56 protein-coding genes (1 of these 56 cut by a window edge) are annotated in these 56,047 nt (G+C 74.3%); 9 read left to right on the top strand and 47 right to left on the bottom strand.

Annotated elements, in window-relative coordinates; genetic code table 11:
* The first annotated feature begins 136 nt into the window (after positions 1 to 136).
* From PH189_RS00010 to pgl, 4 genes are read left to right on the top strand one after another with little or no spacing between them, the layout of a single operon-like run.
* Positions 137 to 1,819: a glucose-6-phosphate isomerase gene (locus PH189_RS00010; protein WP_274186684.1), complete on the top strand. Its 1,683-nt coding sequence runs from the start codon at positions 137 to 139 to the stop codon at positions 1,817 to 1,819.
* Entirely contained in the window at positions 1,816 to 3,375 is a 1,560-nt protein-coding gene (zwf, locus tag PH189_RS00015; protein WP_274186685.1) for a glucose-6-phosphate dehydrogenase, read from the top strand. The genes PH189_RS00010 and zwf overlap by 4 nt, the downstream gene beginning before the upstream one ends.
* Before the next feature lie 28 nt (positions 3,376 to 3,403).
* A complete protein-coding gene (locus tag PH189_RS00020; RefSeq protein ID WP_274186686.1) occupies positions 3,404 to 4,372 on the top strand; it encodes a glucose-6-phosphate dehydrogenase assembly protein OpcA in 969 nt (322 codons plus the stop codon).
* On the top strand, positions 4,369 to 5,133 hold the full coding sequence (gene pgl / locus PH189_RS00025; protein WP_274186687.1) for a 6-phosphogluconolactonase: 765 nt from the start codon (positions 4,369 to 4,371) through the stop codon (positions 5,131 to 5,133). Before PH189_RS00020 ends, pgl begins: the two co-directional genes overlap by 4 nt.
* A 26-nt stretch (positions 5,134 to 5,159) precedes the next feature.
* On the opposite strand, the gene PH189_RS00030 is transcribed toward pgl, so the two are convergent.
* Complete coding sequence (locus PH189_RS00030; RefSeq protein ID WP_274186688.1) at positions 5,160 to 5,426, bottom strand: hypothetical protein; 267 nt, start codon at positions 5,424 to 5,426, stop codon at positions 5,160 to 5,162.
* Positions 5,427 to 5,561: 135 nt separating this feature from the next.
* Here PH189_RS00030 and yczR point away from each other — a divergent pair, with 135 nt between their 5' ends.
* Complete coding sequence (yczR, locus tag PH189_RS00035; RefSeq protein ID WP_274186689.1) at positions 5,562 to 7,094, top strand: MocR-like transcription factor YczR; 1,533 nt, start codon at positions 5,562 to 5,564, stop codon at positions 7,092 to 7,094.
* Here yczR and PH189_RS00040 read toward each other — a convergent pair.
* Positions 7,078 to 7,338, bottom strand: a complete 261-nt coding sequence (locus PH189_RS00040) for a hypothetical protein (RefSeq protein WP_274186690.1) — start codon at positions 7,336 to 7,338, stop codon at positions 7,078 to 7,080. The two genes, yczR and PH189_RS00040, sit on opposite strands and share 17 nt — an antisense overlap.
* Before the next feature lie 94 nt (positions 7,339 to 7,432).
* Here PH189_RS00040 and PH189_RS00045 point away from each other — a divergent pair, with 94 nt between their 5' ends.
* Both PH189_RS00045 and PH189_RS00050 read left to right on the top strand, forming a co-directional pair.
* Complete coding sequence (locus PH189_RS00045; RefSeq protein WP_274186691.1) at positions 7,433 to 7,924, top strand: Lrp/AsnC family transcriptional regulator; 492 nt, start codon at positions 7,433 to 7,435, stop codon at positions 7,922 to 7,924.
* A gap of 59 nt (positions 7,925 to 7,983) precedes the next feature.
* A complete protein-coding gene (locus tag PH189_RS00050; RefSeq protein ID WP_274186692.1) occupies positions 7,984 to 8,442 on the top strand; it encodes a universal stress protein in 459 nt (152 codons plus the stop codon).
* Position 8,443: 1 nt separating this feature from the next.
* Here the strand turns inward: PH189_RS00050 and mdlC are convergent, their stop codons facing one another.
* The 15 genes from mdlC to PH189_RS00125 all read right to left on the bottom strand — a co-directional run bounded on the left by mdlC (position 8,444) and on the right by PH189_RS00125 (position 24,169).
* Positions 8,444 to 10,012 carry a benzoylformate decarboxylase gene (gene mdlC, locus PH189_RS00055; RefSeq protein WP_274186693.1) on the bottom strand — a complete coding sequence of 523 codons (1,569 nt, stop codon included), beginning with the start codon at positions 10,010 to 10,012 and terminating at the stop codon, positions 8,444 to 8,446.
* The gene (locus tag PH189_RS00060) at positions 10,009 to 11,283 is read right to left on the bottom strand and encodes a TrpB-like pyridoxal phosphate-dependent enzyme (RefSeq protein ID WP_274186694.1); all 1,275 of its coding nucleotides are present in this window, start codon (positions 11,281 to 11,283) and stop codon (positions 10,009 to 10,011) included. Before PH189_RS00060 ends, mdlC begins: the two co-directional genes overlap by 4 nt.
* 14 nt (positions 11,284 to 11,297) lie before the next feature.
* A complete protein-coding gene (locus tag PH189_RS00065; protein WP_274186695.1) occupies positions 11,298 to 11,642 on the bottom strand; it encodes an RNA polymerase-binding protein RbpA in 345 nt (114 codons plus the stop codon).
* A 55-nt stretch (positions 11,643 to 11,697) separates the two neighbouring features.
* Positions 11,698 to 11,934 carry a preprotein translocase subunit SecG gene (gene secG, locus PH189_RS00070; protein WP_274186696.1) on the bottom strand — a complete coding sequence of 79 codons (237 nt, stop codon included), beginning with the start codon at positions 11,932 to 11,934 and terminating at the stop codon, positions 11,698 to 11,700.
* A 141-nt stretch (positions 11,935 to 12,075) separates the two neighbouring features.
* Complete coding sequence (gene tpiA / locus PH189_RS00075; RefSeq protein WP_274186697.1) at positions 12,076 to 12,861, bottom strand: triose-phosphate isomerase; 786 nt, start codon at positions 12,859 to 12,861, stop codon at positions 12,076 to 12,078.
* Complete coding sequence (locus PH189_RS00080; RefSeq protein WP_274186698.1) at positions 12,861 to 14,066, bottom strand: phosphoglycerate kinase; 1,206 nt, start codon at positions 14,064 to 14,066, stop codon at positions 12,861 to 12,863. The genes tpiA and PH189_RS00080 overlap by 1 nt, the downstream gene beginning before the upstream one ends.
* Positions 14,066 to 15,082 carry a type I glyceraldehyde-3-phosphate dehydrogenase gene (gene gap / locus PH189_RS00085; RefSeq protein ID WP_274186699.1) on the bottom strand — a complete coding sequence of 339 codons (1,017 nt, stop codon included), beginning with the start codon at positions 15,080 to 15,082 and terminating at the stop codon, positions 14,066 to 14,068. The genes PH189_RS00080 and gap overlap by 1 nt, the downstream gene beginning before the upstream one ends.
* Positions 15,083 to 15,198: 116 nt before the next feature.
* Complete coding sequence (gene whiA, locus PH189_RS00090; protein ID WP_274186700.1) at positions 15,199 to 16,188, bottom strand: DNA-binding protein WhiA; 990 nt, start codon at positions 16,186 to 16,188, stop codon at positions 15,199 to 15,201.
* Positions 16,179 to 17,258: a gluconeogenesis factor YvcK family protein gene (locus tag PH189_RS00095; RefSeq protein WP_274186701.1), complete on the bottom strand. Its 1,080-nt coding sequence runs from the start codon at positions 17,256 to 17,258 to the stop codon at positions 16,179 to 16,181. The genes whiA and PH189_RS00095 overlap by 10 nt, the downstream gene beginning before the upstream one ends.
* On the bottom strand, positions 17,255 to 18,154 hold the full coding sequence (gene rapZ, locus PH189_RS00100; protein ID WP_274186702.1) for an RNase adapter RapZ: 900 nt from the start codon (positions 18,152 to 18,154) through the stop codon (positions 17,255 to 17,257). The genes PH189_RS00095 and rapZ overlap by 4 nt, the downstream gene beginning before the upstream one ends.
* Positions 18,151 to 20,166: an excinuclease ABC subunit UvrC gene (uvrC, locus tag PH189_RS00105; protein ID WP_274186703.1), complete on the bottom strand. Its 2,016-nt coding sequence runs from the start codon at positions 20,164 to 20,166 to the stop codon at positions 18,151 to 18,153. The genes rapZ and uvrC overlap by 4 nt, the downstream gene beginning before the upstream one ends.
* Before the next feature lie 116 nt (positions 20,167 to 20,282).
* Positions 20,283 to 20,774, bottom strand: a complete 492-nt coding sequence (locus PH189_RS00110) for a MarR family transcriptional regulator (RefSeq protein WP_274186704.1) — start codon at positions 20,772 to 20,774, stop codon at positions 20,283 to 20,285.
* Between the two features lie 299 nt (positions 20,775 to 21,073).
* Entirely contained in the window at positions 21,074 to 22,207 is a 1,134-nt protein-coding gene (locus tag PH189_RS00115) for a cobalamin-independent methionine synthase II family protein (RefSeq protein WP_274186705.1), read from the bottom strand.
* Positions 22,208 to 22,227: 20 nt separating this feature from the next.
* On the bottom strand, positions 22,228 to 23,202 hold the full coding sequence (locus tag PH189_RS00120; protein WP_274186706.1) for an MBL fold metallo-hydrolase: 975 nt from the start codon (positions 23,200 to 23,202) through the stop codon (positions 22,228 to 22,230).
* A 19-nt stretch (positions 23,203 to 23,221) separates the two neighbouring features.
* Entirely contained in the window at positions 23,222 to 24,169 is a 948-nt protein-coding gene (locus PH189_RS00125) for a fumarylacetoacetate hydrolase family protein (RefSeq protein WP_274186707.1), read from the bottom strand.
* A gap of 147 nt (positions 24,170 to 24,316) precedes the next feature.
* Between PH189_RS00125 and PH189_RS00130 the strand changes: the two genes are divergently transcribed.
* On the top strand, positions 24,317 to 24,964 hold the full coding sequence (locus PH189_RS00130) for a TetR/AcrR family transcriptional regulator (protein ID WP_274186708.1): 648 nt from the start codon (positions 24,317 to 24,319) through the stop codon (positions 24,962 to 24,964).
* A gap of 19 nt (positions 24,965 to 24,983) precedes the next feature.
* Here the strand turns inward: PH189_RS00130 and PH189_RS00135 are convergent, their stop codons facing one another.
* The 29 genes from PH189_RS00135 to pyrR all read right to left on the bottom strand — a co-directional run bounded on the left by PH189_RS00135 (position 24,984) and on the right by pyrR (position 54,740).
* A complete protein-coding gene (locus PH189_RS00135; RefSeq protein WP_274186709.1) occupies positions 24,984 to 25,274 on the bottom strand; it encodes a hypothetical protein in 291 nt (96 codons plus the stop codon).
* A gap of 127 nt (positions 25,275 to 25,401) precedes the next feature.
* Complete coding sequence (locus tag PH189_RS00140) at positions 25,402 to 26,103, bottom strand: PIG-L deacetylase family protein (protein ID WP_274186710.1); 702 nt, start codon at positions 26,101 to 26,103, stop codon at positions 25,402 to 25,404.
* Between the two features lie 8 nt (positions 26,104 to 26,111).
* On the bottom strand, positions 26,112 to 26,945 hold the full coding sequence (locus PH189_RS00145; protein ID WP_274186711.1) for an SWIM zinc finger family protein: 834 nt from the start codon (positions 26,943 to 26,945) through the stop codon (positions 26,112 to 26,114).
* Entirely contained in the window at positions 26,935 to 29,991 is a 3,057-nt protein-coding gene (locus tag PH189_RS00150) for a DEAD/DEAH box helicase (RefSeq protein ID WP_274186712.1), read from the bottom strand. Before PH189_RS00150 ends, PH189_RS00145 begins: the two co-directional genes overlap by 11 nt.
* Positions 29,991 to 30,428, bottom strand: a complete 438-nt coding sequence (locus PH189_RS00155) for a Rieske (2Fe-2S) protein (protein WP_274186713.1) — start codon at positions 30,426 to 30,428, stop codon at positions 29,991 to 29,993. Before PH189_RS00155 ends, PH189_RS00150 begins: the two co-directional genes overlap by 1 nt.
* Before the next feature lie 115 nt (positions 30,429 to 30,543).
* Positions 30,544 to 31,236, bottom strand: a complete 693-nt coding sequence (locus PH189_RS00160; protein ID WP_274186714.1) for an HAD family hydrolase — start codon at positions 31,234 to 31,236, stop codon at positions 30,544 to 30,546.
* A gap of 38 nt (positions 31,237 to 31,274) precedes the next feature.
* The gene (locus PH189_RS00165; RefSeq protein WP_274186715.1) at positions 31,275 to 32,273 is read right to left on the bottom strand and encodes a quinone-dependent dihydroorotate dehydrogenase; all 999 of its coding nucleotides are present in this window, start codon (positions 32,271 to 32,273) and stop codon (positions 31,275 to 31,277) included.
* Positions 32,270 to 32,758: a PH domain-containing protein gene (locus tag PH189_RS00170; protein WP_274186716.1), complete on the bottom strand. Its 489-nt coding sequence runs from the start codon at positions 32,756 to 32,758 to the stop codon at positions 32,270 to 32,272. Before PH189_RS00170 ends, PH189_RS00165 begins: the two co-directional genes overlap by 4 nt.
* Positions 32,755 to 33,228, bottom strand: a complete 474-nt coding sequence (gene ribH, locus PH189_RS00175; protein WP_274186717.1) for a 6,7-dimethyl-8-ribityllumazine synthase — start codon at positions 33,226 to 33,228, stop codon at positions 32,755 to 32,757. Before ribH ends, PH189_RS00170 begins: the two co-directional genes overlap by 4 nt.
* On the bottom strand, positions 33,225 to 34,508 hold the full coding sequence (locus PH189_RS00180) for a bifunctional 3,4-dihydroxy-2-butanone-4-phosphate synthase/GTP cyclohydrolase II (protein ID WP_274186718.1): 1,284 nt from the start codon (positions 34,506 to 34,508) through the stop codon (positions 33,225 to 33,227). Before PH189_RS00180 ends, ribH begins: the two co-directional genes overlap by 4 nt.
* Before the next feature lie 6 nt (positions 34,509 to 34,514).
* Positions 34,515 to 35,126, bottom strand: coding sequence for a riboflavin synthase (locus PH189_RS00185; RefSeq protein ID WP_274186719.1), 612 nt, complete (start codon positions 35,124 to 35,126; stop codon positions 34,515 to 34,517).
* A 96-nt stretch (positions 35,127 to 35,222) separates the two neighbouring features.
* Positions 35,223 to 35,891, bottom strand: a complete 669-nt coding sequence (gene rpe, locus PH189_RS00190) for a ribulose-phosphate 3-epimerase (protein ID WP_274187144.1) — start codon at positions 35,889 to 35,891, stop codon at positions 35,223 to 35,225.
* A 52-nt stretch (positions 35,892 to 35,943) separates the two neighbouring features.
* Positions 35,944 to 36,234: a hypothetical protein gene (locus tag PH189_RS00195; RefSeq protein WP_274186720.1), complete on the bottom strand. Its 291-nt coding sequence runs from the start codon at positions 36,232 to 36,234 to the stop codon at positions 35,944 to 35,946.
* The gene (locus PH189_RS00200; protein ID WP_274186721.1) at positions 36,231 to 37,694 is read right to left on the bottom strand and encodes an RsmB/NOP family class I SAM-dependent RNA methyltransferase; all 1,464 of its coding nucleotides are present in this window, start codon (positions 37,692 to 37,694) and stop codon (positions 36,231 to 36,233) included. Before PH189_RS00200 ends, PH189_RS00195 begins: the two co-directional genes overlap by 4 nt.
* A gap of 28 nt (positions 37,695 to 37,722) precedes the next feature.
* Complete coding sequence (locus tag PH189_RS00205) at positions 37,723 to 38,673, bottom strand: methionyl-tRNA formyltransferase (protein ID WP_274186722.1); 951 nt, start codon at positions 38,671 to 38,673, stop codon at positions 37,723 to 37,725.
* A gap of 3 nt (positions 38,674 to 38,676) precedes the next feature.
* Positions 38,677 to 39,228: a peptide deformylase gene (gene def / locus PH189_RS00210; protein ID WP_274186723.1), complete on the bottom strand. Its 552-nt coding sequence runs from the start codon at positions 39,226 to 39,228 to the stop codon at positions 38,677 to 38,679.
* An 88-nt stretch (positions 39,229 to 39,316) separates the two neighbouring features.
* Positions 39,317 to 39,880, bottom strand: a complete 564-nt coding sequence (locus PH189_RS00215) for a TIGR03086 family metal-binding protein (protein ID WP_274186724.1) — start codon at positions 39,878 to 39,880, stop codon at positions 39,317 to 39,319.
* Positions 39,881 to 39,952: 72 nt separating this feature from the next.
* Positions 39,953 to 42,040: a primosomal protein N' gene (locus tag PH189_RS00220; RefSeq protein ID WP_274187145.1), complete on the bottom strand. Its 2,088-nt coding sequence runs from the start codon at positions 42,038 to 42,040 to the stop codon at positions 39,953 to 39,955.
* A 352-nt stretch (positions 42,041 to 42,392) separates the two neighbouring features.
* A complete protein-coding gene (gene metK, locus PH189_RS00225; RefSeq protein WP_274187146.1) occupies positions 42,393 to 43,589 on the bottom strand; it encodes a methionine adenosyltransferase in 1,197 nt (398 codons plus the stop codon).
* Positions 43,590 to 43,722: 133 nt separating this feature from the next.
* Positions 43,723 to 44,970: a bifunctional phosphopantothenoylcysteine decarboxylase/phosphopantothenate--cysteine ligase CoaBC gene (coaBC, locus tag PH189_RS00230; RefSeq protein ID WP_274186725.1), complete on the bottom strand. Its 1,248-nt coding sequence runs from the start codon at positions 44,968 to 44,970 to the stop codon at positions 43,723 to 43,725.
* On the bottom strand, positions 44,967 to 45,245 hold the full coding sequence (rpoZ, locus tag PH189_RS00235; protein WP_274186726.1) for a DNA-directed RNA polymerase subunit omega: 279 nt from the start codon (positions 45,243 to 45,245) through the stop codon (positions 44,967 to 44,969). Before rpoZ ends, coaBC begins: the two co-directional genes overlap by 4 nt.
* Positions 45,242 to 45,868 carry a guanylate kinase gene (gmk, locus tag PH189_RS00240; RefSeq protein ID WP_274187147.1) on the bottom strand — a complete coding sequence of 209 codons (627 nt, stop codon included), beginning with the start codon at positions 45,866 to 45,868 and terminating at the stop codon, positions 45,242 to 45,244. The genes rpoZ and gmk overlap by 4 nt, the downstream gene beginning before the upstream one ends.
* A gap of 40 nt (positions 45,869 to 45,908) precedes the next feature.
* Entirely contained in the window at positions 45,909 to 46,226 is a 318-nt protein-coding gene (gene mihF / locus PH189_RS00245) for an integration host factor, actinobacterial type (protein WP_133830239.1), read from the bottom strand.
* A gap of 200 nt (positions 46,227 to 46,426) precedes the next feature.
* On the bottom strand, positions 46,427 to 47,350 hold the full coding sequence (gene pyrF, locus PH189_RS00250) for an orotidine-5'-phosphate decarboxylase (protein WP_274187148.1): 924 nt from the start codon (positions 47,348 to 47,350) through the stop codon (positions 46,427 to 46,429).
* An 11-nt stretch (positions 47,351 to 47,361) separates the two neighbouring features.
* Positions 47,362 to 50,745 carry a carbamoyl-phosphate synthase large subunit gene (carB, locus tag PH189_RS00255; protein WP_274186727.1) on the bottom strand — a complete coding sequence of 1,128 codons (3,384 nt, stop codon included), beginning with the start codon at positions 50,743 to 50,745 and terminating at the stop codon, positions 47,362 to 47,364.
* On the bottom strand, positions 50,745 to 51,875 hold the full coding sequence (carA, locus tag PH189_RS00260) for a glutamine-hydrolyzing carbamoyl-phosphate synthase small subunit (RefSeq protein WP_274186728.1): 1,131 nt from the start codon (positions 51,873 to 51,875) through the stop codon (positions 50,745 to 50,747). Before carA ends, carB begins: the two co-directional genes overlap by 1 nt.
* Positions 51,872 to 53,164, bottom strand: coding sequence for a dihydroorotase (locus PH189_RS00265; protein ID WP_274186729.1), 1,293 nt, complete (start codon positions 53,162 to 53,164; stop codon positions 51,872 to 51,874). The genes carA and PH189_RS00265 overlap by 4 nt, the downstream gene beginning before the upstream one ends.
* Positions 53,161 to 54,120: an aspartate carbamoyltransferase catalytic subunit gene (locus PH189_RS00270; RefSeq protein ID WP_274187149.1), complete on the bottom strand. Its 960-nt coding sequence runs from the start codon at positions 54,118 to 54,120 to the stop codon at positions 53,161 to 53,163. Before PH189_RS00270 ends, PH189_RS00265 begins: the two co-directional genes overlap by 4 nt.
* 35 nt (positions 54,121 to 54,155) lie before the next feature.
* Positions 54,156 to 54,740 carry a bifunctional pyr operon transcriptional regulator/uracil phosphoribosyltransferase PyrR gene (pyrR, locus tag PH189_RS00275; protein ID WP_274186730.1) on the bottom strand — a complete coding sequence of 195 codons (585 nt, stop codon included), beginning with the start codon at positions 54,738 to 54,740 and terminating at the stop codon, positions 54,156 to 54,158.
* A gap of 315 nt (positions 54,741 to 55,055) precedes the next feature.
* On the opposite strand from pyrR, the gene bldD reads away from it, so the two are divergent.
* Positions 55,056 to 55,550 (top strand): transcriptional regulator BldD, encoded by a 495-nt coding sequence (gene bldD, locus PH189_RS00280; RefSeq protein WP_274186731.1) that lies wholly within the window; start codon positions 55,056 to 55,058, stop codon positions 55,548 to 55,550.
* Between the two features lie 7 nt (positions 55,551 to 55,557).
* Here bldD and nusB read toward each other — a convergent pair whose 3' ends face one another.
* Positions 55,558 to 56,047: the 3' portion of a transcription antitermination factor NusB gene (gene nusB, locus PH189_RS00285; protein WP_274186732.1), read on the bottom strand. 41 nt of this gene lie beyond the right edge of the window; 490 of the gene's 531 nt are visible here — the last part of the coding sequence; its start codon lies off the right edge, out of view — the gene reads right to left on this strand; the stop codon is at positions 55,558 to 55,560.

The raw sequence follows: 56,047 nt of genomic DNA on the forward strand, positions 1-56,047 counted from the left end.
TCGCCCACGTGGGCGTCGACGTCGACGACGTCTACCAGGTCCTCGAGGACGAGGGCGTCACCAAGTTCGAGGACTCCTGGGCCGAGCTCACCGACACGGTCTCGGAGCAGCTCACGCGCCGCAGCCCGGAGCAGGCATGAGCGCCGCGGGGGGACCGCAGGTCCGCATCACCGACGGCGCGCTCGCCGACGCCGCGTCCGCGCTGGTCGAGAAGCTCGTCGGGGACGGCGCCGCGTCGAAGCTCTCGGCCGGTGACCCCACCCTCTGGGGCCCGGCCGCGGAGCCCGAGGCCAGCAAGCGCCTGAGCTGGGTGGCGCTGCACGAGAGCTCGCGCCCGCTCGTCGACGAGCTCGCGGCCCTGCGTCGCGGCCTGCACGACGAGGGCGTCGACCGCGTCGTCCTCGCGGGTATGGGCGGCTCGTCGCTCGCCCCCGAGGTCATCTGCGCGACGCGCTCGGGCGGGCCGGTCGGGGGCGACCACCCCCTGGTCGTGCTCGACACCACCGACCCGGGCCAGGTCTCCGACGCGCTCGCCGGCGACCTGAGCCGCACCGTGCTCGTCGTGTCGTCGAAGTCCGGCGGCACGGTCGAGACCGACAGCCAGCGGCGGATCTTCTCGCAGGTCTTCGAGGCGAACGGCATCGACGCGGCGACGCGGATGGTCGTGGTCACCGACCCCGGCACGAAGCTCGCCGACCTCGCCCGCGAGGAGGGCTACCGCTCGCTCGTCGAGGCCGACCCCGGCGTCGGCGGGCGCTACTCGGCGCTCACCGCGTTCGGCCTGGTGCCCTCGGCGCTGGCCGGTGTGGACATCGGCGAGCTCCTCGACGAGGCCGCGCAGGCCGCCCCGGAGCTGGCGCGCGACGCGTCGGACAACCCCGCGATCGTGCTCGCCGCCGCGATGGCCGCGGCGCACAGCGCGGGCGCGGAGAAGGTCGTCCTCGCCGACACCGGCTCCGGTCTCGTCGGGTTCGGCAACTGGGCCGAGCAGCTCATCGCCGAGTCCACCGGCAAGCAGGGGACCGGCCTGCTCCCCGTCGTGGTGGAGGGTCCCGAGGCCCCCGGCTTCGCCGACCACGGCCCGGACGCCACCGCGGTGGCGATCGGGCCGGAGGGCTCGGGCGCGCAGATCGCGGTGTCCGGCAGCCTCGGCGGGCAGTTCCTGCTCTGGGAGCACGCCGTCGCACTGGCCGGCCGCCTGCTCGGCATCAACCCGTTCGACCAGCCCGACGTCGAGTCGGCCAAGCAGGCCACCCGTGACCTGCTCGCGTCGGCGTCCGACGGCGGCGGGTCGACCGGCTCCGGCGACGACACCCCGGTGCTCACCGACGGTCCGGTCGAGGTCCGCACTGCGGGCGACGGCAGCTGGCTCGGCACGCCGGGCACGCTGGCAGAGGCGATCCAGGCGCTGGTGGACCAGACGCCGGAGCGCGGCTACCTCGCGATCCAGGCCTACCTCGACCGGCTCGACGACGCCTCGTTCGAGACCCTGCGCCCCGAGCTCGCGAAGGCGACCGGCCTGCAGACCACCTTCGGGTGGGGGCCGCGGTTCCTGCACTCCACGGGCCAGTACCACAAGGGCGGGCACCAGAACGGCGCGTTCCTGCAGATCACGGGCTCGGTCGCCGACGACCTGGCGATCCCCGGTCAGCCGTTCTCGTTCGGCACGCTCGAGCACGCACAGGCCATCGGCGACGCCGGGGTACTCGCGGCGCCCAAGAACGGCGGCACCGCACGGCCCGTCCTGCGCCTGCACCTGGCCGACCGCGCGGCCGGTCTGGTGGCGCTCGCCCACGCGGTCCGGGAGGTGGGTCGGTGACCCGACGGTCGGTCACCGGGACGCCCGAGCACGACGACTGGATCAACCCGCTGCGGGACGCCCGCGACAAGCGCCTGCCCCGCATCGCCGGGCCGTCGGGACTCGTGCTCTTCGGCGTCACCGGCGACCTCGCCCGCAAGAAGCTCATGCCGGCGATCTACGACCTGGCGAACCGCGGGCTGCTCCCGCCCGGCTTCGCCCTCGTCGGGTTCGCCCGGCGCGACTGGGCGGACGAGGACTTCGCCGAGGTCGTCCACGACGCCGTGCGCGAGCACTCCCGCACCCCGTTCCGCCAGGAGGTCTGGGACCGCCTGGCGGAGGGGCTGCGGTTCGTCCAGGGCACCTTCGACGACGACGAGGCGTTCGACCGCCTCGCCACCTGCGTGCACGAGCTCGACGAGCAGCGCGGCACCAACGGCAACCACGCGTTCTACCTCTCGATCCCGCCGTCGGCCTTCCCGACCGTCTGCAAGCAGCTCTCGCGCTCCGGCCTGGCCGATGACGAGGGCGATGTGTGGCGCCGCGTGGTGATCGAGAAGCCGTTCGGCCACGACCTGCGCTCGGCGCAGGAGCTCAACGCGATCGTCAACGACGTCTTCCCCGAGGACGCGGTGTTCCGCATCGACCACTACCTCGGCAAGGAGACCGTCCAGAACCTGCTGGCCCTGCGGTTCGCCAACGAGCTCTTCGAGCCGATCTGGAACGCGCACCACGTCGACCACGTGCAGATCACGATGGCCGAGGACATCGGCGTCGGTGGTCGTGCGGGCTACTACGACGGCATCGGCGCGGCCCGGGACGTCATCCAGAACCACCTGCTGCAGCTGCTCGCGCTGACGGCGATGGAGGAGCCCGTCTCCTTCTCCCCCGACGCCCTGCGCGAGGAGAAGATCAAGGTCCTGTCGGCGGTGAAGCTCGCCGAGCCGCTGGACGAGACCACCGCCCGCGGGCAGTACGCGGCGGGGTGGCAGGGGTCGGTGGAGGTCAAGGGACTGCAGCAGGAGGACGGCTTCCCGGCCGACTCGGTCACCGAGACCTACGCCGCGATCACCTGCGAGGTGAACACCCGCCGCTGGGCCGGGGTGCCGTTCTACCTGCGCACCGGCAAGCGGCTCGGGCGGCGCGTCACCGAGATCGCCATCGTGTTCGAGCGGGCCCCGCACCTGCCGTTCGACCAGACGATGACCGAGGAGCTCGGCCAGAACGCGCTGGTCGTGCGCGTTCAGCCGGACGAGGGCGTCACCCTGCGGTTCGGGTCGAAGGTGCCGGGCTCGGGCATGGAGGTCCGCGACGTCACGATGGACTTCGGCTACGGCACGGCGTTCACCGAGGCCTCCCCCGAGGCCTACGAGCGCCTGCTGCTCGACGTCCTGCTCGGCGAGCCGTCGCTCTTCCCCACCAACACCGAGGTCGAGCTGTCCTGGCGGATCCTCGACCCGGTGATCGAGAAGTGGCACCGCGAGGGCACCCCGGACAGCTACAACGCCGGCACCTGGGGCCCGCCGTCGGCCGACACGCTGCTCCACCGCACCGGCCGGCAGTGGCGTCGTCCCTGACGCGGGCGCGTCGACGAAGGAGACAACCGTGATCGTGGACCTGCCGTCGACGGACACGTCGGCGGTCAACCGGACGATGGTCGACCTGCGCGAGAGCGCAGGAGCGGTCGCCCTCGGGCGGGTGCTGACTCTCCTGATCATCACCGAGGACGGCCCCGAGGCCGAGGCCGCCATCCAGGCCGCCAACGACGCCAGCCGCGAGCACCCGTGCCGCGTGCTCGTGCTGGCCCGCGGCATCCGGCGCGCGGCCTCCCGCCTCGACGCCCAGATCCGCATCGGGGGCGACGCCGGGGCCAGCGAGGTCATCGTCCTGCGCATGTACGGCCCGCTCGCCGACCAGGGCGGGGCGATCGTGGTCCCGCTGCTGCTGCCCGACGCCCCGATCGTCGCGTGGTGGCCGGGCGAGGCGCCCACGTCGCCGTCCGAGGACCCGGTGGGCAGCGTCGCCGGCCGTCGCATCACCGACGTGGGCTCGGCGAAGTCGCCGTCCAAGGCGCTGGGCAAGCTGCGCCAGCGCTACGCCCCGGGTGACACCGACCTCGCGTGGAGCCGCATCACCAGCTGGCGCGCCCTGCTCACCGCCGCCCTCGACCAGCCGCCGCACGAGCGCGTGACGCGCGCGTCGGTGGGTGGCGCGCCCGACTCGGCGTCCGCCGACCTGCTCACCGGATGGCTGGCGTCCCGCCTCGGCTGCCCCGTCTCGCGCACCACCCGGGACGTGCCGGGCGGCCAGGGCGGGCAGATCGCGATGGTGCGCCTCGAGCGTGCGAGCGGGTCGGTCGAGCTGGTCCGCCTGGACGCGAAGAGCGCGATGCTCTCCCAGCCCGGGCAGCCCGACCGTCGCGTCGCCCTCTCCCGGCGCACCACCCGCGAGTGCCTGGCCGAGGAGCTGCGCCGGCTCGACCCCGATGACATCTACGCCGAGGCGATCGAGGCGATGCCCACGGCTCGCGGCCGGTCCAAGGGCTCCCCCACCGCGGCGAAGGCGGACGCATGAGCAGCCCCGAGGTCGTCGTCCATCCCGACACCGACACGACGGCGTCCGACGCCGCCGACCGCCTGATCACCGCGCTCGCCGCGGCGCAGGCGGCTCGGGGCGCCGCGTCGGTGGTGCTCACCGGTGGCGGGGTCGGGATCGCGATGCTGCGCGAGGTCGCGTCCTCCCCCCGCCGCGACACCGTGGACTGGGGTGCGGTCGAGGTGTTCTGGGGCGACGAGCGCTTCGTCCCCGCCGGCGACGCCGAGCGCAACGACGCCCAGGCCCGCGAGGCCCTGCTCGACGCGCTGCCGCTCGACCCGGCGCGGGTGCACCCGATGCCGCCCTCCGACGCGCCCGAGGAGGCCGGTGGCGGCGACCCGGACCTCGCCGCCGACGTCTACGCCAAGACGCTCTCGTCGGCGGCGGCGCGCCTCGGTGGTGACGCGATCCCGGCCTTCGACGTGCTGCTCGCCGGCTGCGGCCCGGAGGGCCACGTGCTGTCGGTCTTCCCGGACTCGCCCGCGGTGCACGCGACGGCGGCCGGGGTGGTCGCCGTCCGCGACTGCCCGAAGCCGCCGCCGACCCGCGTCTCGCTGACGCTGGCGGCGGCCCGCCACGCTCGCGAGGTGTGGCTGGTGGCCACCGGCGAGGGCAAGGCCGAGGTCATCGCCCGCGCCCACGCCGGCGCCGCCGAGACCGACGTCCCGATCGCCGGCCTCCGCGGCACCGAGCGGACCCTCTGGCTCCTCGACGAGGCGGCGGCCGGCGACCTGACGTAGGACAGCGAACCGCCGGTTCGCGGCGTCTACGCGGACGACGTCCCGGTCCGCGGCGCTACCGGCGTCTCCCAGGGGCGCAGCGAGCGCTCGAAGAGCTCCCAGCAGCGGAGCTGGGCGAACCACGCCCGGGCGAGGCCGAGGTCCTCGCGCGGCGTGTGCTCGCGGACCGGGCCGGTGGGCCAGGCGGCGTCGCGACCGGTCGGGTCGCCGGACATGCGGGAGTCGGCGCCGTAGCGCGCGAGCAGGAGCCCGGCGACGACGAGGACGCCGAGCAGGGTGACCGTGAGGGCCATCGGGAGCTCCTTGGTGGTATCGCAGGGAATCGCATGTGGCTGGACGTCCTCCACAGTGGCCCCCGGTGGCAGGTGATGCCACGGCCACTTCACGCCAAGTGGCAGTGATAGTGGCAGAAGTGGCAGACTGCTGGCATGGACGCCCAACTCGGCGCCGGGAGCCTCGCCCGCCTGCTCACCGGATGGCGTGACGACGGCGGCACGGGCGCGAGCGCGCAGGCCGCGCTGGTGACCCGTGTGTCGTCCCTGCTCACCGACGGGCGGCTCGCCGCCGGGACGCGGGTGCCCAGCGAGCGCGAGCTCGCCGCGGCCCTGGCCATCGGGCGAGGGACGGTGGCCGCCGCCTACGAGCAGCTACGCGATGACGGCTACCTGGTGCGCCGCCGGGGCTCGGGCACCTGGACGGCCCTCCCGAGCGCGACACCGGCCGGCTCGGGCGGCGTCGTCCCGGCGGCGTTCGGCGGGGTCACACCGACCCCGGCCGCCGCGTACACGCCGTTCGCGCCGATGGGGCCGGTGAGCGGGTGGTCCCCCGGTCGCGACGTCATCGACCTCGCCCACGCCGCGCCCTGGGCGCCCATGGAGGCCGTGAGCGAGGCCGCCGCCCGCGCGCTGACCGAGCTGCCCGTGCACCTCGCGAGCACCGGTTACGACGTGCTCGGCCTCCCGGTGCTCCGCGAGGCGATCGCGGCGCGCCTGAGCGCCCAGGGACTGCGCACCTCCGCCGACGAGGTCATGGTGACCGCGGGCGCCCAGCACGCCCACGCCCTCGTCGCCCGCGCGCTCGTGCGCCCCGGCGACCGCGTGCTCATGGAGCAACCCACCTACCCCGGCGCCATCGACCTCGCCCGCCACGTCTCGGCGCGCGCGGTGCCGGTGGCGATGGTGGAGCAGGACGGCGTCCACGGCTGGGACGTCGAGGCGGTCGCGGCGGCGCTGCGGGCCGCCACACCGGCCGTCGGCTACCTCGTGCCCGACCATCAGAACCCCACCGGCGCCGTGATGGACGCCGAGACCCGGGCCGCCGTCGTGGCCGCCGCGGCGCGGCACGGCGTCCCCCTCGTGGTCGACGACTGCCTGCGCGAGATGTGGATCGACGCCCCCGGCCCGCCGCCGCTGGGCGCCTGGTCCACCGGCGGCGCCACCCCGGTGATCACCACGGGGTCGCTGTCGAAGACCGTGTGGGGCGGCCTGCGCATCGGCTGGCTGCGCGCCCCACGGACCCTGCTCCAGCGGGTCGCGGCGGTGCGGGCGTCGGACGACATCTCGACCCCGGTGCTCGAGCAGCTCGTGGCCGTCGGGCTGCTCGAGAAGCTCGACGACCTCGTCGCGGACGGGCGTCGGGTGCTGGCCCACCGGCGTGACCACCTGCGGGCGGCGCTCGCGCGGGCCGTGCCGGAGTGGCGGGCCCCGAAGCCGTCCGGGGGCTTCAGCCTCTGGGTCGACCTCGGCGCGCCCCGCTCCAGCGCCCTCGTCGACGCAGCCTCACGTCACGGCGTCCTGCTCGCCGCCGGCCCCCGCTTCGCCACCGGCGGCGCGTTCGAGCAGTACCTGCGCCTGCCCTACACCCTCTCCACCGACGCGCTCGACGACGCCGTCGCGCGGCTCACCCGGGCATGGGACTCGCTGGGGGTCGGCGCCGCCCCGTCGCTCACGACCGTCGTGTGACCTCACGGTCCTGCTCCCACGGCCGCAGGCTGCGGTCGTAGGCCTCCCACAGCCGACGGTGCGCCGCGATCCGGAGCGCCAGCTCGCCCAGCAGGACCGCGTCGCCCCGCACCGTGTGCGGCCGGCGGGTCACGGGCCAGGCGGGGTCGCGCCCGGTCGGATCGGCCTCGCTGCGCGTGTCCGCGCCGTAGCGCGCCACCGCGAGGAACCCCAGCACCAGAAGTACTCCCCAGAACGTGACCATCTCCGCCATCCCCTTCGCCGCTCTGCCGAACAGCAACCATTCTCGAAGGCGGGGGCGCTGGACTCCATGGCGTTCTCACGGGGATAGTGGCCAGATGACGACGAGTTCGGAAGTTCGGACGGGCCCGCGCCTGGAGAACGACAAGGTGCTCGACGAGACCAACCGGCGCATCCTCACGGAGCTCGCCGACGACCCCCGTCTGAGCATGTCGGCGCTCGGACGCCGCGTCGGGATGTCGGCTCCCGCGGTCACCGAGCGGGTGCAGCGCCTCGAGCGCCTCGGGGTGATCCGCGGGTACCGGCTCGACGTCGACCCGGCGGCGCTCGGCTACCCCATCGCCGCGTGGGTCCGGGTCCGGCCCGCCCTGGGGCACGGGAAGATCGCCGAGCAGATCGCGGACCGGCAGCCCGAGGTCGTCGAGTGCCACAAGATCACCGGTGAGGACTGCCTGCTCATGCGCGTACAGGTGCGCGACGTCGCCGACCTCGACCGCGTCCTCGAAGGCTGGCAGGAGCACGCCTCCACCGTCACCTCGGTCATCAAGTCCACCCCGGTCGAGCCGCGGAACATGCTGACCGTGGCCTGACACGGCGCGCCCGCGGGAGCATGATCGGAGATCCTGCTGGTCGTCGTGAGGAGCACGAGATGTCCGAGCCGGGTTCCGCCACGGGCGCCGTCGTCGTCGGCGTCGACGGCAGCGACGGGTCGCGCGCCGCCCTCGAGTACGGCATGGACGAGGCTGCGCGTCGCGGCGTCCCGGTGCGGGCGATCATGGCCTACGCGGGCCCGGACGTCTGGTCGAGCGCGGAGGGCATCATCCCCGACGCCCGTATTCTGCACGACGCGGCGGCGCGCGACGTGCGGGCGATCGTCGACGAGGTGTCGGCGGCCCGCGCCGCCCGGGGCGCCCCCGCGCCGCCCGTGGTCGAGGCCGACATCGCCATGGGGCCGGCGTCGACCGTCCTGATCCACCACTCCCGCGGCGCGGCGGTGCTCGTCGTGGGCCACCGGGGCCGTGGCGGGCTCGCCAGCCGCGTCATCGGCTCGGTCGGCCTCAGCGCCGTCATCCACGCCGAGTGCACCGTGGTGGTCGTCCGCGACTGAATCAGCGCACGATCACGTCCACCACGACCGGGCCCGTCGAGCGCAGGGCCTCGGTGAGGGCGGGCGCCAGCTCGTCGGGACGCTCGACGCGCACGCCCGGGACGCCCTGGCCGGCCGCGAGGGCGACGAAGTCGAGCCCCGGGAGCGCGGTGCCCACCGGCTTGCTGATCCCGAAGTGCTCGGCGAACTGGTCGAGGGCGCGGTAGCGGGCGTTGTGCACCACGACGACGGTGAGCGGGACGCTCTGCTGAGCGGCCGACCACAGCGCCTGGATCCCGTACATCGCCGAGCCGTCCCCGACGAGCGCCACGACCCGCTGGGGACGTCCCATCGCCATCCCCACCGCGGCGGGCAGGCCGTGCCCGAGCCCGCCGCTGGCGCAGGTGAAGAAGCTCGCCGGGCGGTCGAAGGGCAGGTGGTCGTGCATCGGCCCGCGGGTCGCCGGAGCCTCCTCGACGACCACGGAGTCGACCGGTCGCAGGTCGGCGAGGGTCTGGAGCAGCAGCTCCTCGGTGATGCCCTCGTCCTCGGCCTCCACCCGCGCGACGGCCGGTCGTGGCGCCGGGAACGGGCGCTGCGGTGGCGGCGGCCCCGCGAGCAGGGCATGCACCCCGTGGCGCACGCCGGTGACGATCGAGGTGCCCACCGGCGTCCAGGCCGCGTGCGCCGGGTCGTCGGTGAGCTGGACCAGCGTCGTGCCCTCGGGCACCGCGGTGTCGCCCTCCACCGCCCCCTCGGTGTGGAACGGGAACACCGGGGCACCGAGCACCAGCACGAGGTCGTGCTCGCGCAGCGCCCCCCGGATGCCGTCGTGCGCGGCCGGGAGGAAGCCGCCGAAGAGCCGGTGGCGCTCGGGGAACCCGCAGCGCGGCGACATCGGGGCGACGTAGACCCGCGCGGCGTGCCGCTCGGCGAGGGCGACGACGTCGTCGAAGGCACCGTCGCGGTCCACCTCGCCCCCGACGACGAACGCGGGCGCGCTCGCGGCGGCCAGACGGTCCGCGACGTGGGCGAGCGCGTCGGGGTCGCCCGCCACCGAGCCGACGACGCGGTGGGCGGACACGTCGCCGGCGGGCCGGTCCCAGTCGTCGACCGGCACCGACACGAGCACCGGCCCGCACGGCGGCGTGGACGCCACGTGGATCGCGCGGGCCAGGGTGGCGGGGACGTCGGCGGCGCGGGCCGGCTCGCGCGAGAACTTGACGTAGGGCTCGCCGAACTCGGCCGGGCGCTCGGCGAACAGGAACGGCTCCCCCACCAGCAGCGACCGTGCCTGCTGGCCCGCGACGACCACCAGGGGCGTGCGGTTGCGGAAGGCGGTGAAGACGTTCCCCAGGCCGTGGCCCACCCCGGCCGCCGAGTGCAGGTTCACCAGACCCGGACGGCCGGTGGCCTGCGCGAACCCGTCGGCCATGGCGACCGCCACCGACTCCTGCAGCGCGAGGGCGTAGCGGAAGTCGTCCGGGAAGTCCCGGAACATCGGCAGCTCCGTGGAGCCCGGGTTCCCGAAGATCGTCGTGATGCCGTGCTCGCGCAGGACCGCGAGTGAGGCCTCCCGGACCGTGGTCACGGCTCGTCGACGAGGTCGCCCGCGAGGTACTCCTGGTACGCGGCGAGGTCGAGCAGCCCGTGGCCGCAGTAGTTGAAGAGGATCACCCGCTCCTCGTTCTTCGCGGTCGCGTCCGCGGCCTCCTGGATCACCGACGCGATGCCGTGTCCCGCCTCCGGCGCCGGGATCTTGCCCTCGACGCGCGCGAACAGGACGTTGGCCTCGAACACCGCGCGCTGCTTGTGCGCCACCGCCTCCATCCGGCCCTCGTGCACCAGCTTGGAGATGATCGGCGAGTCGCCGTGGTAGCGCAGCCCGCCGGCGTGGATGCCGGGCGGCACGAAGTCGTGGCCGAGCGTGTACATGTTCATCAGCGGCGTCAGGCCCGCGGTGTCACCGAAGTCGTAGGAGTAGGTGCCCTTCGTCAGCGTCGGGCACGACGCGGGCTCGGCGGCGAGCAGGCGCACCGACGGGTCGGGCAGGAACGGCAGGGCGACTCCGCCGAGGTTGGAGCCGCCGCCGCACGGGGCGATGACGACGTCCGGGCGGGTCTCCCCCGCGTTCGCCAGCTGCTGCTGCGCCTCGAGGCCGATGATCGTCTGGTGCAGCAGGACGTGGTTGAGCACGGAGCCCAGCGCGTAGTGGGTGTCGTCGCGGCCGACGGCGTCGCGCACGGCGTCGGAGATCGCCGCGCCGAGCGAGCCGGGGTGCGACGGGTCGTCGATCGGCGACGGGACGACGCTGCCGCCCCACGTCTCCATGATCACCTTGCGGTAGGGCTTCTGCTCGAAGCTGCGGCGCACCATGTAGACCGCGCACTCGAGGTCGTACTGCGCGCACGCGAAGGCCAGCGCCGTGCCCCACTGGCCGGCGCCCGTCTCGGTGGCCAGGCGTGCGATGCCCTCGCGGGCGTTGTAGAACGCCTGCGGCACCGCCGAGTTCGGCTTGTGCGAGCCCGCGGGCGACACGGACTCGTCCTTGAAGTAGATCCGCGCCGGCGTGCCCAGCGCGGCCTCGAGCCGACGGGCGCGCACGAGCGGCGTCGGCCTCCACAGGCGCAGGACGTCGAGGACCTCGCCGGGGATGTCGATCCACGGGTCGGCCGACATCTCCTGGCCGATCAGCTCCTGGGCGAACAGCGGAGCCAGGTCGTCCGGCCCGACCGGCTCACGCGTCGCCGGATGGAGCGGGGGATCCAGGGGTGTCGCGAGATGCGGTGCGACGTTGAACCACGCCGTGGGGAGCTCGGACTGTGCGAGCGCGAACCGTGTGTCGAGAGCCGGGGCCACCATGGCCCCGGATGCTCTCAGCTCTCGCCGCGTCGCGCGCGGAGCTTGGCCAGCGCCTCGTCGAGAAGGGCCTCGCCGTCGGCGTCGGAGCGGCGCTCCTTCACGTAGGCGAGGTGCGTCTTGTAGGGCTCCGTGCGCTTCGCGGGCGGGGGGTTCTTCTCGTCGGTGTTGGCCGGCAGGCCGCAGCGCGGGCAGTCCCAGCTCGAGGGGATCTCCGCGTCGACCGCGAACGACGGGCGGGTCTCGTGCCCGTTCGAGCACCAGAAGGAGATCACGGTGCGCGCCGCGCTCTCCCCGCGCTCGGACTCCCCCATCGGACCCGAGCCCACCCGGGTGCCTCGGATCGCGTTGCCAGTCGCCATCGCCGGAGTACCTCCGCGTCCAGGGGCGGCCCGGCCGAATGACCAGGGCCGCCCGTCAGCCTTCGATCTTGACGAGCAGCCCCGTACCGACGATGGAGATCAGCCAGATGGCACCCACGAAGAGGGTGAGGCGGTCGAGGTTCTTCTCCACGACGCTCGACCCGGCGAGGCTGGACTGCACCCCGCCGCCGAACAGCGACGACAGCCCGCCTCCGCGCCCACGGTGCAGCAGCACCAGCAGCACCAGCAGCAGGCTGGACGCGATGAGCAGGATGTCGAGGAACAGTCGCATGTCGGTGTCCGTGACCTCCGGGTGCCGACCCCGTCCGGGGCCGGACGGGGCTCTGACCGTCCCCGACGTGCGGGATCGGTGCCTAGCGAGGACGATACCCCGCCTTCGTGACGACTCCGTCATGACCCTGCGGCGGAACGCTCAGGGCAGGGGCCCGCCCGCGGCGAGGGCGCAGAGCTCCGCGAAGCCCTCGGGGTCGAGGCTCGCGCCGCCGACGAGGGCGCCGTCGACGTCGTCGGACTTCACGAGCTCGGCGACGTTGTTCGACTTCACCGAACCGCCGTAGAGGATCCGGACGCCGTCCGCGACGGTCGCGCCGTGCACCTCGCGGATCCGCTCGCGCAGGGCGTGGCACACCTCCTGGGCGTCCGACACGCCGGCGCTCTTGCCGGTGCCGATGGCCCAGACCGGCTCGTAGGCCAGCACGATCTTCGCGACGTCGGCGGCCGTGAGGCCGTCCAGCGCCGCGTCGAGCTGACCGGTGCAGTGCGGCACGTGGGTGCCCGCGTCGCGGACCTCCTCGCCCTCCCCCAGGCACAGGATCGGGGTCAGGCCGTGCCGCAGGGCCGCGCGGACCTTGCGGTTGACGAGCGCGTCGTCCTCGCCGTGGATCGTGCGTCGCTCGGAGTGCCCGACGACCACCCACGTGCAGCCGAGCTTCGCCAGCATCGCGCCCGAGACGTCACCGGTGAACGCGCCGGAGTCCTCGGGCGAGAGATCCTGGCCGCCGTAGGTGATCGGCATCGAGTCGGCGTCGACGAGGGTCTGCACGCTGCGCAGGTCGGTGAACGGCGGGAGCACCGCCACGTCGACGACGTCGTAGTACTTGCCCGGGAGCGCGAACGCGAGCTTCTGGGTCACCCCGATCGCCTCGAGGTGGTTGAGGTTCATCTTCCAGTTGCCCGCGATCAGGGGCTTGCGGGCCATCAGCTCTCCTCGAGGACGGCGATACCGGGCAGGACGTGGCCCTCGAGGAACTCCAGCGACGCGCCACCCCCGGTGGAGATGTGGCCGAAGCGCTCCTCGTCGAGGCCCGCGGCACGGATGGCGGAGGCGGAGTCGCCGCCCCCGATGACGCTGAACGCCGGCGAGTCCGCGACGGCCTCGGCGACGCCGGTGGTGCCCGCCGCGAACGGCGCCATCTCGAACACGCCCATCGGGCCGTTCCAGAACACCGTGGCGGCGTCGGCGAGCTTCTCGCCGAACAGGCGCACCGTCTCGCTCCCGACGTCGAGGCCCATCCAGCCGTGGGGGATCTCCGACACCGGCACCGTACGGGTGTTCGCGTCGGCCGCGAAGGCGTCCGCGACGACGACGTCGACCGGCAGCACGAGCGTGTCGGGGTACTGCGCGAGCAGCTCCCGGCAGGTGTCGAGCTGGTCGGACTCGAGCTTGGAGTCGCCCACGTCCTTGCCCTCGGCCGCGAGGAAGGTGAAGCACATCGCCCCGCCCACCAGCAGCGTGTCGACCTTCGGCAACAGGTTGGTCAGCACCGCGAGCTTGTCGGAGACCTTCGAGCCGCCGAGGATCACCGCGTACGGCCGGGCCGGGTCGCCGGTCAGCCGGCGCAGCACCTCGGTCTCGCGGGCGACGAGGTCGCCGCCGTAGGCCGGGAGCCTGCGCGCGATCTCGACCACCGAGGCCTGCTCGCGGTGCACGACGCCGAAGCCGTCGGAGACGAACGCCCCGTTCGGCACGAGCTCGGCGAGCTCCGTCGCGAGCTGGTCGCGCTCGCCCTCGGTGCCCGTCTCGCGGGGGTCGCAGCGCACGTTCGCGAGCATCGCCACGCCCCCGGAGCGCAGCCCCTCGGCCACCCCACGGGCGGACAGACCCACCACGTCCTGTGCCAGCGACACCCGCTGGTCGAGCAGCTGGCCCAGGCGGCCCGCGACCGGCGAGAGCGAGGCCACCGGGTCGCGGCCGGGCGGCTCGCCGCCCTTCGGCCGGCCGAGGTGGGCCATGACCAGGACCTTGGCCCCGGCCGCGGCGAGCCTGGTGATGGTCGGGAGCGCCGCGCGGATGCGGCCGTCGTCGGTGATGGTGTAGCCGTCCAGGGGCACGTTGAAGTCCGCGCGCAGCAGGACGAACCGGTCCTGCACCCCGTCGGCGATCAGGTCGTCGACTGTCCGCATCAGAGCTGGGAACCCACGAGCGTGGTCAGGTCGACGACGCGGTTGGAGTAGCCCCACTCGTTGTCGTACCAGCCGACGATCTTGACGCTGCGGTTGCCGAGCACCTTGGTCATGCCGGCGTCGAAGGTGCACGAGGCGGCCTCGCCGACGATGTCGGTGGAGACGATCGGGTCCTCGGTGTAGACGAGGACGCCGGAGAGCTCGCCCTCGGCCGCCTCCTTGAACGCGGCGTTGATCGCCTCGACGGTGACGTCGCTGGTCAGCGTGGCCGTCAGGTCGGTGACCGAGCCGTCGCTGACCGGCACGCGGTAGGCCATGCCGGTGACCTTGCCCTCGAGCTCGGGCAGCGCCAGCGCCGTGGCCTCGGCCGCGCCGCTGGTGGTCGGGATGATGTTCACGGCGGCGGCGCGGGCCCGGCGCAGGTCCTTGTGCGGCGCGTCGTGCACGCGCTGGTCGCCGGTGTAGGCATGGATCGTCGACATGAAGCCGGTCTCGACACCGAACTTGTCGTTGAGCACCTTGAGCATCGGCGCGACGCAGTTCGTGGTGCACGAGGCGTTGGACAGGATGTTCTGGCTGCCGTCGTAGGACGAGTCGTTGATGCCCATGACGACGGTCAGGTCCTCGCCCTTCGCGGGCGCGGAGATGACGACCTTCTTGGCGCCGGCCTTGAGGTGCTTCCCGGCCGAGTCGGCGTCGGTGAAGATCCCGGAGGACTCGATGACGACGTCGACGCCGAGGTCGCCCCACGGCAGTGCGGCCGGGTCCTTCTCGGCGTAGGCCTTCACCTCGGTGCCGTTGACGATCAGCGCGTCGTCGGAGTACTCGACGGTGCCGTCGAAGCGGCCGTGCACCGAGTCGTAGCGCAGCAGGTGCGCCAGCGTCTTGTTGTCGGTGATGTCGTTGACCGCCAGCACCTCGATGTCGGCGGTGCCCGCCGCACGCTGCTTCTCCAGGGCACGGAACACGTTCCGCCCGATGCGACCGAACCCGTTGATCCCGATGCGGATCGTCACTGCGCCTCGCCCTACCTCTCGTGAGTCGGCCGTTCCCGTCCGGTTCCCCGTGGGGGTGCCACCCTAACGAACGCGGACCCGCTGTCCGGCCCGCGCGGACGACGTCACGTGCGCCGTCAGTGGTCCGCCAGCTCCGCCATCTCCTCGGTGACCACCGAGGACGTGTCGGGCACGCGCATGTCCTTGGCCTTCTTGTCGGCCATGGCCAGCAGACGCCGGATGCGCCCGGCCACCGCGTCCTTGGTCATCGGCGGCTCCGCGAGCTGGCCGAGCTCCTCCAGCGAGGCCTGCTCGTGCTCCACCCGCAGGCGGCCGGCCTGCACCAGGTGGTCGGGCACCTCGTCGCCGAGCAGCTCCAGCGCCCGGTTGACGCGCGCCGTCGCCGTGACGGCCGCCTTCACCGAGCGCCGCAGGTTGGCGTCGTCGAAGTTCGCCAGCCGGTTCGCGGTCGCGCGCACCTCGCGGCGCATCCGGCGCTCCTCCCACGCCAGCACCGAGGTGTGGGCGCCGAGACGGGTCAGCAGCGCGCCGATGGCGTCGCCGTCGCGGACCACGACGCGGTCCGCGCCCCGGACCTCGCGGGCCTTGGCGACCACGCCCAGCCGGCGGGCGGCGCCGACCAGCGCCATCGCGGCCTCCATGCCCGGGCAGGTGATCTCCAGGGCCGACGAGCGACCGGGCTCGGTGAGCGACCCGTGGGCGAGGAACGCCCCACGCCACGCGGCCTCGGCGTCGCAGACGCCCCCGGAGACGACCGGGGGCGGGAGCCCACGCACGGGGCGCCCGCGCGGGTCGAGGAGCCCGGTCTGGCGGGCCAGGGAGTCTCCGTCGGCGGCGACGCGCACGACGTAGCGGGTGCCCTTGCGCAGCCCGCCCTGCGAGAGCACGTGGACCTCGGGGCTGTGCCCGTAGAGGTCGTGGATCTCCCCGCGCAGGCGGCGGGCGGCGGAGCCGGTGTCGAGCTCCGCCTCGACGACGACGCGACCGGCGACGATGTGCAGCCCGCCGCCGAAGCGCAGCAGGGCGGCCACCTCGGCGCGCCGGCAGCACGTCTTGGTCACCGCGAGCCTGCTGAGTTCGTCCTTGACCGCTGCGGTCATGGCCACCTTCGGTCCTCCTCCTGGTGGGGGCGGGCGGGGTCGGCACCGGGCGCGACGGCGGCATGGCTGCCGTTCGTCCCGCCGGTCCGGGCCGGGCCCAGGGGGTCGCGATGATCGACCCGGTGGTGGGCGGCGTCGGCGAGTGCCTCGGCCAGCGCCTCGGGGTGGTGCCGGGGACTGCCGTCGGGCGCGCCGACGGAGGTCAGGAGCGTGTCCGCGCCGAAGGCCTCGGCCCCGCGGCGCAGCAGGTCGGGCGCCGGGACGGCGTCGGTGTCGGCCACCACGACGTCCAGGCGCAGGCGCGGCGCGTGCGCGGCGAGCACCTCGAGGTGCTGCTCGGGCGAGAACCCGGCGGTCTCTCCCGGCTGCGGGGCGAGGTTGAGGACGAGGACCTTGCGGGCCTCGCTCTCGACCAGGGCGTTGAGCAGCTCGGGGACGAGCAGGTGGGGCAGGACGCTCGAGAACCACGACCCCGGCCCCAGGGTGATGACGTCCGCGGAGCGCAGGGCGTCGCACGCCTCCGGGCACGCCCGCGGCCGGCGCGGGTCGAGCCGCACGTGCTGCACCCGCCCGGGCGTGGTGGCGACGGCGACCTGCCCGCGGATCCGGTGGGCGACGTCGCGCCCCTGGTCGCCGCCCTCGGGGCCGAAGATGCCGGTGACGTCGGCCTCGATGTCGACCGGTTGCGTGCTCATCGGCAGCACCCGCCCCGACACCCCGAGCAGGCGGCACGCCTGGTCGAGGGCGGCCACCGGGTCGTCGAGGACCTCCAGCAGGCCGGCGAGCAGCAGGTTGCCGACGGCGTGGCCCGCGAGCGCCCCGTGCCCGCCGTAGCGGTGCTCGAAGACCCGCTGCCACAGCGTGTTCTCGGGGCCCGGGTTCTCCTGACCGGCCAGCGCACCGAGCGCCATGCGCAGGTCGCCCAGCGGCAGGATGTCCAGCTCGCGCCGGATCCGCCCGGACGAGCCGCCGTCGTCGGCGACCACCACGACGGCCGTGATGTCGTCGGTCAGCCGGCGCAGCGCCGAGAGCGTCGCGTGCAGCCCGTGGCCCCCTCCGAGGGCGACGGCCTTCACTCGCGCCCCACGTCGCGGTGCGACACCGTGACCCGCACGCCGTCCTGGCCGGCCATCCGCCTCGCGAGCTCCTCGGCCACCGCGACGCTGCGGTGCTTGCCGCCGGTGCAGCCCACGGCGACGGTCAGGTAGCGCTTGCCCTCGCGCCGGTAGCCCGCGCCGACGAGGCGCAGCAGCTCCAGGTAGCGGTCGAGGAACTCCTCGGCGCCCTCCTGCGAGAGCACGTAGTCGCGGACCTCGGCCTCGCGCCCGTCGTGCTCGCGCAGCTCGGGGATCCAGTGCGGGTTGGGCAGGAAGCGCATGTCGACGACGAGGTCGGCGTCCGGCGGCAGCCCGTGCTTGTAGCCGAACGACACGACCGTGACGCTGTGCCCGACGTCCGCGGCGTGGTCGCCGAACGCGCTCTCGATCGCCGCGCGCAGCTGGTGCACCGAGCGGTTCGAGGTGTCGACGACGAGGTCGGCGAGGTCGTGCAGCGGCGAGAGCAGCTCGCGCTCCGCGGCGATGCCGTCGGAGAGGCGCCCGTCGCCCTGCAGGGGGTGCGAGCGGCGGTTCGCCTCGAACCGGCGGATCAGCACGGCGTCCGACGCGTCGAGGAACAGCACCCGGGGCCGGTCGCCGCGGGCGTCCAGCTCCTTGATCACCGCGCCGAGGTCGGCGGTGAACGCGCGGCTGCGCACGTCCATCACCACGGCGATGCGCGTGACCTGCCCCGACGAGCGGGTTCCCAGGTCCACCATCGTCTCGATCAGCTCCGGCGGGAGGTTGTCGACGACAAACCAGCCGAGGTCCTCGAGCACCTTGGCCGCGGTGCTGCGGCCCGCCCCGGACAGGCCGGAGACGATCGCGACCTCGATCCCGCCGGTGCGCACGGGTCCCTCCGAGCGCCCGGTCATGTCGTTCCCCCGTCCGTCAGCGCCGACAGGATGGCCTCGGCGGTGCGACGGCCGACGCCGGGCACCTCCATGACGTCCTCGACCGACGCGGCCCGCAGTTTCTTGACCGACCCGAAGTGCTTGAGCACCGCCGTACGCCGGGCCTCGCCGAGCCCGGGCACCCCGTCCAGCGCGGACGCCGTCATCCGCGACGAGCGCTTCTGGCGGTGGTAGGTGATGGCGAAGCGGTGCGCCTCGTCGCGCACGCGCTGGAGCAGGTAGAGCGCCTCGCTCTGGCGGGGCAGGATCGCCGGGTCCTCCTCGCCGGGCAGCCAGACCTCCTCGAGGCGCTTGGCCAGCCCGACCACGGCGACGTCGGTGACGCCGAGGTCGCCAAGGACCTCGGCGGCCGCGGCGACCTGCGGGGCGCCGCCGTCGACCACCAGCAGGTTCGGCGGGTACGCGAACTTCCGCGGGCGGCCCGTCGTGGGGTCGATACCCGGCAAGGGGCCGTCGAGCTGGTCGGGCGCGATCTCCCCGGACATCGGCGCGCCGTCGCTGGTCTCGCCGGAGCAGGCCGTGTCGGTGTGGTCGGGGGCCTCCTCGGCGGTCTCCCGGAGGTACCGGGAGAACCGGCGCCGGACGACCTCGGCGATCGCCGCGACGTCGCCGCCCTCCGCGCCGCCGCGGATCGAGTAGCGCCGGTAGTCGGCCTTCTTCGCCAGCCCGTCCTCGAAGACCACCAGGCTCGCGACGACGTCGGAGCCCTGCACGTGCGAGACGTCGGTGCACTCGATGCGCAGCGGCGCGGTGTCGAGCCCGAGCTGCTCCTGGAGCTCCTCCAGCGCCGCGCTGCGGGCCGTGAGGTCGCCGGCGCGGCGGAGCTTGTGCCGGGTCAGCTCCTCGCGGGCGTTGCGCTCGACGGTCTCGGCGAGGGTGCGCTTGTCGCCGCGCTGGGCGACGCGCAGCGACACCCGCGAGCCGCGCAGGTCGGAGAGCCACTGGGTCAGGGCCTGCGCGTCGGCGGGCATCGCCGGGACGAGGACCTCGCGCGGCACCGGCTGCACGGCGTCGTCCGCGGAGCCCGCGAGGGCGGCCTGCTCGCCGTAGAACTGCGCGAGGAACTGCCCGACCAGGCTCTCGAGGTCGCTGTCCGCCTCGGTCTCGACCACCCAGCCTCGCTGGCCCCGGACCCGCCCGCCGCGGACGTGGAAGACCTGGACCGCGGCCTCAAGCTCGTCGGTGGCGAAGGCGACGACGTCGGCGTCGGTGCCGTCGCCGAGCACCACCGCCTGCTTCTCGACGACCCGCTTCAGCGCCCCGGCGTCGTCACGCAGGCGCGCGGCCTTCTCGAAGTCCATGTCGGCCGCGGCGACCTGCATGTCCTTCTCGATGCGGCCGATCAGCTGGTCGGTGTGGCCGGCGAGGAAGTCGCAGAAGTCGAGGACGATCTGCCGGTGCTCCTCGGCGTCGACGCGCCCGACGCACGGCGCCGAGCACTTGTCGATGTAGCCGAGCATGCACGGGCGTCCGATCTGGCCGTGGCGCTTGAACACCCCGCTCGAGCACACCCGCGCCGGGAAGACCCGCGTCAGGAGCTTCACCGTCTCGCGGATCGCCCACGCGTGGGCGTACGGGCCGAAGTACCGCACGCCCTTCTTGCGGGGCCCCCGGTAGACCCGGAGCTGCGGGTACTCCTCGTTCAGCGTCACCGCCAGCACCGGGTAGGTCTTGTCGTCCCGGTAGCGGACGTTGAACCGCGGGTCGTACTCCTTGATCCAGTTGTACTCGAGCTGGAGGGCCTCGACCTCGGTGTGCACCACCGTCCACTGGACGGCCGCGGCGGTGGTGACCATCCGTCGTGTCCGGGGGTGCAGCCCCGCGACGTCGGCGAAGTACGAGTTGAGCCGGCTGCGCAGGTTCTTGGCCTTGCCGACGTAGATGACACGCCCGTTCTCGTCCGAGAACCGGTACACGCCGGGCGCCTCCGGGATGGTCCCGGTGGCGGGTCGGTACGTCTGCGGGTCGGCCATGATGGCACCAGCGTAGGCGCGTCCGTCCGGAGCTTCGGCGTGCACCCAGATGGGTGGAATCGGCGTGTCGCACGGTGTGTCGCGGCGTGTCGGTGCGGCGCCGCGCCGTGACCGCCTCACTGCGGACCTTCACGCCTCCGCCGCTCGAGCCCCTCGCGCCCCGCCCGCGCGTCGGTCAGGTCGCCGGCGCGTCGGTGCAGCTCGTTGCCCATCGCCGCGACCCACCGCGCCACCACGAGAAGCTCCGCGTCCGAGAACGGCGCCTGCCGAGCCTGCACGTCGTCGAGCAGCGCCTGCCACGACAGGTGGTCCCTCGGCGCGACGAGGTGGCCCACCACGACCTTGCGACGGTTGTCGGGGTCGCGCCACCGCGCCACCCGGCCCGCCTCCTCGAGCCCGTCGACGACCGCCGTCGCCGCCCCCGGGCTGAGACCGAGCCTCTCGGCGAGCGCCGTCATCGGCATCCCCCGTGGCCGGTCGACGATCTGCAGACACGCCAGCTCGACCTCGCGGAGACCCAGGCGCCTCGCCATCTCGTGGTGGTGGCGCCGCAGGGCGACCGCGAGGTCGTCGACCAGGGCCGTCGCCACCCACGTCCGATCGTCCACCCGGTCCCTCCCCGCTCCGACGGCCGACGCTACGAGGGAGGGCCGTCAGGCGGGGGTCGGTTCGTGGAAGTCGTTCCTTCGGAGATCGAAGCGTCGCCGGGGTACGTGCCGCGAGTCCCCCCGGGACGGAGGGACCGGCTCGATCCTTCTGACGACGATTCGAAAATCGAAGCGTCCGCGGGACCTCCGTGCGGGCCGGAGCGGCGTCTTTCGACTCACGAGCGAGGACGACCGACACGGGTTCGCACGAAGCTTCGGAAACCGAAGCGTCGCGGGCGAGGTCGACGCCGACCCGCGGGTCAGGCGCGGACGAGCGCCGCGCCCTCGGCCATCGCCTGCAGCTTCATCTCCGCCACCTGCGCGCCGACGCGGCCGAAGCCGACGAAGGTGCCGAAACCGCAGTCGGTGCTCGCGATGACGCGGTCGGTGCCGACGACGCCGGCCACGCGCTCGAGGCGCTGGGCGATGAGGCGGGGGTGCTCGACGATGTTGTTGAGGGTGTCGACGACGCCGGGCAGCAGCACCTTGTCGTCGGGGATGCCGAGCGAGGAGAGCACCTCCCACTCGTGCTCGTGGCGGGGGTTGGCCGCCTCGTACGAGATCATCGTGGGCCGCCCGGCGAGCACGGGCGGGAGCAGCTCCGCGAGCGGGGCGTCGAGGTGGTGCGGGCCCTCGTAGTTGCCCCAGCACATGTGCAGGCGCACCCGCGAGCCGTCGATCCCCGCGAGCGCGCGCTCGATGGCGGCCATGTGGCGCTCGGCGAACTCGACGAGCCCCCGGCGCCGGACCTCGTCGCGGCACCAGAACTCGGTGTGCGCGGCCATCGGGATGTCCGGGCAGTCGAGCTGGAGGATCAGGCCCGCGTCGACGATCGCGCGGTACTCCTGCGCCATGGCGTCGGCGAGCGCGTCGAGGTAGCTGCCGTAGTCGGGGTAGTGCAGGTTCGGGCTCCCGGTCGCGATGCAGCCTGGCGACGCGGCCGGAATGAAGGCGCCCCCGTCGGCCGTGTGCCCGGTCTTGTCCAGCGCGAGGCGCAGGGTGTCGATGTCGCGCTGCACGGCGGCGGCGCCGACGTAGCTCACCGGCCCCTCGCAGTTCGCCGGCATGATGTGCGCGCCGGCCTCCCCGCCGTACTGCGCGATGGCCAGCTCGGGCGTCGCCTCGAGGTCGTCGATGCTCCACGGCGGTGCCTGCCCCCCGAAGCCGTCGAGGCGCTCGCGGACGTAGTTGACGAAGCCGGGCTTGCCCATCTCGCCGTCGGAGACGACGTCGATCCCCGCGCCGTGCTGCATCGCCACGACGTCGTGGACGGCGTCGGTGATCGCGGCCTCGAGCTCGGAGGCCTCGCCCTTGCCCTCCTGGTGCAGGTACATCAGCCGGGTCAGGGCCTCGGGCCGGGGCAGGCTGCCGACATGGGTGGTCCGCACGGTCATCGCGTGGTTCCTCTCTCGGGTCAGGGGGTCGAGGCCTGCGTGAAGGTGTCCGGGCTGAAGCCCTCGAGCGCGGCGATCTTGGTGAGCACCGTGAGCCGGTCCGGGCGCGGGATCCTCGGGTCGAGCTGCTGGTAGACGTTGAGCACGTTCTGCGCGAGGCGGCCGTGCTCGGGGAGGTCGGCGAACTTCCCGAGCTCGATCGACGCGATCGCGTCGTCCACGTCCAGGCCGTCCTCGAACCGTCGGCGCGCCTGAGCCTCCACCGAGACCAGATACTCCCGCATCACCGAGACCTCGGACTTCCCGCTGACCGGACCGTGGCCGGGGACGATCGTGTCCACCTCGAGGTCGAGGATGAGGTCCAGCGCGGCGATCCAGCGGTCGATCGGGCCCGCCCATGCGATCGGGGTGCCGCCGACGAACAGGATGTCGCCGGCGTAGAGCAGCCGGGCGTCCGGGACGTGAACGAGCGCGTCGCCCGGGGTGTGCGCGGGTCCGACCTGGATCAGCCGCACCTCGCGGCCGCCGACGTCGACGCTCTCCTCGCCGGTGAACGTCCGGTCCGGCCCGGTGGCGGTGATGCCCTCGAGCTCGAAGGGCCCGAAGATGTGCCGGGCGAACTCGCCGAGCGCGCCGTCCAGATGCTTGACCTTCGCGACGGTGTCCAGGGCCTCCTGCGTCATCAGCTCGGCGGCCGCGGCGGAGGCGAGGATCTCGACGTCCCGCGAGGCGACGAGCTCGTTGCCGTTGACGTGGTCGGGATCCGAGTGGGTGTTCACCAGCGTCGCGAGCGGGTGGGCGTCGGTGACCGGCCGGATCCCGTCGAGCATCTCCCGGGTCAGCGGGAGGTCGAACAGCGTGTCGACCATCAGCGAGGTGCCGGACCCCGTGATCAGGCCGGAGTTGCTCCAGCCCCAGCTGCCGTCGGGCTGCAGCCAGGCGTGGCAGCCGTGGCCGAGGTCGTGGAGTCCTCTGCGGTAGTCCTGGGTGCTCACGGGGCGGTCCTCTCGCGGGTCAGAAGCCGGTGCGCAGGCGCGTGACCGGCGGAGCGGGGCGGACGACCTGGCGCGTCTCCCCCAGCGCCTCCGACGCCAGCGAGACGACGTCGCCGGGCTGCAGCCAGCCCGTGAACGCGGCGGGGTCGGCGGTGTCGACGTGCTCGAGCAGGCACCCGCCGGGCACGGTGCCGGAGCCGATCACGTCGCCGGGCCGCAGGTCGGTGCCGCGCGACAGGAAGGCGAGCAGCTCGCCGAAGCTCCAGTCCATGCCGGCCAGGGAGCCCGTGGCGATCCGGCGGTCGTTGACCGTCGCCGTGACCTCGAACGTGAACCCCTGCTCGGCGCGGTGGGGCTCGAGCTCGTCCACGGTGACGAGGGCGGGGCCGAGGGTGATCGCGCTGTCCTTGGCCTTGCCCATCCCGATGCCCTGCGCCATGTCACGCATCTGATGGTCGCGGGCGGTCCAGTCGTTGAAGAACGTGTAGCCGACGAGGTGGCCCTCGGCGGAGTCCGGGGGCAGGTCACGTCCGCCACGGCCGATCACGGCGCCGATCTCGAGCTCGAGGTCGAAGAGCCCGGAGCCGGGAGCGATCGGGACGTCGTCGTACGGGCCGATCACCGCCGCGGGGTTGCCGAAGTAGAACGCAGGCGTCTCGGTCCACACCGGCGCGAGCTCGGTGGACCGCCCGAGCGCCCGGTAGCAACCGCGCAGATGCTCCAGGAAGCACAGGCCGTCGCGCACCGAGGGCGGTCGCGGGATCGGCGCGAGCAGCCGCACGTCGTCGAGCGCCCGGACCTCGGCCGGGTCGCTCCGCGCCCTGGCGCCGGCCTCGGCGAGCCGCTCGCCGTCGTCACCCAGGAACCCCAGGAGCGTCGTGCCGGCCGGGAGGCCGCGGACCGTGTCGCCGTTCCCGTCACCGTCCAGGAGCCCGACCCGCTCGCCGTCCCCCGCGTCGTAGGTCACCCATCGCACGCCCGACCGCCTCCTCGCGATGCCAGGACGAAACTGGACCCCGGTCCAGCTTCCTGGTGCAACGTAGGTCACGGTCGGCGGCGAAGACAAGACCCGGGTCCAGCTTCCTGGGGCGACGGGTGTGCTCTACTGATCGCGATGGACGCGCGAGCCGCGGGGACGGAGTCGGCGGGGGCGGTGGACCAGGAGCCCGTCCTCGGGTTCCCACCGCGGAGCACCCGCGCCCGCAAGCGCGAGGAGCGTCGCGACCGGGTCTACGAGGCCGCGATCGGCCTGTTCGTGGAGCGGGGCTTCGACGCGACCTCGATGGAGGACATCGCCGCGCGCGCGGGTCTCGCCCGCGCCACGGTGTTCAACCACTTCACCCGCAAGGGACTCTTCCTCGAGGAGTGGGCGCTGCGACGACGCCAGCGCGCCGCGCGGGCGACGAGCCGGTTCGACCCGTCGGTGCTGCCGCTGCGCGAGCTCCTCGAGCGGTACTTCGCGGCGCTCGCCGCGGTGAACCTCGAGACGAGGACCGAGACCAAGGCGATGATGCCGGCGTCGCTGAAGAGCAACGACGTGTTCCTCGACCACGTCCTCGCCAAGGACCTCGCCGCGCTGGTCGGGGCGAGCGGCGCGTCGTTGCGCCCGCCGTCGGACCCGGCGCGGGTGGGACGGCTCCTGGCGCTGGGCTACTACTCGGCCGTCGTCCGGTGGATCGACGCCGAGCCCGCCCCGTTCCGCCTGGACGAGGAGCTCTCGGCCGTGCTGGAGGCGGTGCTCGGGGGCGCGCTGGCGTCGTGAGGCGCCGGGAGCCCGGGGCTCAGGGCGTCGCGTCCAGGGGTGCCGGGTCGGACGGCCGGCGACCGAGGACCTCGGTGAAGTAGGCCTCGAGGTCGGTCGGCTGCCCGGCGGCGTCGAGACGCGGGTGCGCACGCCGCCCCGCGGCCGCGTCCTCGACCGCGCCCTCGATCAGGGCCCACTCCTCGGAGCCGACGACGAGGTAGCCCCGCAGCGAACCGTGCCAGGGGCGGCGCCACTGGAGGTACGTCAGATCCGTGCCCTGGATCTCCTCGATCTGGACACGGTTGCCGAGCCACGAGATGTCGTCCATGGCGTTCTCCCTCCACGGGCTCACGGGAAGGGAGCGACGCCGACCCCACATGGTCCGTGCTCCAGGGTTCACCCGGTTCGCCCGGGACGAAAGCCGTGACGACCGTTGTGTCGCTCACGCAGCTCCGTCAGCGCGTGTCGAGCACCAGGTAGCCCTCGGCGAGGCGGTCCTCGCCGAAACCGGCGGCCTTGGCCTGCACCCGGCCCCACGCCCACATGCGTCCGCGCAGGTCCTCCATGTGCGCGGTCTGGCTCTCGTGGGCGAGCAGGGCCTCGACCTTGCGCTGGTAGGCGTCGGTCGTGTCGATGTAGGTGTCGGCGCCCTCCCCCATGTGCGTGATCCAGAGCTCGCCGACGGTGTGGGCCGTGAGCCCCTCGTCGGCCAGCAGCTCGGGGTGGGCGAAGGGGTTGCGGGCGTCCGGGTAGACCGCGCACATCACGGCCTCGCCGACCGCCGTGTGGTCGGGGTGGCTGCCGTACATCGAGCGCAGGTTGCGCGTCGGTGACGACGTCACGACCCGGTCGGGACGCACGGTGCGGATGACGCGGGTGAGGTCGCGCCGCAGCTCGTGGGTGACGTAGACGCGCCCGTCGGGCCAGCCGAGGAAGTGCAGGTCGGTGACGCCGAGGATCGCCGCCGCCGCGGTCTGCTCCTTGCGGCGCAGCACGGCCATGTCGGGGCGGCTGATGCCTTCGTCGAACCCGCCCGCGTCGCCGTCGGTGACGAGGCAGTAGGACACCTCGTGTCCGTCGCCGGTCCAGGTGGCCACCGAGCCGCCGCTGCCGAAGTCGATGTCGTCGGGGTGGGCGACCATGATGAGGATGCGCACGCGCGTTTCTACCCCACCGGGGGCTCGGCGAGTCGCCGATACAGCGGACGCAACACCTCGCGGGCGTCGACACCGTCCACGTCGAGCGGCGGCAGCTCGTCCAGCAGGGCCTCCGGATCGGGCGCGAGACGGGCCGCGCGCTCGGGCGGGCCGGGCACCGGGACGCCCGGGCCGTGGAAGCGATCGAGCAGGTCCTCGAGGGCCGTCGGGGTGCCCGCGCCCGCGTCGCGGCGGTCGCGCAGCGCCGCGAGCAGGGTCGCCCGGTCGCGGCCGCGCCAGCGCAGCAGCGCGAACGGGTCGACGTCGAACTCCTCGGCCGCCAGGTAGGCGACGGCGGCGAGGTGCTTGCACGGCACCGACCAGTCGGGGCACGAGCAGTCCATCGGCAGCTCGCCCGACCCCTGCGGGAAGAGCGAGAGGCCCACGCCGGCGAGGACGGCCTCGAGGTCGTCGGGCACCTCGCCGGCGAGCAGGGCCGCGGCGTACCAGGAGTCGGCGGCCAGCGCGTCGAGCACGGCCTCCCAGGCCTCGTCGGCGAAGGGCCGCAGCCCGATCCGGGCGCGATAGGGTTCGTCGCGGCTGCCCTGCACGGTCGCGGTGATCGCGCCGGGCTCGATCGCGAGGTCGACGACCTGACCGGCCCGCGCGTAGGTCTTGCCACGGTCGAGGCGCCCGCCCACGCCCAGCTGCGTCAGCACGGCGAGGAAGCGCCCCGACCACCAGGACTCTCCGATCGCGCCCCGGCGGCTGCGGGCCACCAGGCCGTCCTCGACCTTCTTGCGAGGGCCGAAATCGTCGAACCTCTCCGAGAAGCGCGGACCCGAGCGCTGCTCACGCACCATCGTCGTCCTCCTCCCCCAGGTCGTCGTCGGGCTCGTCGGGCTCGGTGTCGAGGGAGAGAACGCGGGCCAGGTCGTCGGTGGACAGGTCGGCCAGCCAGTCCTCGCCGTCGCGCACCGCGAGGTCGGCCAGGGCGCGCTTGCCGGCGACGAGGTCGTCGATGCGCTCCTCCAGCGTCCCCGCCGTGACGAGCTTGCGGACGCCCACGGTGCGCTTCTGGCCGATGCGGTAGGCCCGGTCGGTGGCCTGGTCCTCGACAGCGGGGTTCCACCACCGGTCGAGGTGCACGACGTGCTGGGCGGCGGTGAGCGTGATCCCGGTACCCCCGGCGCGCAGGGAGAGCAGGAAGAGCGACGGGCCCTCGCCGGACTGGAAGCGCTGCACCATCCCGTCCCGGGCCTTCCGGCTGACGCCGCCGTGCAGCCACGCCACCTCGGTGTCGAAGCGGGCGGCCAGGTGCGGGGCGAGCATGTCCCCGAACGCCGCGAACTGCGTGAACAGCAGCGCCCTGTCCCCGGCGGCGAGCACCTCGGCGAGGATCTCCTCGAGCCGCGCGATCTTCCCCGACCGCCGGCCGATCGGGGAGCCGTCGTGCAGCAGCAGCGCGGGGTGGTTGCACACCTGCTTGAGCTTCGTCATCGCCGCGAGCACCCGGCCGCGGCGCTCGATGCCCGGCTTCACGTCGTCGATCGTGTCGAGCATCTGGTCGACGACGACGCGGTAGAGCGAGGCCTGCTCGCCGGTCAGGCCGCAGCGCTCGATCGTCTCGATCTTGTCCGGCAGGTCGTCGACGACCGTCGGGTCGGTCTTGAGACGGCGCAGCAGGAAGGGTCGCGTGCGCCGGCGCAGGTCCTCGGCGACGTCGGTACGTCCGTGGCGCTCGACGGGGACGGCGTAGCGCTCGCGGAACGCCGAGGCCGTGCCGAGCATGCCGGGGTTGACCGCATCCATGATCGACCACAGCTCGGCGAGCCGGTTCTCGACGGGCGTGCCGGTCAGCGCGAGGCGGTGCTCGGCGTCGAGGCGGCGCACGGCCTTCGCGCCGCGCGAGCGGTTGTTCTTGACCATCTGGGCCTCGTCGAGCACGACGCGGTGCCAGGCGACGCCCGCGAGGGCCTCGGAGTCGCGGACCAGCGTGCCGTACGAGGTGACGACGAGGTCGGCGTCGGCGGCCGCCCCGGCGGGGTCGGTGCGCCCGGCGCCGTGGTGCACGGCGACGCGCAGGTCGGGGACGAAGCGCTCGGCCTCCCGGCGCCACGTGGAGACCACCGAGGTGGGGCAGACGAGCAGGGTCGGGCCGGGTGCGTCCGCGCCACGTTCGTGGCTCTCCAGCGCCAGGACCTGCAGCGTCTTGCCCAGGCCCATGTCGTCGGCGAGCACACCACCGAGGCCCAGGCGGGCGAGGAACGCCAGCCAGGACAGCCCGCGGCGCTGGTAGGGCCGCAGCGTGGCGTGCACGCCGGGCGGGTCGTCGAGCGGCTCGAGGGACGACCCGCCCGCGAGGAGGTCGCCGAGCGCCCCGTCGAGGCGCAGCTCCTCCACGGGCAGCGGCGCCGGGACGTCGTCGGGGTGCGTGACGGCGAGGTGCAGGACGTCGCCGACGCTCGGGTGGTCGCGCCGTTCGGCGAGGAAGGCGAGCCCGTCCCGCAGCCGGTCCGGGTCGACGGCGACCCAGCGCCCCCGCAGGCGCACCAGCGGCGCCTTCGCGCGCACGAGCGCGTCCATCTCGTCGTCCGACAGGGCCTCGCCGTCGACCGCGAGGCGCCAGGAGAAGTCGACGAGGTCGTCGCGGCGCAGCCGGGCGCTGGTGGTGACGACACCCTCGGGCCCCTCGGCCTGCCCGGCGCCGACGAGCCCGAGGCGCGCCGGCCCGCCGCGCCAGCCCGCGGGCAGCAGCACCCCGAAGCCGGCGCGATCGAGATCGGCGGCGACATGGGCGAGGAAGTGGTGCGCGCCGGCGAGGTCGAGGTCCATGCCGGTGGGCCGCGGGGTGCGCAGCGCGTCGCCGATCTCGGGGTAGACGCGCGCGGCGCGGCCGAGCTCGCCGAGCAGCAGGTCGGCGGGGTCGTCGAGCCAGCGGCGCAGGGCGGTGGAGTCGCGCCACACGGTGCCGGCGTCGACGGTGAGGCTGGGGTCCTGGGCCGACTGGAGGGCGAAGGTCAGCCGGAACAACGGCTCGGGATCCTCGACGGCGTGCCCGAGGTGGTCGACCACCACCTCGTCCAACCGGAACGACGCCCGCGCCGGGCCGGCGTGCGGCGCGCCGACGACGGCCCAGCGGCGCAGGCCGGCCAGGAGGGTGGCGGGCGGGGACGTCCCGCCGAGCACGGGCTCGGCGCCCAGCGCGTGCGCCCAGTCCGGGGCCGACGCGAGCTCCTCGGTGCCCGTGATCCGAGCGCGCGCGTGGGCGTCGACGGCCGCGGCCAGGGCGGCCTCGACGACGGCGGCCGCGGTCGGTGGGTCCTCCCCGGGCACGCGCTCGCACCGGCACACCGGGGGCAGCGCCGCGGCGAGGGTGTCCGCGGCCACGAGATCGGGGCCCTGGAGCACGGGGTGCCAGACGAGGCCGTGCCCGTCCCCGTCCCCCGCCTCGTCCGGGGCGGGCAGGACGCGTCCCCGGACGATCAGGTCGGTGGCGAGGGCGTCGACGGCCCGCAGCGCCGCCACCGAGGGGCTCGCCCGGGTGCCGGCGGGGGCGACCGGCGGCGCCGCGCCGGGCGGGAGCTCGAGGACGGGGACCGACCAGTCGGCGAGGACGGCGGCGCCGGGGCCGGAGGCGTTGTCCCGGGGTTCCTCGCGCTCGAGGTCGTCGGAGTCGCGCGGGGCATCGGGGTCGGAGGGCAGGGCGAGCACCGCGACGCCCGCCGTCGCGGCGCCGCCGGTGCCCCACACCGCCGCCAGGCGCTCGGCCGGCACCGCGAAGGGATGGGGCCGGGCACCGCGGCGCGCACGGCTCGCGGTGCGCACCGGCCGCTCGGGATCCTCGGCCCACAGGCAGACGCCGCGTCCGGGCGACCACAGGGCGTGCAGCGCGAGCACGCCCCCCATTACACCTGCACGGAGCCGTCGACGACGCGGACGGGGACCTCGGTGAGCCCGGAGGCGGCGGGGCCCTTGCGCAGCGCGCCGGTGGCGCCGTCGAACTGGCTGAAGTGGTTCGGGCAGGTGATGACGCCGTTCTGGGGCGGGTCGACCGTGGTGCCCTGGTGCGGGCAGGAGGCGTCGAAGCCCTTGACCGTCCCGGCCGTGGGCTGGACGAGCAGGATCGTCTGCTCGCCCTTCGTGACGATCGTGCCGCCGCCCACCGGGATCCGGGCCAGCGGCGTGCCGCCGGCGGCCGTCGTCGGGGGCGCGGCCTGCGTCGGGGTGCCGGGCTGGAACTCTCCGGCGTCCGAGGAGCACGCGGCCAGCGCGCCCGGCGCCGCGAGGGCGGCAGCGAGCCCGCAGAGGACCGTGCGGCGGTTGGGACCGGTGGTGGTGGACACCGAGACCTCCATGATCGTGGTGGTGCGACCAGTCTGCCCGCCGCCCCCGTCACCGCCGGGTGAGGGTCTGTGAGCGAACTTCGGGGCTATAGGCCCGAAGTTCACTCACGTGGGGTCAGGGGGTGGGTTCCTCGGGGAGGGCGAGGAGGCCCTCGATGACGTCCTCGAGCGTCGGGCCGGCGACGTGCGGGCGGGCGACGGAGTCGGGGATCCGGCCCTCGAGACGCTCGCAGAACCCGCCGAGCAGGCCGGCCGAGATCGCGCCGTGCACGTCCCACGAGTGGACGGCGACCAGGGCGGTGCGGGCGGGCGCGGTGGCGATCCGGTCGCACGCCCAGTGGTAGACCGCCGGCGGCGGCTTGAACTGCTTCAGCTCCGCGCACGACATGACGTCGGTGAACAGGTCACGGACGCCGCCGGCCTCCAGCGCCGCCCCGGCGACCTCCGCCGAGCCGTGCGTGAACCCGTAGGCGGGCACCCCGGCCTCGGCCAGGCGCCGCAGCGCGGGCGCGACGTCGGGGTGCACGGGCAGCTCGCGGAACCCGTCGAGCACCGATGCGACCTGGTCGTCGGTGAGGTCGCGCCCGCTGGTGCGCCGCAGCATGTCGGCGGCGACGGTGGCGAACGGCGGGGCCTCGCCGGCGAGCGTCATCGCCATGCCCTGGTGCAGGAGGCGGGCGAAGAACAGCCACACCTCGTCCTCGGGCCGGCCCAGCGCGGCGAAGCGCGGGCGCAGACCCTCGAGCTGCAGGCAGGTCTCGAACAGGTCGAAGAGCACGACCTGGGGACGGCGGGCGGGTGCGGTCATACGTGAGCAGTTTCCGCCCCTCCGAGGGCGGAAACCACTCACGTACCGGAGAGCTCGCGCAGGACGCGGCGCGGCCAGGCGGGGCCGCCGTAGACGAAGCCGGTGTAGGCCTGGACGAGCGTGGCGCCGGCGTCGAGCCGGGCGCGTGCCTCGGCGCCCGAGTCGATCCCGCCGACCGACACCAGGGTCAGCCGGTCCCCCACGCGCTCCCGCAGGCGCGCCAGCACCGCCCGCGCGGGCTCCACCAGCGGCGCGCCCGAGAGCCCGCCGGAGCCCGCGGCGCTGACGAGGTCGGGCGGCGAGGCCAGCCCGGCGCGCGCGACCGTCGTGTTCGTCGCGACGATCCCGTCGAGGCCCTGGGCCACCGCGAGGTCGGCGACGGCGTCGACCCCCTCGTCGTCCAGGTCCGCGGTGATCTTCACGAGCAGCGGGGTCGCGCCGACCTCGGAGCGCACCGCCGCGAGCAGCGGCTCGAGCGCGTCGACGCCCTGCAGATCGCGCAGGCCCGGGGTGTTCGGGGAGCTGACGTTGACCACCACGTAGTCGGCGTGCGGGCCGAGCACCCGCGCGGAGTACCGGTAGTCGGCGACGGCGTCCGTCGCGGTCTTGGAGCGCCCGATGTTGACCCCGACCACGGTCCCGGCGCCCCGCGCGCGGACGGCGGCCAGGCGCGCGGCGACGACGTCGGCGCCTGCGTTGTTGAAGCCCATCCGGTTGATCAGCGCCCGGTCGGCGGGCAGCCGGAAGAGCCGCGGCCGCGGGTTCCCGGGCTGCGGGCGGGCGGTCACGGTGCCGACCTCGACCGCCCCGAACCCCAGACGCGCGAGCCCGCGCACGCCCTCGGCGTCCTTGTCGTAGCCCGCCGCGACCCCGAGCGGGTTGGCGAAGCGCAGGCCCATCGCCGTGACCGGAGCCGACACCTCACCGGCCGGGAGCAGCGGCGTCGCCGCCCGGAGCGCCGTCACCCCGACCCGGTGGGTGAGCTCGGCGGGCACCCGGGTCGCGACGTGACGGAAGAGCAGGTCGTACGGGTTCATGCTCCCGCGGCGTCCGCTCCGGCCCGGTGGTACTGCGCGTGCAGCCGGCGCAGGGCCGTCACACCGCGCGCCGCGTGGCCCCGGTCGACGGCCTGGAGCGCCGAGATCGTCAGGTACTCGTCGTCGGGCAGGTCGAGACGGGCGAACTGGGCGCCATCGGGGAAGCTCACCGCGACGACCTCCGACCAGGGCATCCGGCGCGTGAGGATCGTCGCCCGCACCTCGACCCCGCCCGGCCCGGCCCGCAGGCGCGGGCGGGTGAACAGCAGGGCGCAGCCGGCGAGGATCGTGCCGAGCACGACCATCGCGATCTGGTCGGCGGGGCGGAAGTTGAAGCCCGAGGACTCGACGAACACCAGCAGCGCGCCGACGCCGAAGAACGCGAACAGGAACACGGCCACGCCCCAGGCCACCCAGCGGATGCGCACGGGGCGGACCTCGAGCTCGACCTCGCCGATGTCGACCGGCTCGACGGGCGCGGTCACGTCGCCAGCCCCCGCAGCGTCAGCGCCGCGTCCAGCGCCGCGACGGTGGCCTCGAAGCCCTTGTCCTCGGTCGACGTCGGGGTGCCCGCGCGCTCCCAGGCCTGCTCCTCGGTCTCGACGGTGAGCACGCCGTTGCCGACCGGGGTGCGGGCGTCGAGCCCCACCCGGAGCAGGCCCGCGGTGACGGTGTCGCAGACGTAGTCGAAGTGCGGCGTCGATCCGCGGATGACGACACCGAGCCCGACGACGGCGTCGTGACCCTCGGCGAGGCCCTGGCAGACGACCGGGAGCTCCATCGCGCCGGCCACGTGGACGACGGTCGGCTCGGACACCCCGGACTTCGCCGCGGCGTCGCGGGCCCGCTCGAGCAGGACGTCGGTGATCGCCGAGTTCCAGCGCGTCACCGCGATGCCCAGGCGCAGGCCGGAGGCGTCGGGGACGGAGGCGTCGGGACGCCCGGTGCCGCTCACGAGCGCCCACCCACCGCCGGCCGGTCGGTGTCGGCGGGCTGCGCCACGACACCGTCCTCCTCGCCGTCGAGGCCCTCGAGGTCGTGGCCCATGCGGTCGCGCTTGGTGCGCAGGTAGCGCAGGTTCTCGGGCGTCGCGCGGGAGGGCAGCGAGACGCGGCCGAGGATCTGCAGGCCGTAGCCCTCGAGCCCGGCGCGCTTCTCGGGGTTGTTGGTCAGCAGACGCATGCTCGTGATGCCCAGGTCGGCGAGGATCTGGGCGCCCGTGCCGTAGTCGCGAGCGTCCGCGGGCATGCCGAGCGCGAGGTTGGCGTCCACGGTGTCCGCCCCGGCGTCCTGGAGCTGGTAGGCCTGCAGCTTGTGGATCAGGCCGATCCCCCGGCCCTCGTGGCCGCGCACGTAGAGGACGACCCCGCGGCCCTCGGCGACCACCGCGGCCATGGCGGCGTCGAGCTGGGGACCGCAGTCGCAGCGCCGCGAGCGCAGGACGTCGCCGGTGAGGCACTCGGAGTGCACGCGGACCAGGACGTCCTCGCCGTCGCCGAGATCGCCGTGGACGAGGGCGACGTGCTCGATGCCGTCGAGCAGCGAGTCGTAGCCGTAGGCCACGAACTCGCCGTGGTCGGTGGGGATGTTGGCGTGCGCGACCTGCACGACCTGCTTCTCCGACCGGCGCCGGTAGGCGATCAGGTCCTTGATCGTGATGAGCGAGAGCTCGTGCTCGTCGGCGAAGACCTGGAGCTCCTCGAAGCGCGCCATGTCGCCGTCGTCCTTCTGCGAGACGATCTCGCAGATCGCGCCGGCGGGCTCCAGCCCGGCCAGGCGCGCCAGGTCGACCGCGGCCTCGGTGTGCCCGGGGCGGCGCAGGACGCCGCCGTCGCGGGCGCGCAGCGGCACGAGGTGCCCGGGGCGCGCGAGGTCGGTGGGCCCGGACTCCGGGTCGGCCAGCACGCGGATGGTGTGCGCGCGGTCGGTGCCCGAGATGCCGGTGCCGATGCCCTCGCGGGCGTCCACGGACACGGTGTACGCGGTGCCGTGGCGGTCCTGGTTGATGGAATGGGCCGGCGGGAGGTCCAGCCGGTCGCACGCCTCGCCGGTCAGCGGGACGCAGATGTAGCCCGAGGTGTAGCGCACCATGAACGAGACGAGCTCCGGCGTGGCGTGCTGCGCCGCGAACACGAGGTCGCCCTCGTTCTCGCGGTCCTCGTCGTCGACGACGACGACGGCCTTGCCCGCGGCGATGTCGGCGATCGCCCGCTCGATGTGCTCGAAGCCGTCCACGAACTCCTACTTCCCCTGCGATGTGCCGGCCTGGAAACCCACGAGCCGCTCCACGTACTTGGCGACCACGTCCACCTCGAGGTTGACCGTGGATCCCACGGTGCGCTCCCCCAGGGTCGTCTCCCGCAGCGTGGTCGGGATGAGCCCGACGGCGAACGAGTCGTCGTCGACCTCGGTGACGGTCAGGCTCACGCCGTCCACGGCGATCGAGCCCTTCTCGACGATGTAGCGGGTGAGATCGTTCTCGACCCGGAACCGCAGCGTCGTCCACTGCGCGTGCTCGGTGCGCTCGACGACGGTGGCCGTGCCGTCGACGTGGCCCTGCATGATGTGCCCGCCGAGGCGGTCGCCCGCGGCCACGGCCCGCTCGAGGTTGACGCGCGTCCCGGCCGTCGCGCCCGCCAGGCTGGAGCGGCGAAGCGTCTCGCCCATGACGTCGACGCCGAACTCGTCGGAGGTCGGTTCGGTGACCGTGAGGCACACGCCGTTGACGGCGATGGAGTCCCCGGGGCGGGCGTCGGAGATCACCAGGGGGCCGCGCACGCGCAGGCGCGCCGCGTCGTCCTGTCCGACGACGCCGACGATCTCGCCGATCTCCTCGACGATCCCCGTGAACACTGCGGTCTCCTCGCTGGCTGGTCCGGACGACGCTGCCCGCCCGCCATCATCCTCACGACGTCGTCACCCGGCAGCACCACCGTCGTGACTCCGATCTCACCCCACGCCGAGGTGGACGGACGCCGCCGCGGCCTGGGCGCGCAGCGCCTCGACGGCCTTGTTCGGGTCGTCGGCGCCGTAGACCGCCGAGCCGGCGACGAAGCAGTCGACGCCCGCCTCGGCCGCCTGCTCCACCGTGCTCGCGCTGATCCCGCCGTCGATCTCCACGAGCACGGTCAGGTGCCCGGTGTCGACCAGGCGCCGCGCGGTGCGCACCTTCTCCAACACCTCGGGCATGAAGCTCTGCCCGCCGAAGCCGGGCTCGACGCTCATGACGAGCAGGGTGTCGAAGTCGCGCAGGACCTCGACCCAGTCCTCCAGCGGCGTGCCGGGCTTGATCGACAGCCCGGCCAGGGCGCCCGCCGCCCGGATGTCCCGCGCGCAGCCGCGGGGGTCGTGGGCGGCCTCCGCGTGCACGGTGACGTTGCGCGATCCGATCTCGGCGTACCCGGGGGCCCACCGGTCGGGGTCGTCGATCATCAGGTGGCAGTCGAGCGGGATGGGGGTCGACCGTCCCAGCGCCTCGACCACGGGCAGCCCCAGGGTGAGGTTGGGGACGAAGTGCCCGTCCATGACGTCGACGTGCAGCCAGTCCGCACCCGGGACCGCGGCCGCCTCCTCCGCGAGCCGCGCGAAGTCCGCGGACAGGATGCTCGGGGCGATCATCGGGGTGCGGGACACGTGACGCATGGTAGTGGCCCGTGCGACGGTCGCGGCGTCAGGCGGTCAGGAGGCCGGCGACCTGCCATCCGGAGACCCCGAGCCCGAGCACCCGGCGGAACGGGTTCACCCCGCGGACGAGCTCGTCGAGCCCCCACACGAGCAGCGCCCCGCGTCCGACGAGCACCAGCGTCTCCGCGACGGCGGGATCGGGTACCACGAGGCGGACCACCAGGGCGAGCAGGAAGACCACCAGGGCGGGGTTCGGCCACTGCCCGACGACCCACGGCGCGGAGCCCGGCCCGCCCCGCGTGCGGTCGGCGAGCCACCAGTCGAGGACAGGCCTCACCGCTTGCGCAGGACCGCGGCGTACATCGCGTCGGTGCCGTGGCGGTGGGGCCAGAGCTGGATGCCCGGCGCGCCGTCCGGCAGCCCCGTGTCGGGCACCTCCGGCAGCAGCGCCGGGGTGTCGAGCACCTCGGCGCCGGTCTCCGCCGCGACGGCGGTGACGACGGCGGCGGTCTCGTCGGGGTGCGGCGAGCACGTCGCGTAGGTGACGACGCCGCCCGGGCGCGTGCGCTCGAGTCCGGCGCGCAGGAGCTCGCGCTGCAGCGCCGTGAGCTCGGTGACGTCGTCGGGCAGGCGGCGCCACCGGGCCTCGGGACGCCGGCGCAGCGCGCCGAGACCCGTGCAGGGGGCGTCGACGAGCACGCGGTCGTACGCGGCCTCGGGCAGCGCGAGCTCGCGGGCGTCGCCGGTGTGGACCCGCACCGGCAGGCCCTCGGTCGCCTGCTCGACGAGCCGGGCGCGGTGGGGGGCACGGTCGACGGCGTCGAGGGTCCCACCCTCGATCGCGACGAGCGCCCCGAGCATCACGGCCTTGCCGCCGGGCCCCGCGCACAGGTCGAGCCATCGGGTGTCCTCACCGTCCACCGGTGCGCGCGTGGCCAGGAGCGCGACCAGCTGGCTGCCCTCGTCCTGGACCACGGCCAGGCCCTCGCGGACCGGCGCCAGCTCCCCGGGGTCGCCGCCCTCGGTGAGCAGGACGCCGTAGGGCGAGTAGGGCGACTCCTCGCCGCCGGTGATCGCGGCGAGCTCCTCGGCGGAGATCTCCCCGGGACGGGCGGCGAGGTGCACGGCGGGGCGGGCGTCGTCGGCGGCGAGGGCGGCTGACAACTCCGTGAGCTCCTCCTCACCCCCGAGGGCACGCGCGAAGACCTCGGCGATCCACCGCGGGTGCGCGTGGGTGAAGGCGAGCCGCCCCAGGTCGTCCGACGGCGCGAGCCGCTCCACCCACGCGGCCTCGGTGTGCTCGGCGACCTTGCGCAGCACGGCGTTGACGAAGCCCGTGGGCCGCGATCCGGCCCGGGCGCGCACGAGCTCCACGGCCGCGCCGACCGCGGCGTGCGGGGGGATCCGGGTGCGCAGCAGCTGCTGGGCGCCCAGCCGCAGGGTGTCGAGGACGACGCCGTCGAGGCCGTCGATCGGGCGGTCGACGCAGGCACCGAGGACGGCGTCGAGCAGGCCCTGGGCCCGGCAGGCGCCGTAGGCGAGCTCGGTGGCCAGCGCCGCATCCCGCCCGGAGATCCGCCGCTCGCGCAGCAGGGCGGGCAGGACGAGGTTCGCGTAGGCGGCGTCCTCGCGCACGGCGCGCAGCGTGTCGAGGGCGGCCTCGCGGGCGGGGTCGCCGGTCGGCGGGCGGTTCGGGCCCTGGCGGCCGCGGGGCGGCCCGCTGCGCCGCTTGTCGTCCCGCTTGCGGGGCCCGCGACCCGACCGGTGCCCGCCGGGCGGGACGGAGCTGTCGGTCATCGATACCCCGTCGCTTCGCTCGCCCCGGTCATCGGGACCCCGTCGCTTCGCTCGCCCCGAACCGCTCCCCCGGCTCCGGGCGCACGCCGCGCGCCCAGTCCACGGCGGGCATGGGGCGCTTGCCGCCGGGCTGGACGTCGCCGAGCGCGACCGCGGCGCCAGCCGTCCCGACGAGGACGCGGCCGCGCTCCACGCGGATCGCGCCAGGGTCGAGCCCGCCCTCGCCGGTGGTCAGCACGGGGCCCAGTTTGAGCCGGGCCTCGCGGAAGGTCGTCCACGCCCCGGGGGCGGGCGTCACCGAGCGCACGAGCCGATCCACGGCGGGCGCGGGGTGGGTCCAGACGACGCGGGCGTCGTCGACGGTCACCTTGGGGGCGTAGGACACACCGTCGACCGGCTGGGGCACGGGCGACAGCGTGCCGTCGGCGATGCCGTCGAGGGTGTGCTCCAGCAGGACCGCGCCCGACTCGGCGAGGCGGGCGAGCAGCACGCCGGCGGTGTCGTGGCGGCCGATCTCCTCGGTGACCGTCCCGTACACCGGCCCGGTGTCCATGCCCTCCTCCAGCGCGAACGTGCTCGCCCCGGTGACCTCGTCCCCGGCGCGGATCGCGGCCTGCACCGGCGCGGCCCCCCGCCAGGCCGGGAGCAGGGAGAAGTGCAGGTTCACCCAGCCGTGGACGGGGATGTCGAGGGCCTCGCGGCGCAGGAGGTTGCCGTAGGCCACCACGGGGCAGCAGTCGGGCGCGAGCGCGCGCAGCTGCTCGAGGAACGCGGGCTCGGAGGCCTTCACCGGGGTCAGGACCGGGATCCCGGCCTCGTCGCCCAGGGCGCCGACGGGACTGCGCTGCGGATGCTTCGACCGCCCGACCGGGGCGTCCGGGCGCGTCACGACGGCGACGACCTCGTGGCGGGCGCTCGCGAGAAGACCGCGCAGGGCGGGCAGGGCGGGCTCGGGGGTGCCCGCGAAGACGACGCGCACGTCTCAGGTGGCCCGTCCGAAGAGGGGGTGCGGGCTCGTCTTCACCCTCGGCGGCGCCGCCGGGTCGAACCACGGCGCGCGGCGGATCTCGGCCATCGCCTCGCGCCGCGTCTCGGGGTCGAGCTTGTCGAGGAAGAGCACCCCGTCGAGGTGGTCGGTCTCGTGCTGGATGGCGCGGGCGACCAGCGCGGTGCCCTCGACGGTCTGCGGCTCGCCGTGGAGGTCCCAGCCGGAGGCGACGACGTGCTCGAAGCGGCGGCAGTCGAAGCGCAGCCCGGGGATGGACAGGCAGCCCTCGGGACCGAACTGCTCGGTGTCGTCGGCGGCGTTCCACGTCGGGTTGACCATGTGTCCCTCGACCCCGTCGGCACGGAAGACGAACACCCGCAGGCCGACGCCGATCTGCGGGGCCGCGAGCCCGGCGCCGCCCTCCTCGCGCATCGTCTCGTGCAGGTCCGCGACGAGGGTGCGCAGCTCGCGGTCGAAGTCGACGACGGGCTCGGCCTTCGTGCGCAGGATGGGGTCGCCGAACAGGCGCAGGGGCTGGGCGGTCATCGGTCCTCTCGGCGGGAGACGAGGCGGAGCAGTGCTCGACGACCCGTGGAACGGGGCTTCGACCGTCCAGTCTAGGGAGTGTCGACGCTCAGGGCTTCCAGTCGGGGTCGCGGCCGATGAGCCCCAGCAGCCGGGTCTGCGCGTCGGCGTCGTCTCCCACCGGCACCCGCGCGCCGAACTGCCCGGAACTGCGCAGGACCTCCTCCATCTGTTCCATCCCCTCGACGAGCGGGACGGTGACGGCGGGGTCGAGGCGATCGTCCTGGCCGGTCGCGCGGGCCAGGTCCCAGGTGTGCATGAAGACGTCGGTGGTGTAGATCCGGTCCACCATCGCCGCGAGCTCCATCGTGCCCATGTGCGGGTTCTCGATCGTCCGTCCGGCGACCTCCGGGTCGTCGAGGAGGGCCTGGATCGCCGCGGCGTGGGCGTCCCAGGCGCCGACCGGGTCGTCCGCGGGGTCGGGGCCCGGGGGCAGCGTCACGCCGACCCCGTGCAGGAAGCCCGCGGACCACGTCGTCAGGTGGCCGACGACGTCGCGCGCGGTCCACTCGGGCACCGGCGTCGGCACGTCCCAGTCGGCCACGCCGTGCACCCGATCGGTGAAGACCGCGGCGATGCTGCGGTGGCGGTCGGCGGGGGTCTCGGTGGTCATGATCGCCTCCTCGCGTTCAACCTGTTGGTTGAATACTGGCAGGCGGCAGCCGGATCGACAAGGGGCTCGGGACTACAAGGGGTCGAGCGGGTCGAGCAGCACGCGGACCGGCTCGCGCTCCTTGCGCGCCGAGCGCACGGCCTGGGCGGCGTGCAGCTCGCGGGCCAGCGTGCGGCCCTCGGTGCGGGGGACGCGGACGAGGCAGCGCTCGGCGCCCTCGGTGCGCTCCTCGGCGCCCGGGAGCTTCGTGCCCGGCGGGAGCTCGACGGGGCCCAGCACCTCGACGTCGTCGGGCAGGGCCGCGAGCAGGTCGGCCACCGCGGGGGGCGGGCCGTCGACCGCCGCCAGGCGCATCGCCGGCGGCAGCGACAGCTCGGTGCGCGAGGCGAGCTCGGTGGCGGCGTGCCCGACCGGGTCCCAGCGCACGAGCGCCTGGACCGCGGCCGTCGAGGACTCGGCGATCACGACCACGCGCCCGCCCTCGGACGCCGGCCGCACGAGGGCAGCCGCGCCGAACCAGCGTCGCAGCGTCTCCTCCCCCGCCCGCAGCTCGGGCCGGGCGAGCAGCACGGCGCCGTCGAGCAGCAGCGCCGCGCCGTAGCCGCCGTCGGCGATCGGCTCGGCGCCCGGCGTCGCGACGACCAGGGCGGGCCCGCCGGGCACGGTGTCGAGCACCGGCGCCCCGCCGCCGGAGCTGCGCACCACGGTCTGCGGGAAGGCGCGGCCCAGTTCCTCGGCGGTGCGGGCCGAGCCGACGGCCAGGGCGCGCAGCTGGGGCGAGCCGCAGGCGCCGCAGCGGTAGGCGGCGTCGGGGGTCCCGCACCAGCGGCACGTCGGCACCCCGTCGGCACCCGCCGGCAGCGCCATCGGACCCGCGCAGCGGCGGCAGCGCGCGGGCTCGCGGCAGCGGGCGCAGGCCACGGCGGGCAGGTAGCCGCGGCGCGGGACCTGGACGAGCACCGGCGCGCCGGCAGCGAGGGCCGCCCGGGCCGCTTCGAACGCCACGCCCGGCATGCGGGCCGCCCGCGACGCGGGATCGCGCAACAGCTGGCGGTCGTCCTCGCCGATCGAGGTGACCCGGGGCCCGCGGGCGCGGACTCCTGCGCGGTCGGCGACGACGTCGTGGGCCCAGCCGCTCGCGACGAGCAGGGCGGCCTCGGCGGTGCGCGCGAAGCCCGCCACGAGCAGCGCGGCGCCGTCGCGGTGCGCGCGGGTCATGGCCACGTCGCGGGCGTGGGGGTAGGGCGCGCGGGGCTCGGCGAGCGTGTCGTCGCCGTCGTCCCACACCGCGATCAGGCCCGGGTCGACCACCGGCGCGAACGCGGCGGCGCGGGTACCGACGACGATGCGCACCTGCCCGCGCGCCACGGCCAGCCAGCGCCGGTAGCGCTCGGCGGGCCCGAGGTCGGCGGCGAGGGCGACGACGGCGTCCGCGCCCGCCACGGCCTCGCAGGCGGCCTGGACGCGGTCGAGGTCGCGGCGGTCGGGCACCACGAGCACCGCGCCCCGCCCGGCCGCGGCCGTGGTGGCGGCGGCCTCGGCGAGCCGGGCGGGCCACTCCTCGCCCGGCAGGGCCTGCCACACGGCGTGCGCGGGCCGGTGCGCCGCGAGGGCCTCGAGGAGCGCCGGCCCCCGGGGGTAGGCGCCCCAGCCGTGCTGCTCCGGTGCCTCCGGGGCCGGCCGCTCGGCCGGCGTCTCCGCCTCGACCCGCGCGTGACGGGGCGGCACCGCGAGGCGCAGGACGTCGGCGAGCGTCCCGGCGTAGCGGTCGGCGACGGCCCGGCAGAGCCCGGCGAGCTCGGGGCCGAGGACCGGTTCCGGGGAGACGACCTTCTCCAGCCAGCCCAGGCGGCCGGTGTGCTCGCTGGTGTCCTCCCGCGCGAGCACGAAGCCGTCGACCAGCCGGCCGGCGAACCGCACCCGCACCCGCGCGCCGGGGACCGCCTGGTCGGCGAGCTGCTCGGGCACCTGGTAGTCGAACGGCCGGTCGAGGTGCGCGAGGTTCACGTCGACGGCCACCTGCGCCACCGGGCGCTCGGTGGCGGGCAGGCGCTCGTTGCGCAGGGGCTTGCGAGGCTTCTTCTCCGCCGGCGCGGGCTCGGGTTCCGGCGCGGGCGGGCGCTCGGGCGCGGCGAACAGCGCGTCGCCCGCCTCACCCACCGTCACGACCTCACGTCTACCAGAGCGGTGCGACGCGCCCGGACGCCGGAGCAGCCGGAGCGCGCCTCGGTTCCGGCGAAGGGAGCCGCTCGCCGCTCTAGCCACGTGAAGGGCACCTTCGCGCGGAATCGGTGATCGCGCGTCGGTTCGGCGAAGGGAGCCGCTCGCCGCTCTTGCGGCGCGAAGGGCACCTTCGGCCGGAACCGGAACCCGGCGCCGCCCCCCGACGCACGACGTCCCGGCACCTCGAGGTGCGAGGTGCCGGGCCGTCGTGCGTCCGGCTCGCGAGGATGCGGAAATACTCGCGGTCAGTGCAAGCGAGGACGCAGGGCTTGCACCGGGAGGTGCAGTTCTAGGTCGCGATCGACTTCAGGGCGTCGGCGCGGTCGGTGCGCTCCCAGGGGAGGTCGAGGTCGTCGCGGCCGAAGTGGCCGTACGCCGCGGTCGGCTGGTAGATCGGGCGCAGCAGCTGAAGGTCGCGCACGATCGCGCCGGGGCGCAGGTCGAAGACCTCGTGGATGGCCTTCTCGATCTTGGCCGGGTCGACCTGGGCCGTCCCGAAGGTCTCGACGAACACGCCCACGGGCTCGGCCTTGCCGATCGCGTAGGCGATCTGGACCTCGACGCGCTTGGCCAGGCCGGCGGCCACGATGTTCTTGGCCACCCAGCGCATGGCGTACGCCGCGGAGCGGTCGACCTTCGACGGGTCCTTGCCCGAGAAGGCACCGCCGCCGTGGCGGGCGTAGCCGCCGTAGGTGTCGACGATGATCTTGCGGCCGGTCAGGCCGGCGTCGCCCATCGGGCCGCCGGTGACGAAGCGGCCGGTCGGGTTGACCAGGACGCGGGTGTTCGACGAGTCGAGGTCGATCCCCTCGAGCACCGGGTTGATGACCTTGGACTTGATGTCCGGGGTCAGCAGGTTGTCCAGGTCGATGTCGGCCGCGTGCTGCGTCGACAGGACCACGGTCTCCACGCCGACGGGCTTGTCGTCGTCGTAGGCGATGGTGACCTGGGTCTTACCGTCCGGGCGCAGGTAGGGCAGCGTGCCGTCGCGGCGGACCGCGGTGAGCTTGCGCGCCAGGCGGTGCGCCAGCCCGATGGGCAGCGGCATGAGCTCGGGGGTGTCGGCGTCGGCGTAACCGAACATCAGGCCCTGGTCGCCCGCGCCCTGTCGCGCGATCTCGTCCTCGGAGCCCTCGACGCGGGTCTCGTAGCCCTCGTCGACACCCTGCGCGATGTCCTTCGACTGGGCGCCGATGGAGATCGACACACCGCAGCTCTCGCCGTCGAAGCCCTTGGCCGACGAGTCGTAGCCGATGTCGAGGATGGTCTTGCGGACGACGTCCACGTAGTTGACCTGGGCGTTGGTGGTCACCTCGCCGGCGACGTGCACCTGGCCCGTGGTGACCATCGTCTCGACCGCGACGCGGCTCTTCGGGTCCTGCGCCAGCAGAGCGTCCAGGATGCCGTCGCTGACGGCGTCACAGATCTTGTCCGGGTGGCCTTCGGTGACGGATTCGCTGGTGAACAGACGCCTAGCGGGCACAATTTCTCCCTGCCTCGACAATGGGACCCGTCCACACTAACGGCATCCCGCCGTGACGCGGCGTCGCTGACCTGCCTGAATGCCACGCCTGTCACAGAACGGTTGTGTTCATGGACAGCTCGTGAGATTGGCCCGATCAGCGCAGTCGCTGCGCCACGGCGTCCCACACCCGCGCCGAGAGGGCCGCCTTCGACCCCATGGGCAGGGGCTCCGAGGTGCCGTCGGCACCCAGGAGCCAGCCCTCGTTGTCCTCCATCTCGAACGCCCGTCCGGCGCCCACGGCGTTGACCACGAGCAGGTCGCAGCCCTTGCGCTCGAGCTTGGCCCGTCCCAGGTCGAGCACGCTGCTGTGCTCGTCACCGGTCTCCGCGGCGAAGCCCACGACGAGGCGTCCGGGGACGTCCTGCGCGACGAGGTCGCGGAGGATGTCGGGGTTGCGCGTGAGGGGGACCGACGTCGGCTCGCCGTCCCCTTTCTTGATCTTCGCGGTGGCGAGGTCGGTGGGCCGGAAATCGGCCACGGCGGCGGCCATCACCACGACGTCGGCGGCCTTCGCGGCGTCGAGCACGGCCTCGCGCATCTCGCGGGTGGTCTGCACCCGGCGGACGTCGACCGCGGCGGGCGGATCGAGGTCCGCGATCGTGCCGGCGACGAGCGTCACATCGGCGCCGCGCTGGGCCGCGACCCGGGCCAGCGCGTACCCCTGACGGCCCGACGAGCGGTTGCCCAGGGTGCGCACGGGGTCGAGCGGCTCGGCGGTGCCGCCGGCCGAGACGACCACGCGGCGGCCCTCGAGGTCCCGCGGCAGCGGGAACGGCTGGTCGTCCGTCAGACCCCACTCGAGCAGGAGGCGGGCGAACTCGGCGATCTCGGCGGGCTCGGGCAGACGCCCCGGGCCGGAGTCGGCGCCGGTGAGCCGGCCGGAGGCGGGCTCGAGGACGACGGTGCCGCGGCGGCGCAGGGTGGCGACGTTGTCGACGGTCGCCGGGTGCTCCCACATCTCGGTGTGCATCGCGGGGACGGCCAGCACCGGACATCGCGCGGTGAGCAGCGTCGAGGTCAGCAGGTCGTCGGCGCGCCCGTGCGTCATCCGGGACAGCAGGTCCGCGGTGGCGGGCGCGAGCACGACGAGGTCGGCACGCCGCCCGAGGGCGACGTGCTCCACCTCGGCGACGTTCTCGAACACCCCGGTGAGCACGGGGCGCCCGGAGAGCGCCTCGAACGTGGCGGCCCCGATGAACTCCAGGGCCGCCCGGGTGGCCACCACCTGGACGTGGTGGCCGGCCTCGCGCAGGCGCCGGAGCACCTCGCAGGCCTTGTAGGCGGCGATGCCGCCCGAGACCCCGAGAACGATCTCCCGGGGTCGGGTGGACTCCTCGGTCACTCGCCCTCGGTGTGCTCGAGCAGGCCGGCGTGGATCTCGCGCATGGCCACCGACAGCGGCTTCTCGCGCGGGCCGGGCTCGACGAGCGGGCCCACGTACTCGAGGAGGCCCTCGCCCAGCTGGGCGTAGTAGTCGTTGATCTGGCGGGCGCGCTTGGCCGCGTAGATGACCAGCGCGTACTTCGAGCTCACCGTCTCCAGCAGCTCATCGATCGGAGGGTTGGTGATGCCCTCCGGCCCCTCGATGATGCCGGATCGTCCGATGGGAATGCTCACTCGCTCGCTCCTGCGGGGGTGGCGCCGGACTCAAGACCGGTCCGGCGGGTCGGTGCGGTCCCCCGACCTGCACGGCTGACGGGAGGACCGGCGCTCAACTCTACCAACCGGTGCGCGGTCTCCCCGACGTCGTGGTTGACGACGGTGACGTCGAACTCGCTGGCCGCGGCCAGTTCCTCGCGCGCGGTCGCCAGACGGCGGTCGACGACCTCCGTGGCCTCGGTGCCGCGACCGATCAGCCGGCCGACCAGCACCTCCCACGAGGGAGGCTCGAGGAACACGAACAACGCGTCCGGGCGCTGCTCACGCACGGCCCGGGCCCCGGCGAGGTCCAGCTCGAGCAGGACGGGTTCGCCCCGCGCGAGGTGCTGGTCCACCGGAGCCCGTGGCGTGCCCGAACGGTGCATGCCGCGGTGGATCTCCGCCCACTCGAGCAGCTCGCCCTCGGCGATCATGCGGTCGAACTCCTCGGCCGTGACGAAGTGGTAGTCACGACCGTCGACCTCGCCGGGGCGCGCGGCTCGGGTGGTCGCCGAGACGCTGAACCACAGCGGCGCGGCGATCCGTCGCAGTTCCGCGACGACCGTGCTCTTGCCGACCCCCGACGGCCCGGCCAGCACCATCAGCCGACCGGGCCCGTGCGTCGGGGGTGCGGTCACCGGCTCACTCGCCGGAGAACTCGTCGAGCAGGGCCTTGCGCTGCCGCTCCCCCAGACCGCGCAGGCGACGGCTGGGTGCGATCTCCAGGCGCTCCATGATCTGCTGGGCGCGCACCTTGCCCACGCCCGGCATGGCCTCGAGCAACGCCGAGACCTTCATCTTGCCGAGCACCTCGTCCGAGTCGGCCTGCTCGAGCACCTCGGAGAGGCTGGTGCCTCCACGCTTGAGGCGCTCTTTGAGCTCGGCCCGGGCACGGCGAGCGGCGGCGGCCTTCTCGAGCGCCGCGGCCCGCTGCTCCTCGGTCAGCTCGGGTAATGCCACGTTCTCCTCCGAAGGTCGTGACGACGGGCTCCGGTCGGGTGTGACCGGCTCCCGTGGTGGCGTATTGGCTTGCCCAGTGATGGCGAACGTACCCCCCGCGGCCCGCTCCGACAGTCCGTGGGGCGGGAGTGTCCGCAGGTCGGACGGCTGTGGCGCCCACCGGCTCGTGATCGTCCGATCAGCGGCGTCACACGGCCGGGCTACCCCGTCAGCGACCCGTTCAGCGCTCCGACCGCAGCTCTCAGCGCTCCGAGGTCGGGGCCGGCGGTGAGGACCTCCCGGGCGCTGACGGGCACGACCGGTCCGGTGCCGCCGCCGAGCGCGTCGGTCGCGCCGAACGCGGCCGCCACGTCGGCGGGCGTCCCACCCTGCGCGCCCAGCCCCGGGACGAGGACGGGGCCGTCGAGGGCGGAGAGGTCGAGACCGTGGTCGCGGCCGGTGGTGCCCCGGGTCAGCCCGACGACCGCGCCGGCAGACCCGTCCCCGGGGCCGTCGCGGTGCGCCGCGTTGTGCTCCGCGAGGGCGTCGATCACCGACTGGGCGACCTCGCGCATACGGCGCCCACCACCCGGGGTGTCCGACCCACACGACCCCGCGACCCGCGCCTGCGCCGCCTGCACGCCCGCGGCCTCGGGGTTGGACGTCCGCGCGAGCACGAACACGCCGCGCCCGGTGGCGACCGCGAGGTCCAGGGCCGGGGCGAGGGAGCCGACGCCGAGGTAGGGCGAGAGCGTCAGGGCGTCGGCGGCGAGCGGAGCGTCGTCGGCCAGCCAGGCCCGGGCGTAGCCGGCCATCGTCGAGCCGATGTCGCCGCGCTTGGCGTCCGCCACCGTGAGCACGCCGGCCTCGCGGGCGTCGGCCAGCGTGCGCTCGAGGGCCGCGAGCCCGGCGGCGCCGTACACCTCGTAGAGCGCCACCTGGGGCTTGAGCAGCGCCACGTGCCCGGCGAGCGCCTCGACCACGCCCCGGGAGAAGCGCTCCACCCCGGCGGCGTCGGCGTCCAGGCCCCAGGCCGTCAGCAGGCCGGGGTGCGGGTCGATGCCGACGCAGAGCGGGCCGTGGGCCGCGACCGCCTCGCGCAGCCGGTGACGGAACGGGGCTCTGCCGACCGGGCCCTGGCTCATGGGGCTGGGGCTCACGAGCCGGCCACCCCCGCGGGCTGGGGCACCTCGACCGTGAGGGTCGCCGCGTCCCGGGCGCGCGCCTCGGCGAGGCGGGCGTGCAGAACCTGCAGCGACGTCACCCCGACCTCGCCGCGGATCGCCGCCTCGACGGCCTGCACGGCAGCCGCGGCCCCCTGGACGGTGGTGACGCACGGGACGCCGACGTCCAGGCAGGCGGCGCGGATCTCGTAGCCGTCGATACGGGGCCCGGAGTGACCGACCGGGGTGTTGACCACCAGGTCCACCTCCCCGGCGACGATCCGGTCGACGATCGTCGGCAGGCCGTCGCCGCCCTCGAAGTGCTTGCGCACGACCTCGCACGGGATGCCGTTGCGCTCCAGGACGCTCGCCGTCCCGGCCGTCGCGAGGATCGCGAAGCCGAGGTCGGCGAGCCGCTTCACCGGGAAGATCAGCGAGCGCTTGTCACGGTTCGCGACCGAGACGAACACGTGGCCCGACACCGGCAGCGGCCCGGCGGCCGCGGCCTGCGCCTTGGCGAACGCGATGGAGAACGCGCGGTCGATACCCATGACCTCGCCGGTGGACTTCATCTCCGGGCCGAGCAGGGAGTCGACGCCACGGCCGTCGGGGCGGCGGAACCGGTGGAAGGGCAGCACCGCCTCCTTCACGGCCACGGGGTGCTCGCGGGGCAGGTCGGTGCCGTCGCCGACCGCGGGCAGTTGGCCTTCCTCGCGCAGGCCGGCGATCGTGGCGCCGAGCATGATCCGCGAGGCGGCCCCGGCGAGGGCCACGCCCGTGGCCTTGGAGACGAACGGGACCGTCCGCGAGGCGCGGGGGTTCGCCTCGAGCACGAAGAGCACGTCGTCCTTGAGCGCGTACTGCACGTTCATCAGCCCGCGCACCCCCAGCCGGCGGGCCAGGGCGACGGTCGACTCCCGCACGGTCGCGAGCTCGGCGCCCCCGAGCGTGATCGGCGGCAGCGCGCACGACGAGTCGCCGGAGTGCACCCCGGCCTCCTCGATGTGCTCCATGACCCCGCCGAGGTAGACCTCGCCGTCGGCGTCGCAGAGGGCATCGACGTCGATCTCGATGGCGTCGTCGAGGAAGCGGTCGACCAGCACCGGGTGGTCCGGGGTGACCTCGGTGGCGCGGGCGATGTAGTCGGCCAGCGTGGCGTCGTCGTAGACGATCTCCATGCCCCGCCCGCCGAGCACGTACGACGGGCGCACGAGCACGGGGTAGCCGATCGACGCGGCGATCTCGCGGGCGCCGTCGAAGCTGGTGGCCATGCCGTACGGCGGGGCGGGCAGCCCCGCGTCGTCGAGCACACGCCCGAACGCACCGCGGGACTCGGCGAGGTCGATGGCCGCGGGCGGCGTGCCGACGACCGGCACCCCGGCGGCCTCGAGGCCCGCCGCGAGCTTCAGCGGCGTCTGCCCGCCGAGCTGGACGACGACCCCCACGAGGCCCGCCCCCCCGAGCCCGCTGACCTGCTCCGCATGCACCACCTCGAGCACGTCCTCCTCGGTGAGGGGCTCGAAGTACAGGCGGTCGGAGGTGTCGTAGTCGGTCGAGACGGTCTCGGGGTTGCAGTTGAGCATCACGGTCTCGAACCCGGCGGCGCGCAGGGCGAACGCCGCGTGCACGCACGAGTAGTCGAACTCGATGCCCTGGCCGATCCGGTTCGGCCCCGAGCCCAGGATGATGACCTTGGGCCGCTCGGTCTGCGCCACGACCTCGGTCTCGGCCGCGGGATCGGACTCGTACGCGGAGTAGTGGTACGGGGTGCGGGCCTCGAACTCCGCGGCGCAGGTGTCGACGGTCTTGTAGACCGGGCGCACGCCGAGGCGGTGGCGCAGGGCGCGCACGCCCGTCTCCCCCGCGAGTTCCGGGCGCACGGCCGCGACCTGGGCGTCCGAGAGCCCGGCGCGCTTGGCACGGCGCAGCAGCGCCTCGTCGAGCACCGGTGCGTCGGCGATCTCGTCGCGCAGCCCGACGAGGCCCTCGATCTGCTCGACGAACCACCCGTCGATGCCCGACGCCTCGGTGACCTCCTCGACGCTCGCCCCGAGCCGCAGCGCACGCTCGACGGCGTAGAGCCGCCCGTCGCGCGGCAGGGAGGCCTGGTGCAGGGCTTCCTTCACGTCCTCGTCGGGGTCCGGGAGGGTCCAGAACCCGCCGGCCGTGGTCTCCGCCGACCGCAGGGCCTTGTTGAGGGCCTCCGGGAAGCTGCGGCCCAGCGCCATCGCCTCGCCGACCGACTTCATCGTCGTGGTCAGCGTCGGGTCGGCGCCCGGGAACTTCTCGAACGCGAACCGCGGCACCTTGACCACGACGTAGTCCAGCGTCGGCTCGAAACTCGCCGGCGTCTCGCCCGTGATGTCGTTGGTGATCTCGTCGAGGGTGTAGCCGACGGCGAGGCGGGCGGCGATCTTGGCGATCGGGAAGCCGGTGGCCTTCGAGGCCAGCGCGCTCGAGCGCGAGACGCGCGGGTTCATCTCGATGACGACCAGGCGCCCCGTGGTCGGGTGCACCGCGAACTGGATGTTGCAGCCGCCGGTCTCGACGCCGACCGCGCGGAGCACGGCGATGCCGGTGTCGCGCATGACCTGGTACTCGCGGTCGGTCAGCGTCATCGCGGGCGCGACGGTCACCGAGTCGCCGGTGTGCACGCCCATCGGGTCGACGTTCTCGATGGAGCACACGACGACGACGTTGTCGGACCGGTCGCGCATCAGCTCGAGCTCGTACTCCTTCCACCCGAGCACCGACTCCTCGATGAGCACCTCGTGCACCGGGCTCGCCGACAGACCCGTGCCGGCGAGGCGCTCGAGCTCGTCGTGGGTGTACGCGAGACCGGAGCCGAGTCCGCCCATCGTGAAGCTCGGCCGGATGACCACCGGGAGGCCGACCTCGGCGACGGTGGCCCGCACCTCGGCCATCGAGTGGCAGACCTCGCTGCGGGGGACGTCACCGCCGAGCGACCGGACGATGTCCTTGAACTTCAGCCGGTCCTCGCCGCGCTGGATCGCGTCGATGTCGGCGCCGATCAGCTCCACGCCGTAGCGCTCGAGCACCCCGGCGTCGTGCAGGGCGATCGCGGCGTTGAGCGCGGTCTGGCCGCCCAGGGTCGCCAGCAGCGCGTCGGGCCGCTCCACCTCGATGACCTTGGTGAGGTACTCGACGGTGATGGGCTCGACGTAGGTGGCGTCGGCGATCTCCGGGTCGGTCATGATCGTCGCCGGGTTCGAGTTGACGAGGCTGACCCGCAGGCCCTCCTCGCGCAGCACCCGGCAGGCCTGGGTGCCGGAGTAGTCGAACTCCGCGGCCTGGCCGATGACGATCGGCCCGGAGCCGATGACCAGGACGTGGTGGATGTCCTCGCGGCGCGGCATCAGCGGTTTCCCATCATGTCCGCGAAACGGTCGAAGAGGTCGGCCGCATCGTGCGGACCCGCCGCGGCCTCCGGGTGGTACTGGACGCTGAAAGCGGGGACGCCCTCGCAGGTCAGGCCTTCGACGGTGCCGTCGTTGGGGCACGAGTGGCTGAGGTGCACCCGCCCGAACGGCGAGTCGACGCGCTCGCCGGGCGTGCCGGCGACGGCGAAACCGTGGTTCTGGCTGGTGATCGCCACCGTGCCGTCCGTGTGGTCGACGACGGGGACGTTGATCCCGCGGTGGCCGTAGCGCATCTTGTACGTCCCGAGGCCCAGGGCGCGGGCGAGGATCTGGTTGCCGAAGCAGATGCCGAAGAGCGGCACCTCGCGGCGCAGCACCTCCTCGGTGAGGGCGACGGCGTGCGCGGCGGCGGCCGGGTCGCCCGGGCCGTTGGAGAGGAAGACGCCGTCGGGGGCACCGTCCAGGAGTTCGTCGATCGACGCCGACGACGGCAGCACCCGCGTCTCGATCCCGCGCTCGGCGAGCATCCGCGGGGTGTTGGCCTTGATCCCCAGGTCGAGGGCCGCGACCCGCGCACGCGTCGGGCCGGTGGCCGCGACCGTGTAGGGCTCCCTGGTGCTCACCGCGCCGGCGAGGTCGGCGCCGGTCATCTCGGGGCTGTCCAGCACCGCGGCGCGCATCGAGGTGGGGTCGGCCAGCGCGTCGCCGGAGAACAGGCCGGCGCGCATCGAGCCCGCCTCGCGCAGGCGGCGGGTGATCGCGCGGGTGTCGACGCCCGCGAGCCCGACGACGCCCTGGCGGGCGAGCTCCTCGCCGAGGTCGGCCGTCGAGCGCCAGTTGGACGGGCGGCGGGCCGGGTCGCGGACGACGTAGCCCGCGACCTGGATGTGCGCCGACTCGTCGTCGTCGTCGTTCCACCCGGTGTTGCCGATGTGCGGGGCCGTGGCCACCACGATCTGGCGGTGGTAGCTCGGATCGGTGAGCGTCTCCTGGTAGCCGGTCATCCCGGTGGCGAACACCGCCTCGCCCAGCGTGCGACCGCGGGCGCCGAAGGCCTCACCGCGGTGCATGCTGCCGTCCTCGAGGACGAGCACCGCGTCCTCCCGGCTCGTGCCGGCCTGACTCATTCCTGCACCTTTCCGTCCTGCACCGTCCACCGGCCCCGCAGCATGGTGTGCACCACCGAGACCGGCATCTCCATCCCCTCGTACGGGGTGTTCGTCGCGCGGCTGGCCAGCGCCGCGCCCCGCACCGTCCAGGCGGCGTCGGGGTCGACGAGCGTCAGGTTCGCGGGCTCCCCCGCCGCCAGCGGCCGTCCCTGGTCGGGCAGGCCGGCGATCCGCGCGGGGGCCTCGCTGCACACCCGTGCCACGCCGCGCCAGTCGAGCAGACCCGTGGTGACCATGGTCGCGACCACCACCGGCAGCGCGGTCTGCAGTCCCAGCATGCCGGGCCGGGCGGCGGGCCACTCGCAGTCCTTGGCCTCCACGGCGTGCGGGGCGTGGTCGGTGGCCACGCAGTCGACGGTGCCGTCGGCCAGCGCGCGGCGCAGGGCCTCGGTGTCGGCCACCGGGCGCAGCGGCGGGTTGACCTTGTGCACCGGGTCGTAGTCCTCGGCCGCCGCGTCGGTGAGCAGCAGGTGGTGGGGGGTGACCTCGGCCGAGACGGTGAATCCGTTACCGGCGTCCATCGACTCCCGCGCCCACCGCAGGATCGCCGCCGAGCGGGCGGTCGAGAGGTGGCAGACGTGGAGGCGCGCCCCGGCCGCCGAGGCGAGCATCACGTCGCGCGCGATGATCGACTCCTCGGCCGTGGGGTCCCAGCCGGTGAGCCCGAGCCGCGCCGCCACCGGACCCTCGTGGGCCTGCGCGCCGATCGTCAGGCGGTGGTCCTCGGCGTGCTGGGCGACCACGGAGCCCAGGGCCCGCGCGTACTCGAGGGCCCGGCGCATGATCAGCGGGTCGTTCACGCAGCGGCCGTCGTCGGAGAACATCCGGACCCGCGCCGGGGACGCGGCCATCATCCCCATCTCGGCGAGCTTCGCGCCCTCGAGGCCGACGGTGACCGCGCCGACGGGGTGCACGTCGACGAGCCCGACCTCGCGGCCGCGGCGCCAGACGTGCTCGACGACCACCGGAGAGTCGGCCACCGGATCGGTGTTCGGCATCGCGAAGACGGCCGTGTAGCCCCCGAGCGCCGCGGCGGCCGAGCCGGTGTCGACGGTCTCGGCCTCCTCGCCGCCGGGCTCGCGCAGGTGGGTGTGCAGGTCGACCAGCCCGGGCAGGGCGATGAGGCCGTCGGCGTCGACGGTCTCGTCGGGGTCATCGACGGCCTCGACGAGCACCCCGTCGCGGACGTACAGGTCGGTGGGGTCCTCGCCGTAGGGGCGGACGTTCCTCAGCTTGATCGTGCTCACGCCACGTCCTCCCCGGCGAGCAGGTGGTACAGGACGGCCATCCGCACGTGCACCCCGGCGGTGACCTGGTCGGAGATCGCGGCGCGGCTCGAGTCGGCCACGGCGCTCGCGATCTCCATGCCGCGCACCGCGGGCCCGGGGTGCAGGACGACGGCGTGGTCGGGCAGCCGGTCGGCACGGGCCTCGGAGAGCCCGAAACGGATCGCGTACTCGCGGGCCGACGGGAAGAACCCGCCGTGCATCCGCTCGGCCTGCACCCGCAGCATCATCACCGCGTCGGGGCCACTCGTGAGGACGGCGTCGAGGTCGTGGCTGATCTCCACCGGCCAGCCGGCGACACCCACCGGGAGCAGGGTCGGCGGCGCCACCAGCGTCACGCGCGCACCGAGCGTGGCCAGCAGATGCGCGTTGGAGCGCGCCACCCGGCTGTGGAGGATGTCCCCGACGACGGCGACGTGCGCCCCCTCCACCCGGCCGAGGCGCGCACGCAGGGTCGCCGCGTCGAGCAGGGCCTGGGTCGGGTGCTCGTGGGTCCCGTCGCCGGCGTTGACCACCGCGACGTGACCCTCCGCACCCAGGTGCGAGTGCGCGACGTGGTCCAGCCAGGCCGCGATGCGGTGCGGGGCGCCGGAGGCGGGGTGCCGCACGACGAGGCAGTCGGTGCCCGCGGCGGCCAGCGTGGAGGCCGTGTCGCGCAGGGACTCGCCCTTGCTCACCGAGGACGCGCTGGCCGAGACGTTGATGGTGTCGGCGCTCATCCACTTGCCCGCGACCTCGAAGGACACGCGCGTGCGGGTGGAGTTCTCGTAGAACAGCGTGACGACGGTGCGCCCGCGCAGCGTGGGCAGCTTGCGCACCGTGCGGCCGGTGAGCGCCTGCTCCATGTTCGCCGCGGTGTCCAGCAGGGCCACGGCCTGCTCGCGGCGCAGGCCGTCGGTGGAGAGCAGGTGGCGCAGTCCGATGCCCGTCCCGGTCGACGTGTCCGTACCGGTCATCGCAGGCTCACCCCGTCCTCGCCGTCGACCTCGACCAGGCGCACCGCGACGTCCTCGGTGCGGTTGGTCGGGACGTTCTTGCCGACGTAGTCCGCGCGGATCGGCAGCTCGCGGTGGCCCCGGTCGACGAGCACGGCGAGCTGGACCGCACGCGGGCGGCCGTGGTCGCGCAGGGCGTCGAGGGCGGCGCGCACGGTGCGCCCTGAGAACAGGACGTCGTCGACCAGCACCACCACGGCGTCGTCGATCCCGACGGCCGGGATCTCCGTCTCGGCGAGCGCGCGCGTCGGGCGCAGGCGCAGGTCGTCGCGGTAGAGCGTGGGATCGAGGGTGCCGGTCGGCACGGTGGCCCCGGTGATCTCACCGATGCGCTCGGCGAGCCGGCGGGCGAGGAAGGTGCCCCGGGTCGGCAGACCGAGCAGGACGACCCGGGCGGTTGCGCCATCGGGGGCATTGCGTTCGATGATCTCGTGGGCGACGCGGGCGACGGTGCGCGCGAGGTCTGCCGCCGAGAGGAGCTCGCGCTCACCCTCGGCACCCGCTGCATCCGACCCGGGCTCGCCCCGGCGCCGTGACGGCACGCGGGTGACCCTCCTTCTCCGCCTCGCGGGACGGCTCTTAAAGGATGTCGATCAGGACGTTTCCCAACACTATCAGCGACGACGGGGCCCCTCGGTGCCGCCCAGGGGATGTTCCGGACCGGGACGGCCCGGCCCGGGCACTACGCCCCGTGGTCCGTGTCCGGACGGAGTGCCACGAGCCACACCGGCCACGATCCGTGAGATCCCGGCTTGACCATGTGACGACCTGAGGCGCATCATCACTCTCTGTATCGACTTCGCTGGGTGCACGGGCGGGGCGAGCCGGGCGACGCGAGAGGACGGGGTGTCCGCCAGATGGGTGACTACGCGAAGGCGCTGGGGTCAAAGCTCCGGGGCATCCGCCAGCAGCAGGGTCTGTCCCTGCACGGCGTCGAGCAGAAGTCCGGCGGACGGTGGAAGGCCGTCGTCGTCGGTTCCTACGAGCGCGGTGACCGCGCGGTGACCGTCCAGAAGCTCGCCGAGCTCGCCGACTTCTACGGCGTGCCCGTGGCGGAGCTCCTGCCCGAGGGTCGCGTGCCCTCCGGGTCCGAGCCCGCGGCCAAGATCGTCATCAACCTCGAGCGCCTGCAGCAGCTGCCTGCCGAGAAGGCCGGCCCGCTCGCGCGCTACGCCGCGGCGATCCAGAGCCAGCGCGGCGACTACAACGGCAAGGTCCTCTCGATCCGCAACGAGGACCTGCGCTCGCTCGCGATCATCTACGACATGAGCCCGGGCGAGCTGTCCGACCAGCTCGTCGACTGGGGCGTCCTCCCGCCCGAGGCCCGCATCGCGCGCGCCCTGGACGAGTAGCGACGACCTATCCGGCGGTGGGCTCGTCGTCGGCGGGCGGGGCGTCCGGGCCCGCCGGCGCGAGCTCCACCCCGGCGGGCACCTCGACGCGGTCGGGGCTCGGCGGGGGGACCGTCCCGGGACGTCCCGAGGACACCCCGGCGAGCACGCCGTTGACGAACCGCGGCGAGTCGTCGGTCGACAGCTCGCGGGCGAGGTCGATGGCCTCGTCGATCGCGACCGGGTCGGGCACGTCGTCCGAGTGCAGGATCTCGTAGACACCGATCCGCAGGATCATGCGGTCGACCGCGGGCATGCGGGCCATCGTCCACCCGCGCGCGTACGACCCGATGACCTCGTCGATGCCGTCGCGGTGGGCGATCACGCCCTCGACGAGCGACTGTGCGAAGTCGGACACCGGCGGCGCGTCCGCGCCGGCGATGCGGCGGGCGAGCACCTCCTGCGGGTCCTCACCGCGCGCCTCGGATTCGAACAGGATGTCCAGCGCCCGCTTCCGG

This window comes from Actinomycetospora chibensis (genome assembly GCF_028737215.1).
GTDB lineage: Bacteria > Actinomycetota > Actinomycetes > Mycobacteriales > Pseudonocardiaceae > Actinomycetospora > Actinomycetospora chibensis.

What these genes read in the sequence shown, in the direction of transcription:
- gmk (WP_274187147.1), bottom strand. Translation starts at nt 45,868, where the DNA reads ATGGTGCTGGCCGGGCCGTCGGGGGTCGGCAAGAGCACGGTCGTCGCG.
- secG (WP_274186696.1), bottom strand. Translation starts at nt 11,934, where the DNA reads ATGCGACTGTTCCTCGACATCCTGCTCATCGCGTCCAGCCTGCTGCTG.
- rapZ (WP_274186702.1), bottom strand. Translation starts at nt 18,154, where the DNA reads ATGACCGGGCGCTCGGAGGGACCCGTGCGCACCGGCGGGATCGAGGTC.
- pgl (WP_274186687.1), top strand. Translation starts at nt 4,369, where the DNA reads ATGAGCAGCCCCGAGGTCGTCGTCCATCCCGACACCGACACGACGGCG.
- carA (WP_274186728.1), bottom strand. Translation starts at nt 51,875, where the DNA reads ATGAGTCAGGCCGGCACGAGCCGGGAGGACGCGGTGCTCGTCCTCGAG.
- PH189_RS00150 (WP_274186712.1), bottom strand. Translation starts at nt 29,991, where the DNA reads ATGGGGGGCGTGCTCGCGCTGCACGCCCTGTGGTCGCCCGGACGCGGC.
- tpiA (WP_274186697.1), bottom strand. Translation starts at nt 12,861, where the DNA reads ATGGCCCGCAAGCCCCTGATCGCGGGCAACTGGAAGATGAACCTCAAC.
- PH189_RS00080 (WP_274186698.1), bottom strand. Translation starts at nt 14,066, where the DNA reads ATGCGGACAGTCGACGACCTGATCGCCGACGGGGTGCAGGACCGGTTC.
- PH189_RS00135 (WP_274186709.1), bottom strand. Translation starts at nt 25,274, where the DNA reads ATGGACGACATCTCGTGGCTCGGCAACCGTGTCCAGATCGAGGAGATC.
- PH189_RS00165 (WP_274186715.1), bottom strand. Translation starts at nt 32,273, where the DNA reads ATGAACCCGTACGACCTGCTCTTCCGTCACGTCGCGACCCGGGTGCCC.
- PH189_RS00060 (WP_274186694.1), bottom strand. Translation starts at nt 11,283, where the DNA reads ATGGTGGCCCCGGCTCTCGACACACGGTTCGCGCTCGCACAGTCCGAG.
- PH189_RS00030 (WP_274186688.1), bottom strand. Translation starts at nt 5,426, where the DNA reads ATGGCCCTCACGGTCACCCTGCTCGGCGTCCTCGTCGTCGCCGGGCTC.
- bldD (WP_274186731.1), top strand. Translation starts at nt 55,056, where the DNA reads ATGGGTGACTACGCGAAGGCGCTGGGGTCAAAGCTCCGGGGCATCCGC.
- PH189_RS00065 (WP_274186695.1), bottom strand. Translation starts at nt 11,642, where the DNA reads ATGGCGACTGGCAACGCGATCCGAGGCACCCGGGTGGGCTCGGGTCCG.
- yczR (WP_274186689.1), top strand. Translation starts at nt 5,562, where the DNA reads ATGGACGCCCAACTCGGCGCCGGGAGCCTCGCCCGCCTGCTCACCGGA.
- PH189_RS00010 (WP_274186684.1), top strand. Translation starts at nt 137, where the DNA reads ATGAGCGCCGCGGGGGGACCGCAGGTCCGCATCACCGACGGCGCGCTC.
- PH189_RS00040 (WP_274186690.1), bottom strand. Translation starts at nt 7,338, where the DNA reads ATGGTCACGTTCTGGGGAGTACTTCTGGTGCTGGGGTTCCTCGCGGTG.
- PH189_RS00045 (WP_274186691.1), top strand. Translation starts at nt 7,433, where the DNA reads ATGACGACGAGTTCGGAAGTTCGGACGGGCCCGCGCCTGGAGAACGAC.
- PH189_RS00115 (WP_274186705.1), bottom strand. Translation starts at nt 22,207, where the DNA reads ATGACCGTGCGGACCACCCATGTCGGCAGCCTGCCCCGGCCCGAGGCC.
- PH189_RS00145 (WP_274186711.1), bottom strand. Translation starts at nt 26,945, where the DNA reads ATGGTGCGTGAGCAGCGCTCGGGTCCGCGCTTCTCGGAGAGGTTCGAC.
- def (WP_274186723.1), bottom strand. Translation starts at nt 39,228, where the DNA reads ATGACCGCCCAGCCCCTGCGCCTGTTCGGCGACCCCATCCTGCGCACG.
- PH189_RS00215 (WP_274186724.1), bottom strand. Translation starts at nt 39,880, where the DNA reads ATGACCACCGAGACCCCCGCCGACCGCCACCGCAGCATCGCCGCGGTC.
- rpe (WP_274187144.1), bottom strand. Translation starts at nt 35,891, where the DNA reads ATGATCGCCCCGAGCATCCTGTCCGCGGACTTCGCGCGGCTCGCGGAG.
- uvrC (WP_274186703.1), bottom strand. Translation starts at nt 20,166, where the DNA reads ATGGCCGACCCGCAGACGTACCGACCCGCCACCGGGACCATCCCGGAG.
- carB (WP_274186727.1), bottom strand. Translation starts at nt 50,745, where the DNA reads ATGCCGCGCCGCGAGGACATCCACCACGTCCTGGTCATCGGCTCCGGG.
- PH189_RS00160 (WP_274186714.1), bottom strand. Translation starts at nt 31,236, where the DNA reads ATGACCGCACCCGCCCGCCGTCCCCAGGTCGTGCTCTTCGACCTGTTC.
- PH189_RS00050 (WP_274186692.1), top strand. Translation starts at nt 7,984, where the DNA reads ATGTCCGAGCCGGGTTCCGCCACGGGCGCCGTCGTCGTCGGCGTCGAC.
- PH189_RS00130 (WP_274186708.1), top strand. Translation starts at nt 24,317, where the DNA reads ATGGACGCGCGAGCCGCGGGGACGGAGTCGGCGGGGGCGGTGGACCAG.
- pyrF (WP_274187148.1), bottom strand. Translation starts at nt 47,350, where the DNA reads ATGAGCCAGGGCCCGGTCGGCAGAGCCCCGTTCCGTCACCGGCTGCGC.
- PH189_RS00200 (WP_274186721.1), bottom strand. Translation starts at nt 37,694, where the DNA reads ATGACCGACAGCTCCGTCCCGCCCGGCGGGCACCGGTCGGGTCGCGGG.